This is a genomic window from Streptomyces sp. NPDC003393 (assembly GCF_053589015.1).
Genome location: NZ_JBSFRB010000034.1, coordinates 57672 through 99370, shown reverse-complemented (window position 1 = coordinate 99370; position 41699 = coordinate 57672). Strand labels below are relative to the sequence as shown.

The 41699-nt window shown below is 71.3% G+C and carries 29 protein-coding genes and 2 pseudogenes (1 of these 31 only partly in view); 14 read left to right on the top strand and 17 right to left on the bottom strand.

What is annotated here, in order from left to right; translation table 11 throughout:
* The coding region (locus ACWDUZ_RS27790) for an ABC transporter substrate-binding protein (protein WP_451634538.1) at positions 1 to 1033 on the bottom strand (1033 nt) is incomplete at its 3' end.
* 274 nt (positions 1034 to 1307) lie between these two features.
* Positions 1308 to 3872, bottom strand: a complete 2565-nt coding sequence (locus ACWDUZ_RS27785; protein WP_451634544.1) for a CHAT domain-containing protein — start codon at positions 3870 to 3872, stop codon at positions 1308 to 1310.
* A 185-nt stretch (positions 3873 to 4057) separates the two neighbouring features.
* On the opposite strand from ACWDUZ_RS27785, the gene ACWDUZ_RS27780 reads away from it, so the two are divergent.
* From ACWDUZ_RS27780 to ACWDUZ_RS27770, 3 genes are read left to right on the top strand one after another with little or no spacing between them, the layout of a single operon-like run.
* Positions 4058 to 5497, top strand: coding sequence for a S8/S53 family peptidase (locus tag ACWDUZ_RS27780; RefSeq protein ID WP_451634537.1), 1440 nt, complete (start codon positions 4058 to 4060; stop codon positions 5495 to 5497).
* 59 nt (positions 5498 to 5556) lie between these two features.
* Positions 5557 to 6132 carry an RNA polymerase sigma factor gene (locus tag ACWDUZ_RS27775; protein ID WP_451634536.1) on the top strand — a complete coding sequence of 192 codons (576 nt, stop codon included), beginning with the start codon at positions 5557 to 5559 and terminating at the stop codon, positions 6130 to 6132.
* A complete protein-coding gene (locus ACWDUZ_RS27770) occupies positions 6129 to 6614 on the top strand; it encodes a hypothetical protein (RefSeq protein ID WP_451634535.1) in 486 nt (161 codons plus the stop codon). The genes ACWDUZ_RS27775 and ACWDUZ_RS27770 overlap by 4 nt, the downstream gene beginning before the upstream one ends.
* A gap of 21 nt (positions 6615 to 6635) precedes the next feature.
* On the opposite strand, the gene ACWDUZ_RS27765 is transcribed toward ACWDUZ_RS27770, so the two are convergent.
* Positions 6636 to 7937, bottom strand: coding sequence for a cytochrome P450 (locus ACWDUZ_RS27765; RefSeq protein WP_451634534.1), 1302 nt, complete (start codon positions 7935 to 7937; stop codon positions 6636 to 6638).
* 57 nt (positions 7938 to 7994) lie between these two features.
* Positions 7995 to 8792: an N-formylglutamate amidohydrolase gene (locus ACWDUZ_RS27760; RefSeq protein WP_451634543.1), complete on the bottom strand. Its 798-nt coding sequence runs from the start codon at positions 8790 to 8792 to the stop codon at positions 7995 to 7997.
* Between the two features lie 34 nt (positions 8793 to 8826).
* On the opposite strand from ACWDUZ_RS27760, the gene ACWDUZ_RS27755 reads away from it, so the two are divergent.
* Positions 8827 to 9171, top strand: coding sequence for a DUF5713 family protein (locus ACWDUZ_RS27755; protein ID WP_451634533.1), 345 nt, complete (start codon positions 8827 to 8829; stop codon positions 9169 to 9171).
* 132 nt (positions 9172 to 9303) lie between these two features.
* On the opposite strand, the gene ACWDUZ_RS27750 is transcribed toward ACWDUZ_RS27755, so the two are convergent.
* The 4 genes and pseudogenes from ACWDUZ_RS27750 to ACWDUZ_RS27735 form a co-directional block, all read right to left on the bottom strand.
* Positions 9304 to 11523 carry an NADP-dependent isocitrate dehydrogenase gene (locus ACWDUZ_RS27750; RefSeq protein WP_451634532.1) on the bottom strand — a complete coding sequence of 740 codons (2220 nt, stop codon included), beginning with the start codon at positions 11521 to 11523 and terminating at the stop codon, positions 9304 to 9306.
* Positions 11524 to 11645: 122 nt separating this feature from the next.
* Positions 11646 to 12092: a DUF4186 domain-containing protein gene (locus ACWDUZ_RS27745; protein ID WP_451634531.1), complete on the bottom strand. Its 447-nt coding sequence runs from the start codon at positions 12090 to 12092 to the stop codon at positions 11646 to 11648.
* Positions 12093 to 12164: 72 nt separating this feature from the next.
* Positions 12165 to 13256 (bottom strand): mechanosensitive ion channel family protein, encoded by a 1092-nt coding sequence (locus tag ACWDUZ_RS27740; RefSeq protein WP_451634530.1) that lies wholly within the window; start codon positions 13254 to 13256, stop codon positions 12165 to 12167.
* Between the two features lie 343 nt (positions 13257 to 13599).
* Positions 13600 to 14363, bottom strand: a pseudogene (locus ACWDUZ_RS27735) (crotonase/enoyl-CoA hydratase family protein).
* Positions 14364 to 14564: 201 nt separating this feature from the next.
* On the opposite strand from ACWDUZ_RS27735, the gene ACWDUZ_RS27730 reads away from it, so the two are divergent.
* Positions 14565 to 16475, top strand: a complete 1911-nt coding sequence (locus ACWDUZ_RS27730) for an ABC transporter ATP-binding protein (RefSeq protein WP_451634542.1) — start codon at positions 14565 to 14567, stop codon at positions 16473 to 16475.
* A 71-nt stretch (positions 16476 to 16546) separates the two neighbouring features.
* On the opposite strand, the gene ACWDUZ_RS27725 is transcribed toward ACWDUZ_RS27730, so the two are convergent.
* The 3 genes from ACWDUZ_RS27725 to ACWDUZ_RS27715 all read right to left on the bottom strand — a co-directional run bounded on the left by ACWDUZ_RS27725 (position 16547) and on the right by ACWDUZ_RS27715 (position 20605).
* Entirely contained in the window at positions 16547 to 17848 is a 1302-nt protein-coding gene (locus ACWDUZ_RS27725; protein ID WP_451634541.1) for a DUF5933 domain-containing protein, read from the bottom strand.
* 288 nt (positions 17849 to 18136) lie between these two features.
* A complete protein-coding gene (locus ACWDUZ_RS27720; RefSeq protein ID WP_451634540.1) occupies positions 18137 to 19408 on the bottom strand; it encodes a MalY/PatB family protein in 1272 nt (423 codons plus the stop codon).
* An 87-nt stretch (positions 19409 to 19495) separates the two neighbouring features.
* Entirely contained in the window at positions 19496 to 20605 is a 1110-nt protein-coding gene (locus ACWDUZ_RS27715) for a YeiH family protein (RefSeq protein ID WP_451634529.1), read from the bottom strand.
* Positions 20606 to 20700: 95 nt separating this feature from the next.
* Between ACWDUZ_RS27715 and ACWDUZ_RS27710 the strand changes: the two genes are divergently transcribed.
* From ACWDUZ_RS27710 to ACWDUZ_RS27700, 3 genes and pseudogenes are all read left to right on the top strand, one after another.
* Positions 20701 to 21666, top strand: a complete 966-nt coding sequence (locus ACWDUZ_RS27710) for a LysR family transcriptional regulator (protein WP_451634528.1) — start codon at positions 20701 to 20703, stop codon at positions 21664 to 21666.
* A 222-nt stretch (positions 21667 to 21888) separates the two neighbouring features.
* Positions 21889 to 22233: pseudogene (locus ACWDUZ_RS27705) on the top strand (glycosyltransferase family 2 protein); the annotation flags it as partial.
* Positions 22234 to 23019: 786 nt separating this feature from the next.
* Positions 23020 to 24363 (top strand): polysialyltransferase family glycosyltransferase, encoded by a 1344-nt coding sequence (locus tag ACWDUZ_RS27700; protein WP_451634539.1) that lies wholly within the window; start codon positions 23020 to 23022, stop codon positions 24361 to 24363.
* A gap of 129 nt (positions 24364 to 24492) precedes the next feature.
* Here ACWDUZ_RS27700 and katG read toward each other — a convergent pair whose 3' ends face one another.
* Positions 24493 to 26691: a catalase/peroxidase HPI gene (katG, locus tag ACWDUZ_RS27695; protein ID WP_451634527.1), complete on the bottom strand. Its 2199-nt coding sequence runs from the start codon at positions 26689 to 26691 to the stop codon at positions 24493 to 24495.
* A gap of 377 nt (positions 26692 to 27068) precedes the next feature.
* A complete protein-coding gene (locus ACWDUZ_RS27690; RefSeq protein WP_451634526.1) occupies positions 27069 to 27506 on the bottom strand; it encodes a glutaredoxin domain-containing protein in 438 nt (145 codons plus the stop codon).
* A 263-nt stretch (positions 27507 to 27769) separates the two neighbouring features.
* Between ACWDUZ_RS27690 and ACWDUZ_RS27685 the strand changes: the two genes are divergently transcribed.
* Positions 27770 to 31726 (top strand): P-loop NTPase fold protein, encoded by a 3957-nt coding sequence (locus ACWDUZ_RS27685; protein ID WP_451634525.1) that lies wholly within the window; start codon positions 27770 to 27772, stop codon positions 31724 to 31726.
* 18 nt (positions 31727 to 31744) lie between these two features.
* Here ACWDUZ_RS27685 and ACWDUZ_RS27680 read toward each other — a convergent pair whose 3' ends face one another.
* Genes ACWDUZ_RS27680 through ACWDUZ_RS27670 form a run of 3 tightly spaced genes read right to left on the bottom strand, consistent with a single transcriptional unit; the run spans position 31745 to position 34823 of the window.
* Positions 31745 to 32788 carry an NAD(P)-dependent oxidoreductase gene (locus ACWDUZ_RS27680; RefSeq protein WP_451634524.1) on the bottom strand — a complete coding sequence of 348 codons (1044 nt, stop codon included), beginning with the start codon at positions 32786 to 32788 and terminating at the stop codon, positions 31745 to 31747.
* Entirely contained in the window at positions 32785 to 33942 is a 1158-nt protein-coding gene (locus tag ACWDUZ_RS27675; RefSeq protein ID WP_451634523.1) for a pyridoxal phosphate-dependent aminotransferase, read from the bottom strand. Before ACWDUZ_RS27675 ends, ACWDUZ_RS27680 begins: the two co-directional genes overlap by 4 nt.
* Positions 33939 to 34823, bottom strand: coding sequence for a hypothetical protein (locus tag ACWDUZ_RS27670; RefSeq protein ID WP_451634522.1), 885 nt, complete (start codon positions 34821 to 34823; stop codon positions 33939 to 33941). Before ACWDUZ_RS27670 ends, ACWDUZ_RS27675 begins: the two co-directional genes overlap by 4 nt.
* A gap of 320 nt (positions 34824 to 35143) precedes the next feature.
* Between ACWDUZ_RS27670 and ACWDUZ_RS27665 the strand changes: the two genes are divergently transcribed.
* The 5 genes from ACWDUZ_RS27665 (at position 35144) to ACWDUZ_RS27645 (ending at position 40084) form a co-directional block, all read left to right on the top strand.
* Positions 35144 to 35515, top strand: coding sequence for a hypothetical protein (locus tag ACWDUZ_RS27665; protein ID WP_451634521.1), 372 nt, complete (start codon positions 35144 to 35146; stop codon positions 35513 to 35515).
* A gap of 11 nt (positions 35516 to 35526) precedes the next feature.
* The gene (locus ACWDUZ_RS27660) at positions 35527 to 37110 is read left to right on the top strand and encodes a peptidoglycan-binding protein (RefSeq protein ID WP_451634520.1); all 1584 of its coding nucleotides are present in this window, start codon (positions 35527 to 35529) and stop codon (positions 37108 to 37110) included.
* Entirely contained in the window at positions 37082 to 37639 is a 558-nt protein-coding gene (locus ACWDUZ_RS27655; RefSeq protein WP_451634519.1) for a protease inhibitor I42 family protein, read from the top strand. Before ACWDUZ_RS27660 ends, ACWDUZ_RS27655 begins: the two co-directional genes overlap by 29 nt.
* Before the next feature lie 46 nt (positions 37640 to 37685).
* Positions 37686 to 38096, top strand: a complete 411-nt coding sequence (locus tag ACWDUZ_RS27650; protein ID WP_451634518.1) for a hypothetical protein — start codon at positions 37686 to 37688, stop codon at positions 38094 to 38096.
* Positions 38097 to 38647: 551 nt separating this feature from the next.
* A complete protein-coding gene (locus tag ACWDUZ_RS27645; protein WP_451634517.1) occupies positions 38648 to 40084 on the top strand; it encodes an endo-1,4-beta-xylanase in 1437 nt (478 codons plus the stop codon).
* 110 nt (positions 40085 to 40194) lie between these two features.
* Here ACWDUZ_RS27645 and ACWDUZ_RS27640 read toward each other — a convergent pair whose 3' ends face one another.
* On the bottom strand, positions 40195 to 41699 hold the 3' portion of the coding sequence (locus ACWDUZ_RS27640) for a WD40 repeat domain-containing protein (protein ID WP_451634516.1). Its footprint extends 832 nt past the window's final position; only the last 1505 of its 2337 coding nucleotides appear in the window; the start codon falls outside the window, past its right edge; its stop codon occupies positions 40195 to 40197.

Here is a 41699-nt window from a genome sequence, read left to right as displayed (position 1 = left end):
GGTCGTAGATGCCGTCCAGCTTCGGGTCCTGCAGCAGGCCGGACGTGACCGCGTGGCGTGCCTCGGTGTTCAGGGTCGCGGCCAGCGGGTCGTCGAGGAAGGTGATGGACTTCCAGGCCGGGTCCATGACGTCGGCGGGCAGCGCCTTGCCGGACAGCTTCTCCAGCGCCTTGTTGGCGGAGGCCTTCGCCTTCTCCGGGTTGGCGTTGATCCACTGACTGGTCTTCAGCGACCCCCGCAGCACGGCCTCGACGACATCGGGGTGCTCCTTGAGGAACTTCTGCGACACGATGATGTTGGTGATCACGAACTTCTTCTCCGGCCACAGCGCCGACTCGTCCAGCAGGACCTTGGCGCCCTCGGCGACGAGCTTGGAGGCGGTCGGTTCGGGCACCCAGGCGCCGTCGACGGAGCCCGACCTGTAGGCGTCGGGGGTGATCTTGTTGTCGGTGCGGATCACCGACACATCGCCCTTGCCGCTCTGCGCGTCGACCTTCCAGCCCTGCTCGGCGATCCAGTTCAGGAACGCCACGTCCTGGGTGTTGCCCAGCTGCGGGGTGGCGATCTTCTTGCCCTTGACGTCCTTCAGGGTCTTGATCTTCTTCGGGTTCACCACGAGCTTGACGCCGCCGGAGGCGGAGCCGCCGACGATGCGCAGGTTCTTGCCGTGCGACTTGGTGTAGCCGTTGACCGCGGGGGACGGGCCGATCCAGCCGATGTCGACGGAACCGGAGTTGAGGGCCTCGATCTCGGACGGGCCGGCGTTGAAGGTCAACGGCTTGATCGTGGTACCGCCGAGTTCCTTCCGGAACAGGCCCTCCTGCACGCCCACCAGAGCGGTGGCGTGGGTGAGGTTGGGGAAGTAGCCGATCTTCACTTCGTCGGCGGAAAGCTTCTCGGCGCCCGCCGCGGCCGCGTGCTGTCCGCTGTCGTCGCTGGAGTCGGATCCGTATCCGCAGGCGGTGAGCAGGAGGGGGAGGGCCGCTGTGACGGCGAGGACGCGCAGCGCGGTGAGCGGTCTTGCGGCAGACACGGAGGTGTCCTCTCTTGGAGTGATCCGGAAGGCGCGGAACGGTGTGCTGTGCTGAGGGAACCCAGCGGTTCCCTAGTTTTCCTACCTGGTTGATAGGGATCGTGGCAGAAGGTGGCACCCACCCCAAGAGGCTGTTCATATGCTGAACGAGAGCGTCTCGTATAGCGAGATGAAGTCATCGCGGGGCGCGCCCACGGCAAGCAGGGGCACCACCAGTCGAGCGGCGTCCTCGACGCCTCGGCCGCCCGAGCCGTTTGCCTTCCGCCGTGGGCCCTCAGGCCGCGCCGAACGCCGAGAAGGCCCACCCCGTGGCCTGGTGCGTCGCATCGCCCGGCAGGGCGGCCCGCGCGTCGCGCAGGGCCTCGGCCAGGGACAGGCCGGAGCCCAGCCCCTTGTGCAGGGCGAGCATCAACGGCACCACCGCCTCGTCGTTCACCGGCGCGCTGCACGCCACCACCCCGGCGGTGCCGAGCGGAAGCAGCGCCGTGACCAGGCCGAGGAGCTCGTCGGCGCCGACGGAGGCGAACCGGGCGGTGTCGCAGCAGGACAGGATGATCCGGTACGGGCTGCGGTCCAGACGCTCGAAGTCATGCACGATCAGCGGGCCGTCGGCCATCGTCAGCGACGAGAACAGCGGGCTGTCGGCGCGGAAGGTGCCGTGCGCGGCGATGTGCGCGAGCGCGGCCCCGTCCAGCTCCCGCAGCACCCGCGACACATGGGCCTCCTCGCCCTCCAGCACGGTCGGCGACCCGTGGCGGCCCGCCAGTTCCGGCACCTCCGCGCCGCCGGTCGCCAGACCCGGGCCGCGCACCAGGACCTGCCGGGACGCGGGCGGCCGCTGCGTCTCACGGGCGCGCAGCCAGCTGCTCGCCGACGGCGACACGCTCAGCACCCGCTCCCGCAGCGCCGGCAGCAGCGCCCACGGCACCCGGTGCAGCGAGCCCGGCGGCACCACCACGACGGCGCCCGTGCCCAGGTGCCGGGCGGCCGGACCGAGCAGCAGCTCCTGAAGGCGCCGCCCGGCCGCCTCCACCAGCGGCAACCGGGCCGCCGCCCCCGGATGGGCCAGGCGCCGCAGCCCCGCCTGCACATGCTCCGCCTCGACGACCGCGTCCGCGAGCCGGCCGGCCTCGAAGCGCCGTACGCGCCCCTGCCCGCACAGCAGCACATGCACCCGGCCGTCCAGCACGGCCAGTTCGACCAGCCGAGCGTTCCCGAGCCGCGCCAGCAGCCGGGCGGGCTCGAACCGGTCGCCGCCACCCGGCGCCGCACCGCGCAGATGCAGGGTGCGGGAGCGGATCTCCCGTTCCAGGCGCCGCTGTTCCCGCTCCAGCGCCGGGACCGGATGGCCGTCCTGACGGGCCTCCTGCGCCCGAGCGGCGATCTCCCGGAACGCGGTCAGGCCACTGAGCAGCGCCGGATCGGCGGGTGGCCGGGTCGGCGGCGTGGACAGCACCGTGGCCCGCCAGCGCTCGCTCCACACCAGCAGCCGCCTGGGCTCACCCGAGGCGAGGGCCGACTCCTGGGCCAGTGCGGCCAGTTCACCGCCCTGCGCGGTGGCGCGCGCCCGCAACTCGGAGGCGCCGAGCGTCATCCGGTGGTCGTCCAGCACGTCCAGGCCGCGCCGGCAGGCCTCCAGCACACCGCGCCCCGAGCCGGCCGCCCGTGCCCGCAGCGCCTGCGCGGCCCAACCGGTCATCCGTGCCAGCGGCGGCCCGCCGTGCCGGCTGCGCGCGGCGGCGGCCAGATGGTGCTCCGCCTGATCGGTCCGGCCCAGGGCCAGCGCGATCCGGCCCGCCAGCAACGACGCCTCCGGCGCGGCCGGAGAACCGAAGCCGGCCAGCCGCTCGGCCACCGCCGCGGCGTCGGCGACCAGCCGGGCGGAGCGGCGCCCGACGGCCACCCGCGCCTCGATCAGCACCAGCCGGGCATGCGTCTCCCACCAGGCGCGCCGCTGACCCGAGAACAGCCGAACGGCCTTGGTCGCCCGCGCGATCGCCGTGTGCGGATCGCCCGCCAGCCGCGCCGCGCGCGCCGCCGCCAGCAGCAGCTCCGCCTTGCGGGTCGACTGGCCGCCCAGCCGGTCGAGTTCCGCTGTCGCGGTGTCCGCCTCGGCCAGCGCCTCCGGCGCCAGGCCCGCCGCCATCAGCACCTCGCAGCGCCGGATGTTCAGCATGAAGGTGGGCGTGCCCAGTTTGGCGTAGCGCTCCTCGGCCTCGTCCAGCAGCTGCAGCGCCGCCGGGATGTCGCCCCGCCGGAACGCCGCCAGGCCCCGGCTCTCCACGGCGTCGGCCTTGTCGTGCTCCTGGCCGGTGGTGTCCCACAGCGCCTCCGCCGCCGTGAAGTCGGCGTCCGCCCGCTCCACCGCGCCCAGCGCCAGATGCACGGTGGCCCGCAGGGTCAGCGCCCGCGCCGTCCAGATCACGTCGTCGGCCTGCCGCAGCACGGGAACGGCCCTGCGTACGTCCTCCAGCGCCTCACGGTGCCGGCCCAGCACCCACCACACGTACGCCCGCCGGTACAGCACCCGCGCCCGGGTGTGCCCCGTCCCGCGCGCCACACCCTCCTCGAACGCCGCGAGCCCGTCCCGGGTGCGGCCCGCGTGCACCAGCGCGACCCCGAGCGTGGCCAGCACGTCGGCCTCCCGGTCGGCCGAGCCCGCCCGAGCCGCCAGGTCCCGGGCGCGCCGCAGATGCCGCAGGGCCGGGCGCATGTCCCCGAAGTCCCGCTGCCAGATGCCGATCACCTGGTGCGCCACCGAGGCGTGCAGCGGCGGCGGACCGGCGTCCAGCAGCGCCCGCGCCCGCGCCAGCGCCTCGGCCGGGTCGGCGAACACCATCGGCAGCAGTTCCGGCACCGACTCGCTTCCCGCTGTCACCCACCGGATGGTAGTGGCACCGAAGTGCCGCCGGAACCGCGTCCCCGGCGTCCGCGGAACCGCCTCACGGCGTCCGACGCTGTATCAATCGAGGGCCCCGAGGCTCTGACTGACGACCATCGCCCCAAGGGGAGGACACCCGCGCCATGGCACCACAGCGATTCCACGAGCAGTTCGACCAGATCCAGCGCTCGATGCCCGACGTCCCCCTGGCGATGGGCCCGGACGACGCGGCCGAGTTCCTCTACGAGAAGGGGGTCGTCCTCGCCCGCGACGGCGAGGAGGCCCGGCTGGTCGAGGACACCGTCCGCACGCACTTCAGCGCGGCGCCCGACCTCAGCGCCGACCATGTGCGCCGGGCGAGTCCCGAGACCAACCGCACCGGCATCACCCGGATCCAGGTCGGCGACCCCTCGGCCGGCGACCCCGGCGGCGACCTCGCCGTCGCGCGCGCCCTGCGCGCGCTGCGCGAACCCGAGGGACGGGCCGGACGCCGCCTGGTCAGCCGCAACCACGTGGTCTCCATCGCGTCGGTGAACGCCTGCCCGGGCGACGAACCCGTGCCCGCCCCGTTCGGCCGGGGCACCAACCCCGCGCCCGCCGGGGACGCCCACGACCCGGACACCGCCGTCGGCGTCCTGGTCATCGACACCGGCCTCACCCACGACTACCGCGCGGACCCGCTGCTCGCCCACGTCACGGGCGACAGCCAGGTCCGGGAGACGGACGACGACGGAATCCTCCAGCAGTACGTCGGCCACGGCACGTTCATCGCCGGACTGGTCGCAGCGGTCGCGCCCAACACCGACATCACCGTCCGCAACACCCTCAACGACGCCGGCGCCATCCTGGAGTCGGACTTCGGGCACAAACTGTTCGAGGCGGTGGACCAGCACGGCTGGCCGGACATCATCAGCCTCTCCGCCGGCAGCTCCAACGGCCGCGTCGACGGCCTGCTCGGCGTCGACGCCTTCATGCGGGAACTGCGCGCCCGTGGCACCCTGCTCGTCGCCGCCGCCGGTAACAACTCCAGTGCCACCCCCTTCTGGCCCGCCGCCTACGCCGGCCTGTCCGACGACTGGGCCGACTGCGTCCTGTCCGTCGGCGCGCTGCGCGCCGACGGGGAGTTCGGCGCCTGCTTCAGCAACCACGGCGCCTGGGTGCGGGCCTACGCCCCCGGCGAGCGGCTCACCAGCGCGCTCACCGGATTCACGACCCCCGTGCCGTACGTCTACCAGCACTCCACGTACGACGCCTGCCGGTTCGGCTTCCAGTACGCCTGCACCTGCCAGTACCCCCGCCACACCGGCCTGTTGAGCGAGACGCGGGAGAGCACCGGGGGCAAGGCGGACCAGGTGATGTTCGAGGGGTACGCGCACTGGAGCGGCACCTCCTTCGCCACCCCCGTGGCCGCCGGCCTGGTCGCCGCCCACATGAGCGCTCACACGGAGCGCGACCCGCGTGCCGCCTGCCGTCAACTGCTGTCCGCCGACACGGAGTACGCGGAAGTGCGCGGGGCGCACGTTCCCGCGCTGCGTCCGCCCACGTGGCGCCCGGCGCCCGTCCGGCCCCCTCTGCCGGCATGAGTACCGGAACCCTCCCCTCCACGGCGTACGATGACTTGCCGTACACGAGGGGTGAGTCGGTGGATCGTGCAGATGTCGGCGTGCTCGTCCAGTCCGCCGTCGACGGCGACGCGTCGGCCTGGAAGGCGCTGGTGGAGGGGCTCAGCCCGCTGGTGTGGTCGGTGGTGCGCGCGCACCGGCTCTCCGACGCCGACGGGCACGAGGTGTACCAGACCGTCTGGTTCCGCTTCGCCCAGCACCTGGGGCGGATCAGGGAACCGGACAAGGCGGGCTCCTGGCTGGCGAGCACCACGCGCCACGAGTGCCTGAAGACGCTGCGCAGCCTGAGCCGGCTGACGGTGACCGACGATCCGCACCTGCTGGACCGGGTCAGTGAGGACGGCTCGCCGGAGCAGTCGCTGCTCGACTCCGAGGAGGCCGCCGCCCAGAGCGAGCGGATCCGCAGGCTGTGGCAGGAGTTCGAGCGGCTCGGCGACCGCTGCCGCCAGTTGCTGCGGGTACTGATGGCCTCGCCGCCGCCCAGCTACCAGGAGGTGTCCGCCGCGCTGGGCGTCGCCGTGGGCAGCATCGGACCACTGCGTCAGCGCTGTCTGCGGCGCCTGCGCGCACGACTCGACGCACGGGGGACCTCGTGAACGACGACGACCACACCTTCCCGGGCGACGGCGACGACGGCGCCGCCGGGCTCGTGGAGGAGGTGCTGGAGGAGGAGCTGCGGCAGGCCGCCACGGTTCTGGACCCGGTGCCGGAAGCCTTGCGCCAACTGGCCCTCGAGGCCTACGCACTGCACGACCTGGACGCCCGTGTCGCCGAGCTGACCTTCGACTCGCTGCTGCACGCGCTGCCGGTCAGGGGCGCCACCGACCTGCCGCGGATGCTGACCTTCCAGGCCGGCGGGCTGACCGTGGACGTGGAGGTCTCCGGGGACGGCCTGATGGGACAGGTGATGCCGCCGCAGCCCGCCCGGATCGAGGTACTGAGCGGCCCCGGGGCGGGAGCCAGGCTCATGGCCGACGCACTGGGCCGCTTCACCGCCGACGTCCCGCCCACCGGCCCGTTCGCGCTGCGGCTGCGCACGGACGGTCACGTGGTGGTCACGGAGTGGCTGCGGGCCTGACCATCCGCACGCCCGGGAACCTCACCAGGTGACCGGCAGGGTCCGCGGGCCGCGGATCATCGTCCGGCGGCGCCAGGCGACCTGGTCCGGCGGAACCGCGAGCCGCAGACCCGGCAACCGGTCCAGCAGCGTGTCCACCATCAGCTCGGTCTGGAGCCGGGCGAGGACCGCGCCCGTGCAGTAGTGCGGGCCGTTGCCGAACGCCAGATGCGGGTTGGGGTCGCGGTCGGGGTCGATCACGTCCGGGTCCGGGAAGACGTCCGGGTCACGGTTGGCGGCCAGGTAGGAGACGTAGACGGGCTCGCCGGCGGCGATGCGTACCCCGTGCACCTCGACGTCCTCCAGCGCGATCCGGGCCAGGCCCACGGTGCTGCGGTGCGGGATGTAGCGCAGCAGCTCGTCCAGGACCTGGCCGCGCGCCCCGCGCCGCTGCCGCATCCGCGCCATCAGCTCGGGCCGGGTCAGCATCAGGTACAGCATCTGGCCGCAGTTGTGGGTGACGGCCTCCCCGCCGATCTGCAGCGGCCCGGCCAGGCCCACGGCCTCCTCCTCGGAGATCTCGCCCCGGCCGACGGCCGCACCGAGCAGCGACAGCACGTCCTGGTCGGTGCTGTCCCGGCGGGCGCGGATCGTGGCGGCGATCCACTCGTACATGCCCTCCTTGGCCCGGTCGGCGGCCTCCGCCCCGCCGGACGTGGAGATGATCTGCCGGGTCCAGGCGTGCACCTGCTCCCGTTCGCCGGCCGGCACCCCCATCACCTCGGCGACCACCGTGATCGGGAACGGTTCCAGCACCCGCTCGACCAGGTCCGCCGGCGGACCGTCCCGCTGCATCGCGTCCACCAGCTCGTCCAGCAGTTGCTGCGCCCGGGGCCGCAGCCGCTTCATCGCGCCGACCGTGAAGGCCCCGGCGACCGGCTTGCGCAGCCGGTTGTGGTCGGGCTGGTCGGCCCAGGCCAGCGAGCCGGGGCGCGGCTTGAAGTGCGGAGCCAGCCGGGTGACCTGGCGCCGGGTGACCTCCGTGCGGCTGAACCGCGGATCATTGGTGACCAGCCGGACGTCGTCGTAGCGGGTGGCCAGCCACGCCCAGCCCTCGCCGTGGGGGAGCCGGACACGGGTGATCGGGCCCTCGCGCATCAGCTCAGCGAGCACCGGATCGAATCGGGTGCCCTCCAGGTCGAGCGCGGGCCACTCCCGCACCGGGGGCGGAGCCGGCCGCTCGGCGGGGGGCGGAGCCGGGCGTTCCACGGGCGACGGCGTCACCCCGGCCGGCGAGGCCGACGCCGGTCCGGCGGGGGAGGACGTGGTGGTCTCCTGCGTCATACGTCAACCCTTGCCGCTCCCCGGCCGGTTGTCGCGCCGGAGTGCTCCAGCCGGAGGTCAGCCGTCCAGGCCGTCGACGAGGGCGGCCAGCGCCTCCGCGAGCCGGACGAGACCGGGGCCCGCGGGGCCGCCCGGCTCGGTCATGTACGTGTCCCTGCGGATCTCGACCATCAGGGCACCGACCCGTGCGTCACGGCCGTAGTACTCCAGCGGCACGTAGGTCCCGGCGAACGGGCTGTTCAGGCCTGTCTCGCCGAGGGCCCCGAAGGCCTTCAGGGCCCGCGTCACCAGCTCCGCCGGCGTGTGGAAGGCGTCGGTGCCCAGGCACACGGCCGGCCGGGGGCCCGCGCCGTGCAGTTCGTAGGGCAGGGCTGTGGCCGGGTAGGAGTGGACGTCGACGATCACGGCCCGGCCGGTGGCGGCGAGCCGGCCCGCGACGGCCTCCGTCATGGCGCGGGCGTAGGGGTGGAACCAGCGGTCGAGCAGCGGTTCCGGGTCGGTGTCCGCGGGCCGCAGCTCCTCGCGGTGCGTGGTGTGCGTGTACACCGCGCCCATGCCGACCGCGGTCATCTCCTCCCGCTCGTCCGGGAACCGCTCCGGGTCGACGACCAGCCGGGAGAGCCGGTTGACGAACCGCCACGGCGTGACGCCGGCCAGCCGGGCCGCCTCTTCGGCGATCTCGGCGGTGTGCGCGTCGGTGATGTGGTCCAGCTCCCGCGCGAGCGCGAGGTCGTCGAGGACGATGCCGTCGCGCACGTCGCCCGGTATCTCCCGCGCGGAGTGCGGCACATGCAGGATCACGGGCGATCCGGCGGCGCCGGGCAGCAGCTCGAAGGAGGGATCGGCGGGGGGCATACGGCGGCTCCAGGCGTTGTCGGTGGCACGGTGCATGATCAAGGTGCCACATCGGACCGACATCGAAAGGGCGGCGGATCCCCTGCAGATGGAGGACGCGCGGGCCGCCGGGCACCCGTTTCTGCGGGAGCCGTACCGGGACGGCCACTACCCCGACCAGGTGGTCGACCGGAACAGGGACACCCTGCTGTGGCTGTGCGCCCTGACCCACGCGGCGACCGAGGAGTGCAACGATCTGGAGGCCGCCTTCGAGGAGGCCGGCAGCGAGGTCGATACCGTGGCCCGCGAGGCGATGGCCGAGGACGTCGCCTTCGCGGCCGGGATCTACGGCTTTCCCGACGCGGACGTGGAGGTACTGATCGCGCCGCGGGAGTGGTGAACGACGGGGAACGGCTCCGCCCCGGCCGGGCGGTGCGCGGCCGGGGCGGAGCCAGGGGCGTCCGTGGAACTCACCGGGCTCGTGGGACTCGGTGGTCCCGTGGGCACCGGCGGTCCCCAGGGGAGCGAGGCGTCAGCTCAGGGACGCGAGCGCCTCGTTCCAGGTGGCCGACGGGCGCATGACGGCGGCGGCCTTGGCCGGGTCGGGCTGGTAGTAGCCGCCGATGTCGGCCGGCTTGCCCTGGACGGCGATCAGCTCCTCGACGATCTTCTGCTCGTTGGCGGCGAGCGCCTCGGCGAGCGGCGCGAAGGCCTTGGCCAGGTCGGCGTCCTCGGTCTGCCGGGCCAGCTCCTGCGCCCAGTACAGGGACAGGTAGAAGTGGCTGCCGCGGTTGTCGATGCCGCCGACGCGACGGGTCGGGGACTTGTCCTCGTTGAGGAAGGTCGCCGTGGCGCGGTCGAGGGTGTCGGCGAGGACCTTGGCGCGGGCGTTGCCGGTGGCGCCGGCGTACTGCTCGAGGGACGGCACCAGGGCGAAGAACTCACCGAGGGAGTCCCAGCGCAGGTAGTTCTCCTTGATGAGCTGCTGCACGTGCTTGGGCGCGGAGCCGCCGGCGCCGGTCTCGAACAGGCCGCCGCCCGCCATCAGCGGGACGACCGACAGCATCTTGGCGCTGGTGCCCAGCTCCAGGATCGGGAAGAGGTCGGTCAGGTAGTCGCGCAGCACGTTGCCGGTGACCGAGATGGTGTTCTCGCCGCGGCGGATGCGCTCCACCGACAGCCTGGTCGCCTCGACCGGGTTCAGGATCCGGATGTCCAGGCCCTCGGTGTCGTGCTCCGGCAGGTACTGCTGGACCTTGGCGATCAGGTTGGCGTCGTGGGCGCGGTTCTCGTCCAGCCAGAACACGGCCGGGTCGCCGGTGGCACGGGCGCGGGTGACGGCCAGCTTCACCCAGTCCTTGATCGGGAGGTCCTTGGTCTGGCAGGCGCGGAAGACGTCACCGGCGGAGACGGTCTGCTCCAGGACGGCGTTGCCGGCCTGGTCGACCAGGCGGACGGTGCCCGTGACCGGGATCTCGAACGTCTTGTCGTGGCTGCCGTACTCCTCGGCCTTCTGCGCCATCAGGCCCACGTTCGGCACGGAGCCCATGGTCGAGGGGTCGAAGGCGCCGTGGGCGCGGCAGTCCTCGATGACGGCCTGGTAGACGCCCGCGTAGCTGGAGTCGGGCAGGACCGCGAGGGTGTCGTGCTCCTGGCCGTCCGGGCCCCACATGTGGCCGGATGTGCGGATCATGGCCGGCATGGAGGCGTCCACGATCACGTCGGAGGGGACGTGCAGGTTGGTGATGCCCTTGTCGGAGTCGACCATCGCGAGGGTCGGGCCCTCGGCCAGCTCGGCGTCGAAGGAGGCCTTGATCTCGTCGCCGTTCGGCAGGTTCTCCAGGCCCTTGAAGATGCCGCCCAGGCCGTCGTTCGGGGTCAGGCCGGCCGAGGCGAACGTCTCGGCGTACTTCGCGAACGTCTTCGGGAAGAAGGCGCGCACCACGTGACCGAAGATGATCGGGTCGGAGACCTTCATCATCGTGGCCTTCAGGTGCACGGAGAACAGCACGTCCTCCTGCTTGGCGCGGGCGACCTGCGCGGTGAGGAACTCGCGCAGCGCGGCGACGCGCATCACGGCGGCGTCGACGACCTCACCGGCCGTGACCGGGACCGACTCGCGCAGCACCGTGGTGGAGCCGTCGTCGCCGATCAGCTCGATGCGCAGGGCGCCGTCCTCGGCGATCACGGCGGACTTCTCGGTGGAGCGGAAGTCGTCCGCGCCCATGGTCGCCACGTTGGTCTTGGACTCGGCGGTCCAGGCGCCCATGCGGTGCGGGTGGGCCTTGGCGTAGTTCTTCACCGAGGCGGGGGCGCGGCGGTCGGAGTTGCCCTCGCGCAGGACCGGGTTCACCGCGGAGCCCTTGACCTTGTCGTAGCGGGCGCGGATGTCGCGCTCCTCGTCGGTCTTGGGGTCGTCCGGGTAGTCCGGCAGCGCGTAGCCCTTGCCCTGCAGCTCGGCGATGGCGGCCCTCAGCTGCGGGATGGAGGCCGAGATGTTCGGCAGCTTGATGATGTTGGCCTCGGGCGTCCTGGCCAGCTCGCCCAGCTCGGACAGCGCGTCGGGAATCCGCTGGTCCTCGGTCAGGTACTCCGGGAACACCGCGATGATGCGCCCGGCCAGCGAGATGTCACGGGTCTCCACAGCCACACCCGCCTGCCCGGCGTAGGCCTGGACCACCGGCAGGAAGGAATACGTCGCCAGGGCCGGGGCCTCGTCAGTGTGTGTGTAGATGATGGTCGAGTCAGTCACCGGGTGCTCCGCTCCACGTCTGCAACATTGCTCGACATCAAGATATCTCGTGATCGCCCCTTGCTCGACAGGGGCCCGGGGGCGGCCACGCCGGCGATGCGAACCGCCGTGCTCCGCCCCGCTCAGCCGCCGGCCACCTCGCGCTCGATCCAGCGGCAGATCACGTCCACCACGTACCCGAGCTCCGCGCGGCTCAGCCGCCGTCCCTCGGGGATCCCGTGCCACGTGCGCAGGCAACCGCGGCAGCACGTCGCGGTCGCGTGCTGGGCGACGAAGACGGGGTGGCCCCGGTACGGCGTCTGCCTGCCGTCCTTGTACGGCGCGGCCGGCGCCAGCCGGCGGGCGACGAGGTCCCGCGCGTGCCACCGCAGCGTGGCCGGACCCCGCAGCTCCGCGGTGACCCGGTCCGGCCCGCGCAGGTGGAACTTCGCGCGGAACGGCTGCCGCGCGATCGCGTCCAGCCGCTGGTCGAGCGACCGGGCGGCCGGGTCCGCCGATGTGGGCCGGCGATCGGCCGGCGCGGGGTACGGGCCGGACGGTGGTGTGGGGGAGGGGTCGGCGGTCGTCATGCCGTCTTCGAGCATAGGACCGTCCAGGGCGGGATTGCCCGGGAGCCGCCCGGGAGCCTATCGGGACGGCCCTCAGCCCAGGGCCGTGGCGGCTGTCCCCGCCTCCTCGCCGCTGCGCTGCTGTGGGATCACCGCCGGGCCCTGCTGGAAGGCCACCGTGCGGGTGGGGGCCGGGATGGTGATGCCCTCCTCGCGGTAGCGCCTGTGCAGGCGCTTGATGAACTCGTGCTTGATCCGGTACTGGTCGCTGAACTCGCCCACGCCCAGGACGACCGTGAAGCCGATCCGGAAATCGCCGAAGGTGTGGAACCGGATGGCGGGCTCGTGCTCGGGGAGGGCGCCGGTGATCTCGGTCATCACCTCGGCGACCACCTCCGAGGTCACCTTCTCCACGTGCTCCAGATCGCTGTCGTAACCGACCCCCACCTGCACCAGCACCGTCTGCTGCTGCTCGGGCCGGGTGTAGTTGGTCATGTTCGTCTTCGCGAGCTGCCCGTTGGGGACGACGACCAGGTTGTTGGAGAGCTGGCGGACCGTGGTCTGCCTCCAGTTGATGTCCTCCACATAGCCCTCCTCGCCGGTGCTCAGCCGGATGTAGTCCCCGGGCTGGACGGTCTTGGAGGCGAGGATGTGCACGCCGGCGAACAGGTTGGCCAGCGTGTCCTGGAGGGCGAGCGCGACCGCGAGGCCGCCCACGCCCAGTGCGGTGAGCAACGGCGCGATGGAGACGCCCAGCGTCTGGAGCACCACCAGGAAGCCGATGGCCAGCACCAGGATCCGGGTGATGTTGACGAAGATCGTCGCCGACCCGGCCACCCCGGAGCGCGACTGCGTCACCGTCTGCACCAGCCCCGAGATCACCCGGGCCGCGGAGAGGGTGACCACGAAGATCATCAGCACGGTCAGGATCTGGTTCGCGTGGTGCTGCACCGTACGGGTCAGCGGCAGCACCGCGGCCGCCGACGCCGCGCCGCCCGCGATCGCCGACCACGGCACCACCGTGCGCAGCGCGTCCACGATGATGTCGTCACCGCTCCACCGGGTCCGTTTGGCGTGCTTGGCCAGCCAGCGCAGCAGCGTGCGCGAGAGGAACGCGGCCGCCAGGCCCGCGGCCACGGCGATGCCGGCGAGGATGAGATCGTCCAGGGTCACGGCGCGGTTCATCATCGGTCACCTCCGGGGAGACGTACTGCGGCGCACGAGGCCTCCGGCGGCCGGATGTGAGGTTGCGTCACGTTTCACCTGCTCGATCACGGGATGTGCGAGCGCGCCGGACCCGACAGTCCCGGTCGGGGGGACGGTGTCCGGCGTGCTCGCCCATCTTGCCTTATCCCGTACGGCAGTTCGCACGCCGACGGCCCGTCGGACGATCTTTTGGCCGGCGCGGCCCGATCGCGCGCCGTGCCGTACGCGGCGGCGGTGGGCGTTCCGTACGAGCGGCGGGCGGCGTACCACCGCACACCGCCCGGTCCGCATCGCCGTCGGCGGGCACGGCGGACACGCTGTCTCAGCGTTCCCGGAACGCCCCGTGCCGTCCCGCCCCCGCCGCGAACCGCGCCGCGCCCTCCAGGCTCTCCGACAGCACGCCCATGCCGTGCTCGAGTTCAGCGCGCAGGGCCGCCTCCTCTTCCAGCCCCTCCTGGTCCAGCGCCGAGGCCCGGTCGGAGCGCAGGCACGCCTGGGGGAACCGGGCGATCGAGGCGGCCAGTTCCTCCGCCGCGGCGCGGGCCCGGCCGCTGGGGACGATCCGGTTGGCCAGCCCCATGTCGTACGCCTCCAGGGCCGGCACCGGCCGTCCCGTGAGGATCATGTCCATGGCGCGGCCGGCGCCGATCAGCCGGGGCAGCCGGACCGTGCCGCCGTCGATCAGCGGCACACCCCACCGGCGGCAGAACACCCCGAACACGGCGTCCTCCTCGGCCACCCGCAGATCGCACCACAGCGCCAGCTCCAGCCCGCCGGCCACGGCGTGCCCGGCGACCGCCGCGACCACCGGCTTGGACAGCCGCATCCGGGTCGGGCCCATGGGCCGTCGCCGTCCTCGGCGACCCGGTTGCCCCGTTCGGTGCCGATCGCCTTCAGGTCCGCGCCCGCGCAGAACGTGCCGCCCTCGCCCCACAGCACGGCCACCCTGGCCTCCTGATCGTCCTCGAACTCCCGGAAGGCCGCCGCGAGTTCGGCGGCGGTCGGACCGTCCACCGCGTTACGGGCCCCGGGCCGGGAGAGGACGACCGTGGTGACATACCCCTGACGTTCGACGCGCACCGCCATGGTGAAGATCCCTTTCTCCTCGGCTTCTGCCGTCGTCGTCGCCGACGGGAGAGGGAAGACTATCCGCCCCGTGCGTGCCGCCCCGTGCGTCCGCCCGGCCGACAGCCGGACTCGCCAATCCGGCCCGCCGTGTTCGGTCGCCCGTCCACCAGGACGATTGACCTCAACGTTGGTCGAGGTTCTAGGTTTGCTCCCATGAGCATGGAGACCACCGCATGGACGCAGCTGCACAGCGTCATGACCGCCCAGCAGGAGCGCCGTCCGCTCGCCGTCGCGACGCTGCGCCGCATCGGCGCGTTCGCCCGCCCCCACCGTCGCCGTATCGCGCGCTTCGTCGCCCTGGGGGTGGTGACCGCGCTGCTCGCCGTGGCGACCCCGGTACTGGCCGGCCGCGTCGTGGACGCGATCGTGGCCGGAGCCGATCAGGGCAGGGTCGTCCGCCTGGCCCTGCTCATCGCCCTGATCGCGATCGCCGAGGCCGTCTTCGGCATCCTCGGCAGACGCCTGTCGGCGACGCTCGGCGAAGGGCTCATCCTCGATCTGCGGACGGCCGTCTTCGACCATGTGCAGCGCATGCCGGTCGCGTTCTTCACCCGCACCCGCACCGGAGCCCTGGTGTCCCGGCTCAACAACGACGTCATCGGCGCCCAGCGCGCCTTCAGCAACACGTTGTCCGGTGTGGTGAGCAACGTCGTCACACTGCTGCTGACCCTCGTCGTGATGCTGACCCTGTCCTGGCAGATCACGCTGCTCGCGCTGGCGCTGCTGCCGGTGTTCGTGGTGCCGGCCCGGCGCATGGGCAGCCGGATGGCCCGCATGCAGCGCGAGGCGGCCGCGCTGAACGCGGCGATGAGCACCCGGATGACGGAGCGGTTCTCGGCACCCGGCGCCACCCTCGTCAAGCTTTTCGGCCGACCCGATCAGGAGTCGGTGGAGTTCGCCGCCCGCGCCGGCCGGGTCCGGGACATCGGCGTCCGTACGGCCACGGCGCAGCAGGCGTTCATCACCTCCCTGACCCTGGTGTCCTCGCTGGCGCTCGCCCTGGTCTACGGTCTCGGCGGTTTCTTCGCGCTGCGCGGCACCCTGGAGGCGGGCGCCGTCGTCTCGCTCGCGTTGCTGCTCACCCGGCTCTACGCGCCGCTCACCGCGCTCGCCGGGGCGCGCGTGGAGGTGATGAGTGCCCTGGTCAGCTTCGAGCGGGTTTTCGAAGTGCTCGACCTCGAGCCGCTGATCGTGGAGAAGCCGGACGCCCGCGAGGTGCCCGACGGCCCGGTCGCGGTGGAGTTCGACGGTGTGCGCTTCGGCTATCCGTCCGCCGACAAGGTCTCCCTCGCCTCACTGGAGGAGGTCGCGAGCCTGGACACCCGCGGCGGCGCCGAGGTCCTGCACGGCATCTCCTTCCGCGCCGAACCGGGGCAGACCGTCGCTCTGGTCGGCTCCTCCGGCGCCGGCAAGTCCACCATCGCGCAGCTGCTGCCGCGCCTGTACGACGTCGACGAGGGCGCCGTACGCATCGGCGGCGTCGACGTACGCGATCTGAGCGCCGCCTCCCTGCGGTCCACCCTCGGCATGGTCACCCAGGACGGCCACCTCTTCCACGACTCCGTCCGCGCCAACCTGCTGCTGGCCCGGCCCGCCGCGAGCGACGAGGACCTGTGGGACGCCCTGCGCCGGGCCCGCCTGGACGACCTCGTCCGCTCCCTGCCCGACGGCCTGGACACCGTCGTCGGCGAACGCGGATACCGGCTCTCCGGCGGCGAACGCCAGCGCATGACCATCGCCCGGCTGCTGCTGGCACGCCAGCGGGTCGTCATCCTCGACGAGGCCACCGCCCACCTGGACAACACCTCCGAGGCGGCCGTCCAGGAGGCCCTGGCCGAGGCGCTGGTGGGCCGTACGGCGGTGGTGATCGCCCACCGGCTGTCCACGGTGCGCGCCGCGGACCTCATCCTGGTCGTCGAGGCGGGGCAGATCGTCGAACGCGGCACCCACGAGGAACTCCTGGCGGCCGGTGGCCGCTACGCGGAGCTGTACCGCACCCAGTTCGAACAGCAGCCGCACCACGGGCTGCCCGGCCTCGCCGAGGGCGAGGCGGAGGAGGCGGTGGCGTAGCCGCGGTCCGGGGCGGCACCTCGGCACCGGCACCTCGGCACCGCCACGATCGCTTCCGGTGCCGGCGTCCCTCACACGAGGCCGGGCTGCGGTTCCGCGGGCTGCGGCTCCGGTTGCGGCGCCGACGCGGCGTCCGGGTCCCAGGACCTGGTGGTCCGCACGTATGCGGAGATCACCGAGGCCGTCGCCAGCAGGAGCAGCGGCCCGAACACCCAGGGATGTGCGGCCATCTGCTCCGGCAGCCAGCGGTACGACACCAGGAGCGCGGCGAAGACCGCCGTGCCGTAGCCGACCAGCTGGACGCTCGACCGGTCCCAGCCACGGGCGAACGAGCGCATCGCCGCCTCGATCGTGAGCGCGAACACCACGCCGGCGATGACGTCCGCGCCGTAGTGGTAGCCGAAGCCCAGCGTCGCGGTGACGGTCGCGGCCAGCCAGAACGTGCCCGCGAAGCGCATGGCGCGTGAGCCCTTGCGGGAGTGGACGAAGAGCGTGGTGGCCCAGGCCGTGTGCAGGCTGGGCATGCAGTTGCGCGGGGTGATCTCGTCGAACGGCATCGCGTGCGGCGTGCTGAGCGGCGGTACGGTGTCCGGCCACAGGTCGGCCAGCGCCCAGTGGCCGCCACCGGTGCCGAACGCGCCGGTGCCGTAGGCGAAGACCGGTCCGACGACCGGGAAGACCATGTAGATGGCCGGCCCGAGCAGACCGATCACCAGGAAGGTGCGCACCAGGTGGTGGCCCGGGAACCGTCGGTCGCGGGCCACGTGGCGCAGCTGGTACAGCGCGACGAGGGCCGCCGCCAGCGGGAGCTGGCCGTAGACGAGGTGGAGGAGCTGCGCCCCGACCGGCCCGGTGGCGTCGACGAGCTGCCCGACCAGCCACGACGGGTCACCCAGGGCGTGATCGGCGGTCGCCACGTACGGGTCCAGCACCGTCGGGCGGGTCTTGGAGGTGATCAGAAGCCAGGTGTCGCCCGTCTTGTGACCGGCCACCAGCAGCATGCCCAGCCCGACGCCCTTCAGCAGCAGCATCCGCTCCGCGCCGGTACGGCGCGTGACGGCGACGACCACCCAGCCGAGGATCACCCACAGCGCCCCGTTGCCGAAGCTCAGCTCGGCGCCGGCGGCCCACCGCACGAGCAGGAGGACCACGTCGACGCCGACCGCGACGGCGGCCGAGACGAGCCGCTGCCGCCAGGTGAGCACCACCATCATCAACGCCAGACCGGCGTAGAGCAGGGGCCCCGAATGAGGAGCGAATATGACCTCTCGCGTCAGATGGGTGACCGGCCCCGGCAGGCCGTAGCGGCGTGCGGCATATTCCAGCGCGATGAGGAACCCGGCGACCGCCACACCCGCCGCGCCCCACAGCATCACGCGCGGCCGACGCCACACGGAGAGCTCGGAGCCGCCGTCTCTTCGCGAGGGTATTCGCTTGTGCGTGTCTTCCAATTGTTCGACTCATTCGGGTAGGTGGCGGACAAAAGGATATGAATTATGCCGGATGGCCCGATTTACCGGTGAAGAATGGGCGTTGGGCGATCATAGGTTCGAACATGCTAACGGTACGGTGTGCCGGTTTCACGGGCTCCGCTCCCCCTACGTCCCCAGCCCGGCTCCGGGCCTCCGGCCGGCCGCTCGCTCCCGCCGAGCCGCCCGCGATCAACGCATCCGGTGCGCATGGGAGGCGGCGGCGCGTCCCATCCGGGCGACCGCCTCGGTGAGGACGGAGCGGGAGGTCGCGAAGTTCAGACGGACGTGCCCCGTCCCTCCCGTTCCGAAGATGTGTCCGGAGGACAGGGCCACCCTGGCGTGCTCGAGGAACATCCGTGCCGGGCCGGCCAGGTCGGTGACCACCGCGAGGCCGTCGGCGCCGTCCTCCGGGACGAGGCCGAGGGACCGGCAGTCGAGCCAGGCCAGATAGGTTCCCTCCGGCCGCGTGTATCCGAACCCGGGCAGGTGCTCGGCGACGAGCCGGCCCAGCAGGTCGCGGTTCGCGTCGAGGCCTGTCAGCAGCGCGTCGAGCCACCGGTCTCCGTGGCGGTAGGCCGCCGTGTGGGCGATCACGCCCAGGTAGCTGGCGCCGTGCTGCACCTCCTCCGGCATCCGACGCAGATCACCGGCCGCCTCGGGTCCGGCGAGGGCGAGGGCGGCCTTGATGCCGGCGAGGTTCCAGCCCTTGGTCGCCGACATCAGCGAGAAGGCGTTCGCGGCCCCGGGGACGCTCAGGTACGGAGTGAACGTGGCGCCCGGCAGCACGAGCGGGGCGTGGATCTCGTCGGCGACCACACGCACCCCGTACCGCCGGGCCAGCGCCGCCACGGCGGTGAGCTCCGCCGCGGTGTGGACCGTGCCGGTCGGATTGTGCGGATTGCTGAGCAGATACGCGATCGCGCCCTTGCCGCTGCGCCGCCGGAGACGCCGGAACGTCTCCTCCAGCGTTTCCGGGTCGATCCGAAGGTCCGGCCCGAGGGGCGCCTCGACGATCCGGCGGTCGTCATGGGTGACGAAGGCGTAGAACGGCGCGTACACCGGAGAGTTCACGACGACCGGATCCCCGGGCTCGGTGACCAGCCTCATCACCTGGACCGCACCCGTCATCACGTCCGGGATCACGGCGGCGCGCTCGACCGCGACCCCGTCCCACTTCCAGCGCCGCGCGGCGAAGCCCGCCAGTGACTCGGCGAACTCGGTGCCGACGGGGTAGCCGGTGTCACCGGTGTCGACGGCCGCGTGCAGCGCGTCGGCGACCTCCGGTGCGAGCCGCACATCCATCTCCGCCACCCACAGGGGCAGGACGTCCGCCGGATGCGTGCGCCACTTCATGCTCCCGCGTCGGCGCAGCTGCTCCAGGGACAGCTCCTCGAGGGGGTTCGCACACTCTTCGGCCTCAGCGTCCGCGTCCGCGGAGCCGCGCCCTCCCACGGCAGTCATCTTCAGCATTGGACCCTCATCCCGATCTCGGCGCAAGAGCCCGGAGGCCCGGTCGTGGTCGTCGGTCCGGGATCGTCCGCGTGACGGTCACAGGTGCCGGGTCAGGAACTGGAGCGCCAGGCTGGTGGCGGACACGACCAGCCACAGGCAGCCCCCGAGCAGCAGGGGCGCGGGGCCGGTCCGGCGCAGCCTGGAGGGTTCGGTGGACAGGCCGATCGCGGACAGGGCGACGGTGATGAGGAAGACAGCGAGCGTGCTGAGCGGGCCGTGGGCGGCGGACGGCACGAGCCCCGCGGTGTTCGCGGCGGCGAGCGCGAGGAAGCCGGTGAGGAACCAGGGCACGAGCCGGCCGACGCGCACCGGGCCGGGCAGGCTCCCCCCGGAGCCCGCCGCACCGGCGCCGGCAGACGCGTCGGCGGTCCGTGCGCGGCGGCGGGCGAGGGCGGCCAGGCCCAGGCAGACCGGGATGATCAGCAGCGTCCGGGCCAGCTTGACCACCACCGCGTAGTCGGCCGCCGGACCACCGTAGGTGGTGGCGGCGGCGACCACCGACGACATGTCGTTGACCGCGGTGCCGGCGAACAGGCCGAAGGCGTGCTGCCCCATGCCCAGCAGATGCCCGAGGACGGGGAAGGCCAGGACCGCGGCGACGTTGAACACGAAGATCGTGGAGACGGCGTAGGCCACCTCCGCCTCGGCCGCACCGATGACCGGAGTGACCGCGGCGATCGCGGAGGCACCGCACACGCCGGTGCCCACGCCGATCAGGGTGCGCAGGTCACCGACGACACCCAGGCGCCGTCCGATCCAGTACGCCGACGCCAGGCAGACCGCGAGGGTCCCGATCATCACCGGCAACGAGCCGACGCCGACCCGGAGCACCTGGCCCAGGGACAGCTGCGCGCCCAGGATCACCACGGCGGCCTGGAGGATCCCGCGTCCGGCGAAGGCGATGCCCGGCCGCGTCCGGTCCCCCGGCCGCACGGCGACCGCCACCAGCACCCCGAGCACGATGCCGCTGACCGGCCCGCCGACGACGGGGACCAGCCGGCCCAGCGCGGTCGCGACCAGGGCGACGGCGACGGCCAACGCCAGCCCGGGAAGCCGGGCGGAGAGCGCGGCGCCGGGCCCGCGGGCGACGACGGGGCGGGGCGGCGGGGTGGTGGTCCCCGACGGGGACAGGCTGGCTTCCTTCATGATCACCACTGTGGTCGGCGCCGCGCCGGGCCTGTAGCCCCCGATCGATCAGGAGGTCATAGCGAAAGCGTATGACCGACTCATACGCTGGCACTGTGACAGACTCCTCCGCCCCGGACCCCCGGACGTTTCCCCTCCCCTTGCGCACCCCCGATCTCGAGTCGCTGCGGCTCCTCGTCCTCGTGGCCGACCTGGGCAGCCTGGGGCGGGCCGCCGAGCGGCTGCGGATCTCCCAGCCGTCCGCCAGCCGACGGCTGTCCACGCTCGAACGCGGGCTGGGCCTGGTACTGGTCGACAGGACCCGCCGCGGCTCCCGGCCGACGCTGGCCGGGCAGATCGTCGCCGGACACGCCCGGCGGGTCCTGGACGAGCTGGACCAGCTGCTCGCCGGGGCGGGCCGGCTGCGTGACCGGCGGGAGGCCGAACTGCGCGTCGCGGCGAGCCTGACCATCGCGGAGTACCTGCTGCCGGTCTGGATCAGCGAGCTGCGCGCCCGCCGGCCGGAGCTCTACGTCGGACTGCAGGTGACCAACAGTGAGCATGTGCCCGAGCTGGTCGAGTCGGGCGAGGCCGACATCGGGTTCATCGAGGGGCCGCGCCTGTCCCGCGTGATGTCCACGCGGCAGGTGGCCGAGGACCGGCTCGTCGTCGTGGTCGACCCCGCTCACCCGTGGGCGCGGCGCCGCGAGCCGCTGTCGGCGCGAGAACTCTCCCGGGCGCCGCTGGTGCTGCGGGAGAGCGGTTCCGGCACGCGGCAGACCCTGGACCGCGCGCTGCACCTGGCCGGCTGCGAACGGGTCCGTCCCCTGGTGGAACTCGGTTCGACGGCCGCCGTGCGCGGCGCGGTGATCGCCGGCACCGGGCCGTCCGTACTGAGCGAGCTGGCCGTCCGCGGAGACATCGCCGAAGGCCGGCTGATCGGCGTGCCCGTCGCGGGCGTCGACCTCACGCGTGACCTGCGCGCGGTGTGGCCGACCGGGCGGCGCCTGGTCGGCCCGGCCGCGGAACTGGTCACGGTCGCCCGCCGGGCGGTCGCCGGCGAACGGCCGGCCCGCGGGTAGGGGAATGCGTGCGGGCGGCGACCCGTCCCTCGACGCAGAGGCTCCGTTCCGACGTCGTGTCCGCGCCGGGTCCGCCGGGCCGCCGTCGACACCTGTGGGGCGAAGGCGATTCGGCAGAGTTCACCGCGACGTCTACGGCCGTTCATGCGCGGGAAACGGAAAGATTTCGGCGACACATAGCCTGTGCGAGTTCCTGGAACAAAGCCCCGGGGGGACCCGCACATGCCCACGCTTTCCGTCATCGTCCCGTGCCACAATGTCGAGAGCTATGTCGCGGAAACGGTACGCAGTCTGGCCGCCAATGCGGACCCCGATGTCGAGTTCCTCCTGATCGACGACCGCTCGACCGACCGCACCGGGCAGATCATCGAGGACATGATCGGCACGCTGCCGAACGCGCGGGCGATCCACCACGAGACCAACCGCGGTGTGGCCCAGGCCCGCAACACCGGACTGGACGAGGCGGCCGGCGACTACGTGACGTTCCTGGACGGGGACGACTGGTACGCCCCCGGCCACCTGCGCGCCATGGTGGACCGCGTCTCCCGCCTCGGCTGCGACTTCGCCCGCACGGACCATGTGCTGGCCACCGGCAGGAAGCGGCAGATCCGGTACGCTCCGGCCCGGCTGCGGGACGTCGTGATGGACCCGCGGGACGGCATCGCGCCCGCCCACATGTCCACCATGGTCGACTACCCCTTCGTCCCGTTCGGCATCTACGGCTCCCACCTCTTCGAGAACGGCGAAGGGCGGTTCGACACGCGGCTGCGTACCGCCGAGGACCGCTTGTGGGTGTGGCGGCTGCATCTGCGGGCCCGCAGTTACGCGGCACTGGGACTGCACGGGGCCTTCTACCGGCGGGGAGTGAGAACGTCCCTCACCCAGATATCCGACACCCGCCAACTGGATTTCATCCCCGCCTACGACACCGTTCTGCGGGAGGTGGCCGCCGATCCGGAGGGCGACCTCTTCCTGCCGAAGGCGGTCCGCACCTATTGCGCGATGATCGCCTTTCACCTGAACAAGGCCGACCGGTACGAGAGCGCGGTGGCCGGACGGCTCAAGGCCGAGTCGACGGCCGCGTTGCGCCGGATGCCGCAGCAGGTCCTCGACGAGACCCTGACGGCGATGGACACCGCCCGGAGCACGCTGCTGCGCCGCCTGCGCGACACCGGGGAGACCCGCCCGGGCCGCACCGCCGCCGCGATCGTCCGGCCCCCGGTCTTCCGCACGCCGCACACCACGCACGACGCCTCCCGTCCCGCCCCGCACACCGCACCCGCCACCGGCTCCGCGGACGTCCCGGATTCCCAGCGTCCCTCCGCTACCGCGCCCGCGCCCGGCCCGCAGCCGGTGCAGATCTTCCAGGTGTCCACGCTGTACGGCGCCGCGACGCTCGCCGCGGCCCTGGACGCCGGTCGGTTCGGTCCCGCGGGACAGGCCCGGCGGGTGCTGCTGCTCACCAACAACGCGGCCGTCCCCGAAGTGGCTCCGCCCCTGTCCGAGATGTCCGGCTACCGGGAGATCGCCGCCCGCTTCGACCAGGTCGAGGACTACAACGAGGCGATCGCCCCGCACCACCCGGCCGGCTGGCAGCCTCGCCCGGACGACGCGCCCCTGTGGGAGCGGGTACTGCGCACCCGGTGGAGGCTCGGCACCGGACCGGTGACGCTCGTGGTGGAGTCCATCCAGGTCAGTCCGGCCCGCAGCCTCGCCGCCGCGTTCCCCGGTGCCCCGGTGCACGTGTACGCCGACGGCCTGATGACCTACGGACCGACTCGAGAGGAGCCGCCGCACTCCGTCGCGGTCCGGGTCCAGCGGCTCCTCCACCTGGACCTGGTGCCCGGTCTGCGGCCCCTGCTGCTCTCGGAGTTCGGCGTCGAGCCCGAACTCGTCCCGCACGACGCCTTCCGCGCGGTGCTGGCCGAACTGTCCCTGGCCGCCGCCGACGACGCGGAGGTGGCGCGGGCGGCCGAGGCTGCACCGACCGCGCTGCTGCTCGGCCAGTACCTGGCCGCCCTGGGCGTCCTCACCGACGAGGAGGAAGAGGACCTGCATGTGCGGATGGTGCGCGCCGCCGCGGCGGCCGGTCACGAGTCGGTGGCCTTCAAGCCGCACCCCTCCGCGCCGGTCGGCCGCTCCGAGGTTCTGGAGCGCGAGGCCGCCAGGGCCGGGGTACGGCTGACGGTGCTGGGCGGCACCGTGCTCGCCGAGGCCTTGTACGCCCGTCTGCCGCTGGAACTGGTGGTCGGCTGCTTCTCCACCGCGATGCTCACCGCCGCCGCGTACCACGGCATACCCGTCGCCCGCGTCGGCACCGAAACGGTGCTGCGGGCACTGACGCCCCATCAGAACAGCAACCGGGTGCCGCTGACGATCGTCGACCACGTCGTGGCCGACCTGGAACGCGGGGCCGCCCCCCGGTTGCCCGAAGCCCCTCCCGGCTGCCAGTCGCTGCTGGAGGCGGTCGGGTACTGCATGCAGCCCGCCCGGTACCCCTGGCTGCGCGCCTCGGCCGAACGGCTGCTGTCGCGGACCGCGCAGGACCCGGACGCCGGCCGAAACGGGCAGTACGGCGTGTACTTCGACACCGAGCGGCTGACCGAACTGAACCTGCCCGGCGGCGGGAAGCGGCACACGCCTCTGCTGCGGCGGGCGCTCGCACGGAGCCGGCGCGCGAGGGCGTCCAGGGCCTGACGGCCGGGCCCGCGCGGGACACGATCCGCCACATGTGTCCCGCGCCGGCCCCCGGACATCCCCGGGTCGCGCCGGGCGTCGGGCGTCCCGCGGGCATGACCGCGGGACGCGGTCGGCGTCGTACCGGCTTCAGCTCCGCAGCAGGTCGAACCGGTCGAGGTTCATCACCTTGTTCCACGCGGCCACGAAGTCCCGCGCGAACTTCTCTCCCGCGTCCTGGGCCGCGTAGACCTCCGAGACCGGGCGGAGCTGGGAGTGCGCACCGAAGACGAGGTCGACGGCGGTGGCGGTCCACCTGACCTCGCCCGTGACGCGATCCCGGCCTTCGAACACGTTCGCGTCCGTGGCCGATGTCTTCCACTCCGTGCCCATGTCGAGCAGGTTCACGAAGAAGTCGTTGGTCAAGCTGCCGGGCCGGTGCGTGAGGACGCCGTGCCGGGACCCCTTGAAACCGGCGTCCAGGGCCCGCATCCCGCCGATCAGCACCGTCATCTCGGGAACGGTCAGCGTCAGCAGATTGGCGCGGTCCAGCATCAGGGTCTCCGGCGACAGCTTCTCGCCCGCCGGAAGACAGTTGCGGAACGCGTCCGCCCTGGGCTCCAGCACGGCGAACGAGGCCGCGTCCGTCTGCTCCTGTGAGGCGTCCGTACGCCCCGGGGCGAACGGGACCACGATGGCGTACCCGGCGTTCCTCGCGGCCTGCTCGACGGCCGCGCACCCGCCGAGGACGATCAGGTCGGCGAGGGAGACTCGCACTCCGTCGGTCCGGGAGGGGTTGAACTCCTCCTGGAGCCGCTCGAGCGTCCGCAGCGTCTCGGTCACCTCCGGGAGGTCGTTGAGCTCCCAGTCCTTCTGCGGCGCGAGCCGGATCCGCGCCCCGTTCGCCCCGCCACGCTTGTCGGTGCCGCGGAAGCTCGCCGCCGCCGCCCAGGCGGTGGTGACCAGCTGGGAGACGGAGAGGCCGGAGGCGAGGATCCGCTCCTTGAGCGCGGCGACGTCCTCGTCCCCCACCAGTTCGTGGTCGACGTCGGGCACGGGGTCCTGCCACAGCTGCGGCTCGGGAACCCATGGCCCGAGGTAACGCGAGACGGGGCCCATGTCGCGGTGCAGCAGCTTGTACCACGCCTTGGCGAAGGCCGTCGCGAGCTCGTCCGGGTTCTCGTGGAACCGCTTCGTGATCGGCCCGTAGACCGGGTCCACCTTCAGCGCGATGTCCGTCGTCAGCATCATGGGGGCGTGCCGCTTCGACGGATCGTGGGCGTCGGGCACGGTGTCCCCGGCCGCGGGGTCCGTGGGAGTCCACTGGTGGGCGCCGGCCGGGCTGCTGGTCAACTCCCAGTCGTACCCGTAGAGGTTGTCCAGGTACCCGTTGTCCCATCGGGTCGGCCGGGTGGTCCAGGCGCCCTCCAGACCGCTGGTGAGCGCGTCGGGGCCCTTGCCGCTTCCGTACGTGTTCCGCCAGCCGAGGCCCTGCTGCTCGATAGGGGCGGCCTCGGGTTCCGGACCGATGTAACGAGGATCGACCGCGCCATGACACTTGCCGAAGGTGTGGCCGCCGACGATGAGCGCGGCCGTCTCCTCGTCGTTCATCGCCATGCGTCCGAACGTCTCGCGGACGTCCCGGGCGGCGGCCATCGGGTCCGGGTTGCCGTTGGGCCCTTCCGGATTGACGTAGATCAACCCCATCTGCACGGCGGCGAACGGACCGGTGAGTTCCCGGTCGCCGCTGTAGCGCTCGTCCCCGAGCCAGGTGTCCTCGGGACCCCAGAAGATCTCCTCGGGTTCCCAGATGTCCTCACGCCCGAAACCGAACCCGAACGTCTTGAACCCCATCGATTCCATGGCGCAGTTCCCGGCGAACACCAGCAGATCGGCCCAGGAGATCTTCCGGCCGTACTTCTGCTTGACCGGCCAGAGCAGACGGCGCGCCTTGTCCAGGCTCGCGTTGTCCGGCCAGCTGTTGAGCGGAGCGAAGCGCTGCGCACCGCTGCCGCCACCGCCGCGGCCGTCGGCGATGCGGTACGTTCCCGCGGAGTGCCAGCTCATCCGGATGAAGAGCGGCCCGTAGTGACCGTAGTCGGCGGGCCACCAGTCCTGGGACGTCGTCATCACCTCGAAGACGTCACGCTTGAGCGCGTCGACGTCGAGGGTCGCGAACTCCTTCGCGTAGTCGAAATCCTCGTCCATCGGATCGCAGGCGGGGGAATGCCGGTGGAGAACCTGAAGGTCCAGCTGATTCGGCCACCAGTCCCGGTTCGTCATGGGCCGCGGGGTCGGCGTGGGTGTCGGGGAGGGGATTGCTGGGTTCTCGCTCTCGCTGCCGGACATGCCCGTCCTTCTTTCTGTCTCGGTGTTCCTCCCGCCGGCTGCCGCTCCTGACGTCGTCGGCCTTGCTGGTGTCGAGCACATCGCCCCACGCAATCAGCGCACCATCGCGTCCACCGGCCGGAAAAAAATCCTGTGCCGCGTCCGTATGGTGGCGCACCGCAGACCACACCTCCATGAAACACGCAGAGCATTCCGTACGACAGACGGGAAAAAGGGAGGCCTTTCCACTCCCGTGCCGACTTCCCGTACAAGCCGAATCGAATACGGGCGCCCCCACGCTCACCGAAGGGGCCGGGCGACCGCGGCCGTGAGCGGGGCATGGCTCGGCCAGTGGGCCTGCACACCGGCGGGCCTCTTCGCCAGGGCGCCACGCCGGGTCACCGGACAGCAGAGAGCTGCTCGCGCACCCACGCGGGATCAGGGTTGGTGTACGGGCGGCCCGCCACGACGACAGTAGGCACGGTCTCGTTGCCGTCGTTGACCGCCCTCACCGCGGCCGCCCCGGCCGGATCGCGCCAGATGTCCACCCAGTGCAACCGGCGAGCACTGCGGCCCAGCCGCATACGCAGCCGCAGGCAGTAGGCACAGCCCGGTCGCCAGTAGACGACGGGCCGGCCGTCGGCCGCGCTGCGCCGTTGTGCCTCCGCCGCGCCGATCGACCTGGGGAACGACAGGGGCGAGTACACGAAGGCGAGCAGCAGGAACCATGCCAGCACTGCCCAGGCCGCATTGGGTTGCCCGCTGAGGACCAGCCCCGTCGCGACGGCTGAGCCACACAACACGAGCATCAGGGGCGGGGTCCAAGCACGCGTCATGGTGAGCCAGACTAGTCGGCGAGCCGGACGATTCGGCAACCGATCCAAGTTTCAGAGGGACTCATGCACCAGATTCCCTCCCAACCAGGCCACGCGGGTCCGTTCCAGGTTCCACCGGAGCCGAGCGAGGCGGGTGCGGTGACGTCCAAGCCGGGCCGGCTCCTGCCCCACGCGGTCCGGGCCATGGATGCCCGCGTCAGCTCCACCCGCACGCAGCCGACCCCGGGAATGAACCTGCCCGCACCGGGTAGGCATCCCCACGCTTGAACTTGATACCGGCTCAGGGGGGCTTAGTTGGGTTCCGCGTTCAGGCCTATGGGGGCATCCACGGTTCACAGGGTGGGGTACCAAAACGCTCGCGTCGTGACCGCGGACACCAAGGTTTCTCGCTTGAATCGTCGACTCGCCCCGGGGTGCCCTCAAGTATGACGGTCCCTGTTGTCGCACCGTCCGAGGACGGCATCCCGTGGCTTGATCCTCAGCCCGGCGGCGTCGGAGCACTGGTGACCTGGCGTGAGGCGGACGGCGGATTGCGCCTGGCCTCGGCGGGCGCGGACCGTACGGTGCGTATCTGGGACCTGCGGTCCGGCACCCCCCTGGGGTCTCCACTGATCGGCCACACAGCGTGCGTCGGCGCGTTGACCCACTGGAGAGACGTTGCGGGGGAGCATCGCCTCGCGTCGTCGGGCGAGGATCACACGGTGTGGATCTGGGACCCGGCCGGGGGAACTGCCGTCGTCGGACCCTTGACCGGACACAGCGAGTGGGTCATGGGCCTGACGAGTTGGACGAGGCCGGACGGTGGCGTCCGGATCGCCTCGGCCAGTGCGGATCACACCGTCCGGATCTGGGACGCCCGCACCGGCGAGCCGCTGGGGGAGCCGTTGATCGCGGATTCGGGCGGTTTGTGGGCAGTGGCGGCGTTCGTCCTGGCCGACGGCTCCGTGCGGTTGGCGGCCGGCGGCGACGGCGGCGACGTGCACTTCTGGGACGCGGAAACCGGCGAGCCCACGGACCGGATCCGCCAGGCGTGTGCGGCGGGTGTCTACGCGATCAAGGCCTGGCAGGGTCCGGATGGCTCGGCCCGGCTCGCGATCGGCGGAGTGGACGGCACTGTACAGGTGCGGGACGCCGAGGGGCATGCGGTCTGCGAGCCCATGACCGGGCACACGGCAGCCGTACGCTCTTTCGCCGTGTGGACCTGCGACGACGGCGCGACGCTGCTCGCGTCTGCCGCTGCGGACGGTACCGTTCGCATCTGGAACGCCGAGACCGGCAGCGCAGTGGGAGAGCCCTCGCCCGGACATCTCGGTTGGATGCCTGCCGTGGCCGCGTGGACCGACGACAACGGAGAGCCCCGTCTGGTCAGTGCTGGAGACGGGGGGACGATCCGACTGTGGGATCCCCGGACGGGCCTCGACGTGATGGAGCCGTTGATCGGCCACGTCGCCGGCCAGTGGGCCCTGACCAGTTGGCACAGGGCCGATGGCTCGGTACGACTGGCCTCGGCGGGGGACGACGCGGTCATCCGTGTCTGGGACCCCGAGTCGGGTACGCCCGCCGGACCGACTCTGACGGGGCATACGGCCGGAATCTGGGCGCTCACGAGTTGGACCCGCGCAGACGGACGATCCCGGCTCGCCTCGGCAGGTGACGACGGTACCGTCCGGGTCTGGGATCCCCACACCGGAACGGCGCTGCACGAACTGCTGCCGGGGCGGGCGGCCTGGTTACCGGCCCTTGCCTCATGGCAGGGATCGACTCGTCAGTGGTGCCTGGCCTCGGGCGGGACCGACGGAGTCGTACGGGTCTGGGATCCGGAGACAGGAACACTCGTCCGGGAATGGGCGTCCCGATCACCGTGGGTGCTGGCACTGGCGGCGTGGACGAATGCCGAGGGATCACAGCGACTGGCTTCGGCCGGGGACGACGGTCGCATCAGGGTCTGGGACCCGGAGACCGGGGAGCCGGTGGGCGCGGACATGGCCGGCCATACCGCATGGGCACGAGCACTGGCCGTATGGACCACCGACCAAGGAGTACCCGCACTTGCCTCGGCGGGCTTCGACGCCGTTGTCCGGATCTGGGATCCGGAGACGGGGGCCGCGGTGGGCGGCCCGCTCACCGGGCACACCGCACGCATCGGGGCCCTGACCGCTTGGCAGGACACGGATGGCGCGATTCGTCTGGCCACCGGCAGCGACGACGACACCGTCCGGGTGTGGGACCCGCAGACGCGGACCTCCGCAGGCGACCCTCTCGTGGGGCACACATCAGGCGTCTGGGCCTTGACGAGTTGGACCACGCCCTCGGGTGACCCCCGCATCGCTTCGGCGGGGTACGACGGCACCGTAAGGCTGTGGAACCCGCGGACGGGAGAAGCGGTCCGGACGATCGAAACCGGACCAGTCACTCTGTGGGGCATGTCGGATGCCCCTGCCCGAACGGACTTGCTCGGCCGTGACGCGCTTGCCCGTGCGCTCGCCCACCAGGCCTTCCGTCCCATCGACCCGTCGAAGGGGGAGGGCGGCCCGAGTGTGATCAGCGTCGAGGGACCCTGGGGGAGCGGCAAAAGCACCTTGATGACCCTGGTACGTGATCTGGCCCCCGGTCCGGTTCGCTCCGACGTCAATCACGCCGACAGGCCCGCTATGACCGTGCGTGAGGCGGTGCGCCTGATCGGCGGGCACGGTGGGGGCCGGTCGGCGCCGGGAACCGGCCCTGATCGGGCCGGCATCGTCACCGCCTGGTTCAACCCCTGGTTCTACCAGTCCGGGCAACAGGTCTGGGCGGGACTGGCCGGAGAGATCATCGAGGCCGTGGCACCCGTGCTCTATCCGAGCGAGAGTGAACGCGAACGCTACTGGTTCACCCGCAATCTGGAGCGTGTCGACCGCTTCGCTCTGCGGCGGCTACTGCTCCGGCGCACCGTCTCGCCCTTGCTCGGCTTCGGCATCATCACCGTGCTGCTGCCCTTCCTCCTGGGCCTCGCCGCATTGAACAGGTCTTTGGACCTTGTCGGTGCCGGCTGGACGGCCGCAGACCTCTCCCTCGTCGTCGCGGTCGCGTACCTGATCGTGGCGCTGATCCACTCCCTCGTCCGGTACTGCGTCGGTGGTGCATCCCGCTTCATCCCCGGTGCCATGCTGCGCCTGCCGGTACACGACGGCAGGGAGCCGGGCGTTCAGGACAGCCCGGCCCAGGCCGCTGACCCGCTGTTCCGCGCTTCGGCCGGGTCGCTGTACCTGTTGCAGCACGACATCGGGCAGTTGCTGGGGGATCTCGCGGACACGGGTAACGAACTCGTCGTATTCATCGATGACCTGGACCGTTGCCGCAGCGACACCGCCGCCGAGGTGTTCGAGGCCGTCAATCTCTTCCTGAACGGCATCGCCACCGGGCACGGATTGCGGGCCCGCTTCGTGATCGGTCTCGATCCCTCGGTGGTGGCCGGCCATCTGGACGCCTACACCGGTGCGACCGGCACCGACACAGGTGTCTATGCGCAGGACCCGAGCCCTGGCTGGGCGTTTTTGCGCAAGCTCGTTCAACTGCCCGTTGTGCTCCCCCAGGTCTCGGACCAGGGAGTCGCAGGCTTTGTCGAAACAGTGACCCGTCTGCCGTCCCCGCGTCGGACGTCCGCACCGGTGAACGTTCCGTCCCCACGGGGCCGGACCCTCGCCGAGCCCGATGGGCGCAGCGCGCCCCCGGCGGCGCCGGACACCGTAGTCCCAGTCGGCCTTGGGCCGGGAGACATGCGCAGGCCCGCTCCCACCGCGGTCCTCGCTGTACGAACCCTCGAACAGCATCCCCGGATCCAGCAGCTTCTCAAGGAACGGATCGCGGCGCTGGAGGAGCCGTCGATCCGTGAGGCCAAGAGAATGCTGAACGTCTGGCAGCTCTATGAACGAGCGCTGATGGTGGACGAGCCGCTGGCCCGGTCGGAGGCGGCGGTGGAACGCGCCTGCCTGCTGGTGTACGTCGCCGAGATCGTCGTGCGATGGCCCGCATTGCAGCGTCGGCTGCATCGCCGGGTGGAAGGAGGCCGGGGGCTGGGCGTACTCGCGACGGCGGCCGAGGACGACGCATCGTGGGCGGCGGCGCTGGAACGGCTGGGACTCGACGAGCCCCGCCTGAACTCCGCGGTGTGCGGGCTCAGGCAGTTGCTGCGCACCCAGAACGGGGCGGCGATCGCGAGACTGGCCAGCCGGGTCTTGTGAGCGGTTTCGCTCAAGGCCTCAAGCGCGGCGCCTGATCACCCGTCCGATTGCTTGTCTGACTTCTCGGTAATCCGGGTTCTCGACCACGAACTCCGTGTGCGTGCCCCGCAAGATGTCGCAGACCGTCCGCACGGCGATCGACGATGCACGCAAGTCCGCCGCCGTGGTGTGAAAGCCGGTCTGCGGCAGGCACAGAAAGCGCTCGGGCCCCAGGGACACCAGACTCTGCCACGCGGGCGAGCGGCGCAGCCCGTCGCTCGCCGCCCGTATTCCGCGATTCTCGCCGAGGGCCTGATACAGAGCGGCTGGATCGACCAGGTCCGGATGACCGCTGTTGATCAGCAGTGCACCGTCCTTCATCTGCTCCAGTTCGGCGCGGCCGATCTCGGGCCGCTCTCCCCGCGCGGGGCCGGGACGGTGCAGACTCACTACGTCCGATACCGCCAGCAACTCTTGCTTCTCGACATAGTGCGCCGACGCAGCGGACTCGAACTCCGGCTTGCGGTGCGGACCGGCATAAACGACACGCATGCCGAGACCGGCCGAAGCGATCACGGCCACACGCGTGCCGATTCGGCCGGGGCCGATGACACCGAGGGTGAGGCCGCGTAGTTCCAACGCCGCGGGTCCCATTGTTTCGGGCGCGATGAGTCCGTTCGTATCCGAACGGGCGATGGATCCGAGAATCGGCCGCGCCATAGCCAGCATCAAAAGGACCGTGAACTCGGCCACGGAGTCGGCATTCGCACCCGGCGTCGCGGAAAAGGCGATGCCGAGTTCCATGGCACGCCGCCAACCCGGCACGACGGCACGGTAATCGGAGCCCACGAAGGCCGCAGCCTCCAGCAGATCCGCTTCCTCGAAGTGCTCGGCTTCCGGTTCTTCGTAACCGCCGATGACATAACCCGACGCACCCCTCAGCGCCTGGTGCAGCTCGGCTGCGGTGATCTCGTCCTTCTCGAGCCTGCGCAGGGTGTACCCTCGGGCCTCGACCTCCTGGAGCGCCGACTGCACGACAAGCGTGGTGCCGGTCACCAGCACGATTCTGCCGTCGCTGCTCACACCGTCTCCCCCGAAACTTCCACGGAACGCCGAGCGCTTTCCAGGGCGTCCAGGCCCAGACCGAACAATTCCTCGTCGCGCAGGAGCGGCACGCGTATCCACTGCGATCCCGGATTTCCTGTCTTGCTGTGGTCGTGGTTCCAATAGAAGCGGTCGCCTGGCAGTACGTTCACGGACCGGGCCCGGCAGGCATCAAGGACGGCGTCCCGCTGCTGTCCCAAGTGCAGCCACGCAACACTTCGTTGGAATGCGCGCTCATCCGGAGGAGCAAGTGTGAGACCGAGGCGTTGCTCGAGTTGTCTCTGATTGGCGGCGGCGACAGTGCGCGACCGAGCGGCTTCCCCGTACGGTCCGTCGTCTTCCAGCAGTGCAGCGAGCATCCTGATGTTGAGCTCCGAGACGTTGAGGAGCACATCGGTGCAGATGGAGCCGAGGTCGCGGGCGAGGGCACGGGTGGCTGTGAGCACTCCGACCTTGGTGTCGTGCAGAGGGATGGTCTTGCCGGTGTCGTCGACCGTTGCGGCGTCGGCTCCGATGTCGTTCGCCATGTCCACGAGGTCCAGCTTCAGCCCGGGATCGAACATGCGGAAGGACGCGTCAAGAACGAGAAGCGTGCGGCGCCGAGCCGCCCACTCGAGCAGTGCGAGCACCTGGTCGGGCGCCAGTATCGCGCCTGTAGGGTTGTTCGGCGCTACGACGACGAGCGTGCTGAGCGTCAGTGAGTCGAGGAAGTCGGTGTCGCAGTCGGGCAGGATGCGTCGCTCCGGGATGGGCACCATACCCACACCGCTCCTGGCGAAGAGCGCCGGCACACTGTCGAATGTGGGCGTGATCATGCCGACAGGCCCCTGCACCGACCGCAGGTACTTGGCGATCACATCCAGGGCGATCGAAGCGGAGTAGGTCAGGTAGGAAGAGGGACTGGGGTAGCGCTGGCCGGTGTGGCGGGCGAGAGCTTCGCGGAACCACGTCTCCGCCTCGAAGTAGTCAGGCCTGCCGTTGACCAAGAGGTGGTGCGTCACCTCGGAGATGCGTCGGACTGAGTCGGAGGACAAGGAGTGACGCGCGTGCGCATCGGCCAGGTTGATGGTGTCGGCGGCGAGCGCGGGCCACTCGTGTTCGGTGAGTGTGTACGTGGACGCGTCCGCCTTCACTGGGCCACCTCGCCTACGATCAAGGAGAACATGCCACGTGCTGAGTAGGCGCCGCACTCCAGGATACGGACGTCCCGCAGGCGGCTGCCCAGCGCGTCGTTCAGTCGACGGATCGTAAGGAAGCGTGCGTCGGAGCCGTCGTCGGCCGGCTCGTGCTCAAGTATCACGGTGAGCCGCCGGAGTCTTTGTGCCGCTTGGAGGACGACGGCCGATGCTATCTGGTCGTACGAGGCGAAAGGTCCAGGTCCGGTGCCGGACCGAGCGGCCTTCGCCGCTTTGAGGGCCAGCTCGGCCTCCGTCCGAATCTCCGGAGGGGCCTGAGGTCGTGGCGAGGAGAGGCCGAACGGCGGAGAGGTGTAGAGCACCGCTCGGCGTGCGTCCACATGGAGTTCGTCCCAAGGCTCCGCCTGGGTCGCATCGCCCCACAGCACGCGCGATTCCGTGGACGGGTACGGGCTGCCTTCCAGGTCCGTGAGAATGTCGTGGTCGGACACGGGGTGTTCGGTGCTTGCGCTCAGACGGCGGGTCACTGAGAGACATGACGCCACTGGTCGGTCGGGATCGACCCGTGCGGGCACGGCTCTCGCGTGAGCGGACTCAGCCACTGACTTGGCGAGACACACGCAGGCCAGCAAGGGGTCCAGTTCGACACCGAAGAAGGGCAAGCCCAGCAGGCGCGCCGCACAAGCCGAACTTCCGCCGCCGGCAAGTGGATCCACGAACAGGTCCGCCGCCGGGCAAAGATCCCGCACGATCCGGACCGTCGTGCGGACGTTCGACGCGTTTCTGGCCTGAAACCATCGGTCGATCGGTTCGTTCGGGTTCGGCAGATACTCCGTCAGGTCACCTGGCGGACCATAGGCGTTCAACGTCGACGTCACTGTTCCATCGCCCCCCTCGCGAGCCCGGCAATCCGAGGCGCCCACCCGAGAGCACTACCCTGCATGCCCAGCGCGTAAGAGCGGGATCGAGCCGAAGCGCAACGGCGCGTCCTGGTGGCAGGGAACCGCGTCGCCATCTCCAAAGTGGCCCCAAGCCTCCGGCGGGTCGCGGCCGATCGCCCGTGGCGGGACGAGTGTCGGGGACGCGGTGGGTGGGTGCTGTGAAGAGGCGTGCGCGGCGGCATGACGTTTGATCTTCTTGTGTGAAGTGCGTGTTAGCCTCCCGTGGTCGCGATCGACATGCGTACGGGGGAGGCACGATGGGATCGGACGGCTACCAGGTCAAGGCGGGCATGACCGGCCAGGCCCGGCAACTCGACGACGCCGGCACGGACATGGACGGCGTCAGCGCGGCCGTGAAGTCGCGCACCAGTTACTCCTACAGCGATGCCGGCGGCGATGACGCCGCGTCGGCGCTGAACGCGTTCGTCAAGGCCTGGGAGGCGGAGGCCAAGACGCTGGCGTCGGCGTTGCACGAACTCGGTGGCAAGGTGCAGTTGGCCCAGAAGACCTACCACGGCACCGACCATCTGGCGAAGACCCGGGCCGACAGCGTGTTCGTGGGCGGTGCGAGCAGCCTCACCGACACCTCGACGCAGGGCGGCCGCACCTCGGTCCTGTCGACCTACTGAGGAACGGATACGTGTCGTTCTTCTCCTCCCCGTTCAACTCCCCCTCCGTTCGACTGGCGTGGCTCGCCGGGCTGTCGAAGAAGATGGTCGGCGCCGGGAGCAAGAACGAGCTCCTCGACCTGATCGACGAGGCCCTCTCGGTGCCCGAACCCGGCGGCGACCCGGGCCTGCTGGAAGGCCTGGCACACCTCTACCGCGGTCAGGTCGACCACGTCGGCGGCGTGTTCGACCAGGTCGACCGGGTGGGCCGCAAGGGGCTTCCGCAGGTGTGGGTCGGGGACACGAGCGTCCTCGCCTCCGACGTGGTGAACGCCGCCGGCCGGGCCGTGACCCAGATGAGGGAGGCGTTCCAGGGGTGCGCGACGGTCCTGCTGACGCTGGCCGACGCGATCGGCGCCGCGCAGCGCAAGGACGAGCAGGGCCGCGGACAGCTGCTGGAGCAGAAGAAGACGCTCGGCGGCAAGGACGGCTTCTTCGACAACCTGCATGAGAACGACGAGGAGGAGTGGGACCGCAAGAACGCCGCCCACTTCGGTTCCTACGCGGTCGACCTGATGCACGCCGCCGTGGCCGACGCGCAGGAGGCCACCCGCGTCGCGGCCCGGGACCTGAACAAGTGGGCCGCCGAGGCACGCGCCGGCAAGATGGACACCAGCGAACTCACCGCCGTCGACAAGCTGATGCTCGCCGACACCGGCGTCGCGGGCGCCGACGCCGAGCTGAACGAGATCCTCACGGCCGGCGACCTGGCGCGCGCGTCGACACGTATGGACCTGCTGAGCCTCGACGACGAGACGGCCATGGAGCGGATCCTGGCGAAGTCGGCCTCCCCGCAGGAGCGGGCCTACCTGATGAAGGCTCTGGCCGCCGGCCACAGCGTCGCCGAGATCGCGACGTTCCAGGACAAGATCCACGGCAAGGATCCCGCCTGGCTGCGCCGGCACCTCACTCCGGTGGTCACCGCCTCCGACAGCATGAACGACGAGGGCCTCGCACCGGACGGCTCGAACAACAACAAGGACTACGTCACGTTCGACGGCCAGCGGTGGGTCCAGGGCGGCGACGGCTCCGAGGGCACCTGTGTGGCCTCGTCCACCGTCACGTCCCGCGCCATGGTGGACCCTGTCTACGCGCTCGACCTCACCGGCGGCCCCGACGGGCAGCAGGACGACCCCGAGGCTTTCAAGCAGCGCCTGGTGGCGGAACAGCACCGACTGCACACCGAAGGCGACGGCGGCGCGAAGTGGACGGGCATGGGACCCGAGGGGCAGGAACGGATCAACGACAGCGCCGTCGGCAGTGCCACCGGCACCGACTACGAGCGCCAGGATCTGAACAGCGCCGCCGACCGCAGGGCGGTACTCACCGAGGTCGAGAAGTCGGTGGCGCAGGGGAGGCCGGTGCCGGTCGACGTCTCGGGCAAGGAGGGCGCCCATGCCATGACCATCATCGCCCAGGAGGGTGACCGGCTTCAGGTGTACAACCCCTGGGGCTCGACCACCTGGGTCAGCGAGGACGACTTCATCAACGGCCACATGGGCAAGGCTTCCACCAGTGATCTCCCCAATGCGTACAGCGTCTATCTTCCGCGGTAGCAGGGGCGGTGCCGCGATCGCGGCGACCGCGCTCCTCGCTCTCGCCACGGGTTGCGGCCCGGGCACCGACGAACCGGCCGACAAGGCCACGAGCGCCACGAGTGATACGACCGCCACGAGCGCCGCGGGCCACCCGAAGAGCCATCCGGTGCGCGACACCAGCATCACGGCCGAGCCGGGCGACCGCTTCACGCTCACCGTGAACCGGAACGCCTCCACTCGCGACTACTGGTACCTGGTCGACCCGAAGCCCGACAGTTCGGTTCTGGTCAGCAAGGGCCAGGACTACGCGTCCAACTCCGGTGGCGAGACAGAGCCCGGTGCCGGCGGCCGGCTCACCTTCACCTTCGAGGCCAAGGGCAAGGGCACCACCCGGTTCACGCTGCTGCACTGCACGATCACCACCTGCCAGGACAACAACTCCACCCAGCCCCCGCAGACGACGGGGCCCTCCGCCACCCCGACCACGGGCGCGGCCACCCCCTCCCCGGCCCCCGAGCGCATCACCTACACGGTGACCGTCGGCTGAGCCGCGGCGGACCAGCCGGATACGACGAGACACCAGAGGCCCCGCCATGAACGACGCCCCGTACCCACCGGACCGCACGGACGACGAGCTGGCCCGGCTCGACATCACGGTCCTGCTGCGCTACGGCCTCACCGCCGAGCCCGGCCCCCGGCGCACCGCCCTGTTCGGCGACGGCGCCGTGGCCGCGGCCGTCGTCCTCGACCGCCTCGGCACCGAGCCGCGTTCGGTCGCCTTCCTCGCCGACACGGTGCGGGCCGGCGGACTCGCCCGTGCCGCGGAGCTGCCCGAGCCCCTGCCCCGCCGGGAGGCGGCCGTCCTCGTACGGGAGTGGCTGCGGGCCGGCACCGAACTCGCGGGCGGGATCGCCGCCGACGACACCGCGGCCGCCTGGCTGCATGCCGTCGCGACCATCATCGAACTGAGGCAGCGGACCCGGGCGCGGGGCCGGAGCGTGTGACCCGGCCCCGCGCGGAGCGGCACGTCATGTCCGGTCCGAAACTTTCGAAGTTTTTCGTCTCCCATGACGCCGTAAGTAGGGAATGTGATCCCCTGGGTCAAGGTCTGCGGCCGATCTGTCCGGAAACAGTTCCTCCGTCGAGCGGGACGAGCAGGCGTGCCTACCGGACGTGCTAGACACGATGGCGGTCGTCCGTAAAGCAGGCTCACATAAGGGAGTTGGGTAAGCGCCTCCCGGCGCCGTCGTGGTCGCGACCCAGCTCCACGGTGCCGGCCGCCAGCTCGCCGGCGGTTCGCCTCAGGGGTGTCGGCCAGCTCTGAAACTTTCGAAACAAGAACAGAAAGTTTTCTGGCGGCGAAGGGTTGACGATCCACCGTCAATCCCTCAATCATCCTGTCTGGGAAACCGACCACAGGTCGAGATATCGAACCAAGTGAGTCCTGGGCAAACGGCCCAGGTCCCGGCCGTTCCCGTCCCTCTGCATGTGGGAGCGGACGACACCTGCCCCGCGCTTCGGTCACTTCCGTGATTCCTACCAAGGAGGCACACCCATGGGCCCTCATGCCCTTCCCAGATCCGTTGGCCGCCGAAGGACCCGCCATCTGGTGCCGGCGCTGCTCGCCGGCGTCCTCGGTGTGGTCGCTGCACTGGCCGTGCCGCCGACCGCACAGGCCGCCGAGAGCACCCTCGGCGCGGCGGCGGCGCAGAGCGGACGCTACTTCGGCACCGCCATCGCCTCGGGCAAGCTGGGCGACTCGACGTACACGTCGATCGCGAACCGCGAGTTCAACATGGTGACGGCCGAGAACGAGATGAAGATCGACGCCACCGAACCGCAGCGGGGCCAGTTCAACTTCTCCGCCGGTGACCGCGTCTACAACTGGGCGGTGCAGAACGGCAAGAAGGTGCGCGGTCACACCCTGGCCTGGCACTCCCAGCAGCCGAGCTGGATGCAGAACCTCAGCGGCAGCACCCTGCGCCAGGCGATGATCGACCACATCAACGGCGTGATGGGCCACTACAAGGGCAAGATCGCACAGTGGGACGTGGTCAACGAGGCCTTCGCGGACGGTAGTTCCGGAGCCCGGCGCGACTCCAACCTGCAGCGGACCGGCAACGACTGGATCGAGGTCGCCTTCAGGACCGCGCGCGCCGCCGACCCGTCCGCCAAGCTCTGCTACAACGACTACAACATCGAGAACTGGAACTGGGCCAAGACCCAGGCCGTCTACTCCATGGTCCGGGACTTCAAGTCGCGCGGTGTGCCCATCGACTGCGTCGGCTTCCAGTCGCACTTCAACAGCGGCAGCCCCTACGACAGCAACTTCCGCACCACCCTGCAGAACTTCGCCGCCCTCGGCGTCGACGTGGCCATCACCGAACTCGACATCCAGGGCGCCTCGCCCACGACGTACGCCAACGTGGTCAACGACTGCCTGGCCGTCTCGCGCTGCCTCGGGATCACCGTCTGGGGTGTGCGCGACAGCGACTCCTGGCGGTCGCAGGACACGCCGTTGCTGTTCGACAACAACGGCAACAAGAAGTCGGCCTACACCGCCGTCCTCAACGCGCTCAACGGCGGCACCACCACGCCCCCCGACGAGGGTGAGGGCGGACAGATCAAGGGCGTCGGTTCGGGCCGTTGCCTGGACGTGCCCAACGCCAGTACCGCCGACGGCACCCAGGTCCAGCTGTGGGACTGCCACAGCGCCGCCAACCAGCAGTGGGAGTACACCGACGCCGGCGAGCTCAGGGTCTACGGCGACAAGTGCCTGGACGCCGCCGGCACCGGCAACGGCGCCAAAGTCCAGATCTACAGCTGCTGGGGCGGGGACAACCAGAAGTGGCGCCTCAACTCCGACGGGACCATCGTCGGCGTCCAGTCCGGCCTCTGCCTCGACGCCGTCGGGAGCGGCACCGGCAACGGCACGCTGATCCAGCTCTACTCCTGCTGGAACGGCAGCAACCAGCGCTGGACCCGCACCTGACGGGGCCGGCCACGAACGCCCTCCCACGAGGACGACGCTGGTGGTCCCGGGCCGCCGCCGAGGTGCGGCGACCCGGGACCACCGGCATGCTCGCCGGGGCGAGGACGGGCTCAACCGGACGGGTGAACCGATGGCAGTCGAAAGCGCCCTGCCCACGTCCGCACGATCCCGTCGCTTCCCGCCACGGCGATGAAGTGCCCGTCGGGGGAGAAGACGACGGACCGGATCCGGCCGGTGTGGCCGGCCAGGGGCTCACCGACGGGGCATCGGGTGCGTGTGTTCCACAGCCGTACGGTGCCGTCGCCCCCCGCGGTGGCCAGCAGATGCCCGTCGGGTGAGAACGCCACCGAGAGGACCGGGCCGCTGTGGCCGGTGAGGGACCCACGGGCGGGGGCACCGCTCGCGGTGTACCACAGACGGACCGTCCCGTCGTGGCGGGCGATGGCCAGCAGCCGACCGTCGGGGGAGAACGCCGCGGAGGCGACACTGCTCGCGTGTCCGGCCGGAGGGGAGCCGATGGGGAGCCGGGTGGCCGGGTCCCACAGGCGGACGGCTCCGTCGTCACCGGCGGTGGCGAGGAGGCGTCCGTCGGCGGAGAGGGCCACGGAGCGGATGCCGCCGGTGCGGCCGGACAGGGGCTCACCGAGGGAAACGCCCGTCGCCGTGTCCCACAGCCGGAACTCGTGACCGGCGCAGGCAAGGGTGCTCCCGTCCGGGGAGATCGCCACCGAGAGGTACGAACCACCTTGTGCGGCAAGGGGTTCGCCGATGGGGAGGCGGGCGACCGCGTCCCACCGCCGGACGGTTCCGTCGTCACCGGCGCTCGCGATGAGGCGTCCGTCGGGGGAGAACGTCACCGACCGGACCTCCCCGGTGTGCCCGGTGAGGGGACTGCCGACCGGGGCCCGGGTGACGGGGTCCCACAACCGCACGACCCCGTCGCCGCCCGCGGAGGCGAGCAGACGGCCGTCCGGTGAGAACGCCACGGAATGGACCGGCCCTGTACGACTGCCGTGCAGGGGAGGCAGGGGCACCGGGTGCCCCTGCGAGAGGGCGCGCTCGACCGCCCGCAGCGCCGGGGTGACCACGGCGACGACGGGTGCCGGAGCGTGCGGCCCACCGAGCCGGTGGACGCGCACCGTCCTGTCGTGACCGGCGGTGGCGAGCAGACGTGCGTCGGGGGAGAAGTCCACCGACCAGATCTGATCGGTGTGCCCGGTGAGCGGCTCACTGACCGGGACCCCGGCCGCGGGATCCCACAGCCGCACGGTCCGGTCCCGGCCGGCGGTGGCCAGCAGCCGGCCGTCCGGGGAGAACGCCACCGAGAAGACCGGGCCGGTGTGGCCGGTGAGCGGGGCATGGACCGCGGCGCCGGTGGCCGTACTCCACAGTCGCACCGTTCCGTCGGAGCCGACCGTCGCCAGCAGGTGCCCGTCGGGGGAGAACGCCACCGACTCGACGTCGTCGGTGTGACCGACGAGGGGCTTCCCGACGAGGACACCGCTCGCGGGGTCCCACAGGCGTACGGTCTTGTCCCTGCTCGCGGTGGCGAGCAGGCTGCCGTCGGGGGAGAACACCGCCGACCACACCGGGTCGCCGTGGCCGGTGAGCGCGT

What these genes read in the sequence shown, in the direction of transcription:
- ACWDUZ_RS27785 (WP_451634544.1), bottom strand. Translation starts at nt 3,872, where the DNA reads ATGGTGTTCGCCGACCCGGCCGAGGCGCTGGCGCGGGCGCGGGCGCTG.
- ACWDUZ_RS27780 (WP_451634537.1), top strand. Translation starts at nt 4,058, where the DNA reads ATGGCACCACAGCGATTCCACGAGCAGTTCGACCAGATCCAGCGCTCG.
- ACWDUZ_RS27765 (WP_451634534.1), bottom strand. Translation starts at nt 7,937, where the DNA reads ATGACGCAGGAGACCACCACGTCCTCCCCCGCCGGACCGGCGTCGGCC.
- ACWDUZ_RS27760 (WP_451634543.1), bottom strand. Translation starts at nt 8,792, where the DNA reads ATGCCCCCCGCCGATCCCTCCTTCGAGCTGCTGCCCGGCGCCGCCGGA.
- ACWDUZ_RS27755 (WP_451634533.1), top strand. Translation starts at nt 8,827, where the DNA reads ATGATCAAGGTGCCACATCGGACCGACATCGAAAGGGCGGCGGATCCC.
- ACWDUZ_RS27745 (WP_451634531.1), bottom strand. Translation starts at nt 12,092, where the DNA reads ATGACGACCGCCGACCCCTCCCCCACACCACCGTCCGGCCCGTACCCC.
- ACWDUZ_RS27740 (WP_451634530.1), bottom strand. Translation starts at nt 13,256, where the DNA reads ATGAACCGCGCCGTGACCCTGGACGATCTCATCCTCGCCGGCATCGCC.
- ACWDUZ_RS27730 (WP_451634542.1), top strand. Translation starts at nt 14,565, where the DNA reads ATGGAGACCACCGCATGGACGCAGCTGCACAGCGTCATGACCGCCCAG.
- ACWDUZ_RS27725 (WP_451634541.1), bottom strand. Translation starts at nt 17,848, where the DNA reads ATGCTGTGGGGCGCGGCGGGTGTGGCGGTCGCCGGGTTCCTCATCGCG.
- ACWDUZ_RS27720 (WP_451634540.1), bottom strand. Translation starts at nt 19,408, where the DNA reads ATGACTGCCGTGGGAGGGCGCGGCTCCGCGGACGCGGACGCTGAGGCC.
- ACWDUZ_RS27715 (WP_451634529.1), bottom strand. Translation starts at nt 20,605, where the DNA reads ATGAAGGAAGCCAGCCTGTCCCCGTCGGGGACCACCACCCCGCCGCCC.
- katG (WP_451634527.1), bottom strand. Translation starts at nt 26,691, where the DNA reads ATGTCCGGCAGCGAGAGCGAGAACCCAGCAATCCCCTCCCCGACACCC.
- ACWDUZ_RS27690 (WP_451634526.1), bottom strand. Translation starts at nt 27,506, where the DNA reads ATGACGCGTGCTTGGACCCCGCCCCTGATGCTCGTGTTGTGTGGCTCA.
- ACWDUZ_RS27665 (WP_451634521.1), top strand. Translation starts at nt 35,144, where the DNA reads ATGGGATCGGACGGCTACCAGGTCAAGGCGGGCATGACCGGCCAGGCC.
- ACWDUZ_RS27655 (WP_451634519.1), top strand. Translation starts at nt 37,082, where the DNA reads ATGCGTACAGCGTCTATCTTCCGCGGTAGCAGGGGCGGTGCCGCGATC.
- ACWDUZ_RS27650 (WP_451634518.1), top strand. Translation starts at nt 37,686, where the DNA reads ATGAACGACGCCCCGTACCCACCGGACCGCACGGACGACGAGCTGGCC.
- ACWDUZ_RS27645 (WP_451634517.1), top strand. Translation starts at nt 38,648, where the DNA reads ATGGGCCCTCATGCCCTTCCCAGATCCGTTGGCCGCCGAAGGACCCGC.